This window comes from Streptomyces sp. NPDC111744 (assembly GCF_055634995.1).
Genome location: NZ_JBVKCG010000012.1, coordinates 1 through 56,791 on the forward strand (window position 1 = coordinate 1; position 56,791 = coordinate 56,791).

At 71.1% G+C, this 56,791-nt stretch carries 48 protein-coding genes, 1 tRNA gene, 1 rRNA gene and 2 pseudogenes (1 of these 52 cut by a window edge); 28 read left to right on the forward strand and 24 right to left on the reverse strand.

Annotated elements, in window-relative coordinates; translation table 11 throughout:
• From rrf to ACZ7OO_RS25235, 3 genes are all read left to right on the forward strand, one after another.
• Nucleotides 1–94: ribosomal RNA gene (rrf, locus tag ACZ7OO_RS25225) — 5S ribosomal RNA — on the forward strand; the annotation flags it as partial.
• A 113-nt stretch (nt 95–207) separates the two neighbouring features.
• Nucleotides 208–870 (forward strand): DegT/DnrJ/EryC1/StrS family aminotransferase, encoded by a 663-nt coding sequence (locus tag ACZ7OO_RS25230; RefSeq protein WP_471508268.1) that lies wholly within the window; start codon nt 208–210, stop codon nt 868–870.
• Nucleotides 871–946: 76 nt separating this feature from the next.
• Nucleotides 947–1,022, forward strand: a tRNA-Thr gene (locus tag ACZ7OO_RS25235).
• A 59-nt stretch (nt 1,023–1,081) separates the two neighbouring features.
• Here the strand turns inward: ACZ7OO_RS25235 and ACZ7OO_RS25240 are convergent.
• A complete protein-coding gene (locus tag ACZ7OO_RS25240; protein ID WP_471507886.1) occupies nt 1,082–3,838 on the reverse strand; it encodes a SpoIIE family protein phosphatase in 2,757 nt (918 codons plus the stop codon).
• Nucleotides 3,839–4,250: 412 nt separating this feature from the next.
• Between ACZ7OO_RS25240 and ACZ7OO_RS25245 the strand changes: the two genes are divergently transcribed.
• The 9 genes from ACZ7OO_RS25245 (at nt 4,251) to ACZ7OO_RS25285 (ending at nt 18,713) form a co-directional block, all read left to right on the forward strand.
• Nucleotides 4,251–9,710, forward strand: a complete 5,460-nt coding sequence (locus ACZ7OO_RS25245) for a HAMP domain-containing protein (RefSeq protein WP_471507888.1) — start codon at nt 4,251–4,253, stop codon at nt 9,708–9,710.
• 274 nt (nt 9,711–9,984) lie between these two features.
• Nucleotides 9,985–10,665, forward strand: a complete 681-nt coding sequence (locus ACZ7OO_RS25250; RefSeq protein WP_351728264.1) for a response regulator — start codon at nt 9,985–9,987, stop codon at nt 10,663–10,665.
• Nucleotides 10,666–10,753: 88 nt separating this feature from the next.
• On the forward strand, nt 10,754–13,534 hold the full coding sequence (locus tag ACZ7OO_RS25255; RefSeq protein ID WP_471507890.1) for a DNA translocase FtsK: 2,781 nt from the start codon (nt 10,754–10,756) through the stop codon (nt 13,532–13,534).
• Between the two features lie 285 nt (nt 13,535–13,819).
• Nucleotides 13,820–14,662, forward strand: coding sequence for a helix-turn-helix domain-containing protein (locus ACZ7OO_RS25260; protein ID WP_471507892.1), 843 nt, complete (start codon nt 13,820–13,822; stop codon nt 14,660–14,662).
• Between the two features lie 92 nt (nt 14,663–14,754).
• Nucleotides 14,755–16,227 (forward strand): 30S ribosomal protein S12 methylthiotransferase RimO, encoded by a 1,473-nt coding sequence (rimO, locus tag ACZ7OO_RS25265; RefSeq protein WP_471507894.1) that lies wholly within the window; start codon nt 14,755–14,757, stop codon nt 16,225–16,227.
• The gene (pgsA, locus tag ACZ7OO_RS25270) at nt 16,224–17,012 is read left to right on the forward strand and encodes a CDP-diacylglycerol--glycerol-3-phosphate 3-phosphatidyltransferase (protein ID WP_471507896.1); all 789 of its coding nucleotides are present in this window, start codon (nt 16,224–16,226) and stop codon (nt 17,010–17,012) included. Before rimO ends, pgsA begins: the two co-directional genes overlap by 4 nt.
• The gene (locus ACZ7OO_RS25275) at nt 17,009–17,554 is read left to right on the forward strand and encodes a CinA family protein (RefSeq protein WP_471507898.1); all 546 of its coding nucleotides are present in this window, start codon (nt 17,009–17,011) and stop codon (nt 17,552–17,554) included. The genes pgsA and ACZ7OO_RS25275 overlap by 4 nt, the downstream gene beginning before the upstream one ends.
• 109 nt (nt 17,555–17,663) lie before the next feature.
• On the forward strand, nt 17,664–18,038 hold the full coding sequence (locus ACZ7OO_RS25280; RefSeq protein WP_132894382.1) for a helix-turn-helix domain-containing protein: 375 nt from the start codon (nt 17,664–17,666) through the stop codon (nt 18,036–18,038).
• A gap of 204 nt (nt 18,039–18,242) precedes the next feature.
• The gene (locus ACZ7OO_RS25285; protein ID WP_471507900.1) at nt 18,243–18,713 is read left to right on the forward strand and encodes a Dps family protein; all 471 of its coding nucleotides are present in this window, start codon (nt 18,243–18,245) and stop codon (nt 18,711–18,713) included.
• Nucleotides 18,714–19,040: 327 nt separating this feature from the next.
• Here ACZ7OO_RS25285 and ACZ7OO_RS25290 read toward each other — a convergent pair whose 3' ends face one another.
• From ACZ7OO_RS25290 to ACZ7OO_RS25300, 3 genes are all read right to left on the reverse strand, one after another.
• Nucleotides 19,041–19,805 (reverse strand): SDR family NAD(P)-dependent oxidoreductase, encoded by a 765-nt coding sequence (locus tag ACZ7OO_RS25290; protein WP_471507902.1) that lies wholly within the window; start codon nt 19,803–19,805, stop codon nt 19,041–19,043.
• Between the two features lie 32 nt (nt 19,806–19,837).
• Complete coding sequence (locus ACZ7OO_RS25295) at nt 19,838–20,680, reverse strand: Fpg/Nei family DNA glycosylase (RefSeq protein WP_471507904.1); 843 nt, start codon at nt 20,678–20,680, stop codon at nt 19,838–19,840.
• A 125-nt stretch (nt 20,681–20,805) separates the two neighbouring features.
• Nucleotides 20,806–25,728 (reverse strand): ATP-dependent helicase, encoded by a 4,923-nt coding sequence (locus ACZ7OO_RS25300; RefSeq protein WP_471507906.1) that lies wholly within the window; start codon nt 25,726–25,728, stop codon nt 20,806–20,808.
• Nucleotides 25,729–25,889: 161 nt separating this feature from the next.
• Here ACZ7OO_RS25300 and ACZ7OO_RS25305 point away from each other — a divergent pair.
• The 3 genes and pseudogenes from ACZ7OO_RS25305 to ACZ7OO_RS25315 all read left to right on the forward strand — a co-directional run.
• A pseudogene (locus ACZ7OO_RS25305) lies at nt 25,890–26,750 on the forward strand (AraC family transcriptional regulator); the annotation flags it as partial.
• Between the two features lie 28 nt (nt 26,751–26,778).
• Nucleotides 26,779–27,525 carry an AzlC family ABC transporter permease gene (locus ACZ7OO_RS25310; RefSeq protein WP_471507908.1) on the forward strand — a complete coding sequence of 249 codons (747 nt, stop codon included), beginning with the start codon at nt 26,779–26,781 and terminating at the stop codon, nt 27,523–27,525.
• Complete coding sequence (locus tag ACZ7OO_RS25315) at nt 27,522–27,830, forward strand: AzlD domain-containing protein (RefSeq protein WP_471507910.1); 309 nt, start codon at nt 27,522–27,524, stop codon at nt 27,828–27,830. Before ACZ7OO_RS25310 ends, ACZ7OO_RS25315 begins: the two co-directional genes overlap by 4 nt.
• Nucleotides 27,831–27,868: 38 nt before the next feature.
• On the opposite strand, the gene ACZ7OO_RS25320 is transcribed toward ACZ7OO_RS25315, so the two are convergent.
• Nucleotides 27,869–28,813 (reverse strand): hypothetical protein, encoded by a 945-nt coding sequence (locus tag ACZ7OO_RS25320; protein WP_471507912.1) that lies wholly within the window; start codon nt 28,811–28,813, stop codon nt 27,869–27,871.
• A gap of 80 nt (nt 28,814–28,893) precedes the next feature.
• Here ACZ7OO_RS25320 and ACZ7OO_RS25325 point away from each other — a divergent pair, with 80 nt between their 5' ends.
• Together ACZ7OO_RS25325 and ACZ7OO_RS25330 are read left to right on the forward strand one after the other, a co-directional pair.
• The gene (locus ACZ7OO_RS25325) at nt 28,894–29,088 is read left to right on the forward strand and encodes a DUF3046 domain-containing protein (protein WP_471507914.1); all 195 of its coding nucleotides are present in this window, start codon (nt 28,894–28,896) and stop codon (nt 29,086–29,088) included.
• Between the two features lie 60 nt (nt 29,089–29,148).
• The gene (locus tag ACZ7OO_RS25330) at nt 29,149–30,396 is read left to right on the forward strand and encodes an AI-2E family transporter (RefSeq protein ID WP_471507915.1); all 1,248 of its coding nucleotides are present in this window, start codon (nt 29,149–29,151) and stop codon (nt 30,394–30,396) included.
• Between the two features lie 147 nt (nt 30,397–30,543).
• On the opposite strand, the gene ACZ7OO_RS25335 is transcribed toward ACZ7OO_RS25330, so the two are convergent.
• From ACZ7OO_RS25335 to ACZ7OO_RS25350, 4 genes are all read right to left on the reverse strand, one after another.
• Nucleotides 30,544–31,242 (reverse strand): hypothetical protein, encoded by a 699-nt coding sequence (locus tag ACZ7OO_RS25335; RefSeq protein WP_471508270.1) that lies wholly within the window; start codon nt 31,240–31,242, stop codon nt 30,544–30,546.
• Between the two features lie 193 nt (nt 31,243–31,435).
• The gene (locus tag ACZ7OO_RS25340) at nt 31,436–32,596 is read right to left on the reverse strand and encodes an oxygenase MpaB family protein (protein WP_471507917.1); all 1,161 of its coding nucleotides are present in this window, start codon (nt 32,594–32,596) and stop codon (nt 31,436–31,438) included.
• 61 nt (nt 32,597–32,657) lie between these two features.
• Complete coding sequence (locus tag ACZ7OO_RS25345) at nt 32,658–33,710, reverse strand: polyprenyl synthetase family protein (protein ID WP_471507919.1); 1,053 nt, start codon at nt 33,708–33,710, stop codon at nt 32,658–32,660.
• Entirely contained in the window at nt 33,703–33,978 is a 276-nt protein-coding gene (locus ACZ7OO_RS25350; RefSeq protein ID WP_471507921.1) for a polyprenyl synthetase, read from the reverse strand. The genes ACZ7OO_RS25345 and ACZ7OO_RS25350 overlap by 8 nt, the downstream gene beginning before the upstream one ends.
• 453 nt (nt 33,979–34,431) lie before the next feature.
• Between ACZ7OO_RS25350 and recA the strand changes: the two genes are divergently transcribed.
• Together recA and recX are read left to right on the forward strand one after the other, a co-directional pair.
• Complete coding sequence (gene recA / locus ACZ7OO_RS25355; protein ID WP_471507923.1) at nt 34,432–35,562, forward strand: recombinase RecA; 1,131 nt, start codon at nt 34,432–34,434, stop codon at nt 35,560–35,562.
• Between the two features lie 4 nt (nt 35,563–35,566).
• Nucleotides 35,567–36,496 (forward strand): recombination regulator RecX, encoded by a 930-nt coding sequence (gene recX / locus ACZ7OO_RS25360; protein WP_471507925.1) that lies wholly within the window; start codon nt 35,567–35,569, stop codon nt 36,494–36,496.
• 89 nt (nt 36,497–36,585) lie between these two features.
• On the opposite strand, the gene ACZ7OO_RS25365 is transcribed toward recX, so the two are convergent.
• The 8 genes from ACZ7OO_RS25365 to ACZ7OO_RS25400 form a co-directional block, all read right to left on the reverse strand.
• Nucleotides 36,586–36,987: a rhodanese-like domain-containing protein gene (locus tag ACZ7OO_RS25365; RefSeq protein WP_471507927.1), complete on the reverse strand. Its 402-nt coding sequence runs from the start codon at nt 36,985–36,987 to the stop codon at nt 36,586–36,588.
• The gene (locus ACZ7OO_RS25370) at nt 36,984–37,538 is read right to left on the reverse strand and encodes a cupin domain-containing protein (protein WP_471507929.1); all 555 of its coding nucleotides are present in this window, start codon (nt 37,536–37,538) and stop codon (nt 36,984–36,986) included. The genes ACZ7OO_RS25365 and ACZ7OO_RS25370 overlap by 4 nt, the downstream gene beginning before the upstream one ends.
• A gap of 73 nt (nt 37,539–37,611) precedes the next feature.
• Nucleotides 37,612–37,698: a putative leader peptide gene (locus ACZ7OO_RS25375; RefSeq protein WP_350779852.1), complete on the reverse strand. Its 87-nt coding sequence runs from the start codon at nt 37,696–37,698 to the stop codon at nt 37,612–37,614.
• A gap of 74 nt (nt 37,699–37,772) precedes the next feature.
• On the reverse strand, nt 37,773–39,389 hold the full coding sequence (locus ACZ7OO_RS25380) for an FAD-dependent monooxygenase (RefSeq protein WP_471507931.1): 1,617 nt from the start codon (nt 39,387–39,389) through the stop codon (nt 37,773–37,775).
• Nucleotides 39,390–39,624: 235 nt separating this feature from the next.
• Nucleotides 39,625–40,527, reverse strand: a complete 903-nt coding sequence (locus tag ACZ7OO_RS25385; protein WP_471507933.1) for an amino acid ABC transporter permease — start codon at nt 40,525–40,527, stop codon at nt 39,625–39,627.
• The gene (locus ACZ7OO_RS25390) at nt 40,524–41,189 is read right to left on the reverse strand and encodes an amino acid ABC transporter permease (RefSeq protein WP_352224502.1); all 666 of its coding nucleotides are present in this window, start codon (nt 41,187–41,189) and stop codon (nt 40,524–40,526) included. The genes ACZ7OO_RS25385 and ACZ7OO_RS25390 overlap by 4 nt, the downstream gene beginning before the upstream one ends.
• A 151-nt stretch (nt 41,190–41,340) precedes the next feature.
• Nucleotides 41,341–42,180, reverse strand: a complete 840-nt coding sequence (locus ACZ7OO_RS25395) for a glutamate ABC transporter substrate-binding protein (RefSeq protein WP_471507935.1) — start codon at nt 42,178–42,180, stop codon at nt 41,341–41,343.
• 60 nt (nt 42,181–42,240) lie between these two features.
• On the reverse strand, nt 42,241–43,017 hold the full coding sequence (locus ACZ7OO_RS25400) for an amino acid ABC transporter ATP-binding protein (protein WP_471507937.1): 777 nt from the start codon (nt 43,015–43,017) through the stop codon (nt 42,241–42,243).
• 317 nt (nt 43,018–43,334) lie between these two features.
• On the opposite strand from ACZ7OO_RS25400, the gene ACZ7OO_RS25405 reads away from it, so the two are divergent.
• Together ACZ7OO_RS25405 and ACZ7OO_RS25410 are read left to right on the forward strand one after the other, a co-directional pair.
• Entirely contained in the window at nt 43,335–44,021 is a 687-nt protein-coding gene (locus ACZ7OO_RS25405) for a response regulator transcription factor (protein WP_352224499.1), read from the forward strand.
• Between the two features lie 9 nt (nt 44,022–44,030).
• Nucleotides 44,031–45,428 (forward strand): sensor histidine kinase, encoded by a 1,398-nt coding sequence (locus ACZ7OO_RS25410; RefSeq protein WP_471507939.1) that lies wholly within the window; start codon nt 44,031–44,033, stop codon nt 45,426–45,428.
• Nucleotides 45,429–45,509: 81 nt separating this feature from the next.
• Here ACZ7OO_RS25410 and ACZ7OO_RS25415 read toward each other — a convergent pair whose 3' ends face one another.
• Nucleotides 45,510–46,508 (reverse strand): TAXI family TRAP transporter solute-binding subunit, encoded by a 999-nt coding sequence (locus ACZ7OO_RS25415; protein WP_471507941.1) that lies wholly within the window; start codon nt 46,506–46,508, stop codon nt 45,510–45,512.
• A 94-nt stretch (nt 46,509–46,602) separates the two neighbouring features.
• Here ACZ7OO_RS25415 and ACZ7OO_RS25420 point away from each other — a divergent pair, with 94 nt between their 5' ends.
• Entirely contained in the window at nt 46,603–47,013 is a 411-nt protein-coding gene (locus ACZ7OO_RS25420) for a pyrophosphohydrolase domain-containing protein (RefSeq protein WP_471507943.1), read from the forward strand.
• Nucleotides 47,014–47,020: 7 nt separating this feature from the next.
• Here ACZ7OO_RS25420 and ACZ7OO_RS25425 read toward each other — a convergent pair whose 3' ends face one another.
• From ACZ7OO_RS25425 to ACZ7OO_RS25440, 4 genes and pseudogenes are all read right to left on the reverse strand, one after another.
• Nucleotides 47,021–48,427 carry a hypothetical protein gene (locus ACZ7OO_RS25425; protein ID WP_471507945.1) on the reverse strand — a complete coding sequence of 469 codons (1,407 nt, stop codon included), beginning with the start codon at nt 48,425–48,427 and terminating at the stop codon, nt 47,021–47,023.
• Nucleotides 48,428–48,649: 222 nt separating this feature from the next.
• A complete protein-coding gene (locus ACZ7OO_RS25430) occupies nt 48,650–49,009 on the reverse strand; it encodes a DUF6204 family protein (protein ID WP_471508272.1) in 360 nt (119 codons plus the stop codon).
• Between the two features lie 129 nt (nt 49,010–49,138).
• Nucleotides 49,139–49,721 (reverse strand): annotated as a pseudogene (locus tag ACZ7OO_RS25435) (FAD-dependent oxidoreductase); the annotation flags it as partial.
• Between the two features lie 368 nt (nt 49,722–50,089).
• Complete coding sequence (locus ACZ7OO_RS25440; RefSeq protein WP_471507947.1) at nt 50,090–50,416, reverse strand: LysR family transcriptional regulator; 327 nt, start codon at nt 50,414–50,416, stop codon at nt 50,090–50,092.
• A 312-nt stretch (nt 50,417–50,728) separates the two neighbouring features.
• Between ACZ7OO_RS25440 and ACZ7OO_RS25445 the strand changes: the two genes are divergently transcribed.
• From ACZ7OO_RS25445 to ACZ7OO_RS25470, 6 genes are all read left to right on the forward strand, one after another.
• The gene (locus ACZ7OO_RS25445) at nt 50,729–51,493 is read left to right on the forward strand and encodes a VIT1/CCC1 transporter family protein (protein WP_471507949.1); all 765 of its coding nucleotides are present in this window, start codon (nt 50,729–50,731) and stop codon (nt 51,491–51,493) included.
• A gap of 137 nt (nt 51,494–51,630) precedes the next feature.
• Complete coding sequence (locus ACZ7OO_RS25450) at nt 51,631–52,542, forward strand: NAD(P)-dependent oxidoreductase (protein ID WP_471507951.1); 912 nt, start codon at nt 51,631–51,633, stop codon at nt 52,540–52,542.
• 238 nt (nt 52,543–52,780) lie between these two features.
• Nucleotides 52,781–53,317: an acyltransferase domain-containing protein gene (locus tag ACZ7OO_RS25455; protein ID WP_471507953.1), complete on the forward strand. Its 537-nt coding sequence runs from the start codon at nt 52,781–52,783 to the stop codon at nt 53,315–53,317.
• 203 nt (nt 53,318–53,520) lie between these two features.
• A complete protein-coding gene (miaB, locus tag ACZ7OO_RS25460; protein ID WP_471507955.1) occupies nt 53,521–55,050 on the forward strand; it encodes a tRNA (N6-isopentenyl adenosine(37)-C2)-methylthiotransferase MiaB in 1,530 nt (509 codons plus the stop codon).
• A 35-nt stretch (nt 55,051–55,085) separates the two neighbouring features.
• Nucleotides 55,086–55,355, forward strand: a complete 270-nt coding sequence (locus tag ACZ7OO_RS25465; protein WP_471507957.1) for a hypothetical protein — start codon at nt 55,086–55,088, stop codon at nt 55,353–55,355.
• Nucleotides 55,356–55,389: 34 nt separating this feature from the next.
• On the forward strand, nt 55,390–56,097 hold the full coding sequence (locus ACZ7OO_RS25470) for a class III extradiol dioxygenase subunit B-like domain-containing protein (RefSeq protein WP_471507959.1): 708 nt from the start codon (nt 55,390–55,392) through the stop codon (nt 56,095–56,097).
• A 76-nt stretch (nt 56,098–56,173) separates the two neighbouring features.
• Here the strand turns inward: ACZ7OO_RS25470 and ACZ7OO_RS25475 are convergent, their stop codons facing one another.
• Together ACZ7OO_RS25475 and ACZ7OO_RS25480 are read right to left on the reverse strand one after the other, a co-directional pair.
• Complete coding sequence (locus tag ACZ7OO_RS25475) at nt 56,174–56,461, reverse strand: antitoxin (RefSeq protein ID WP_471507961.1); 288 nt, start codon at nt 56,459–56,461, stop codon at nt 56,174–56,176.
• A gap of 33 nt (nt 56,462–56,494) precedes the next feature.
• Nucleotides 56,495–56,791, reverse strand: the 3' portion of a protein-coding gene (locus tag ACZ7OO_RS25480) for a hypothetical protein (protein WP_471507963.1). It continues 36 nt past the right edge of the window; 297 of the gene's 333 nt are visible here — the last part of the coding sequence; the start codon falls outside the window, past its right edge; the stop codon is at nt 56,495–56,497.

Below are 56,791 nucleotides of genomic sequence, written 5' to 3' on the forward strand. Positions count from 1 at the left end.
AACGCCCGGTTACATTCCGAACCCGGAAGCTAAGCCTTACAGCGCCGATGGTACTGCAGGGGGGACCCTGTGGGAGAGTAGGACACCGCCGAACAGACATTGAAAGGGTGGTACCCGGAACTTCCGTTCCGGGTACCACCCTTTTTTGGCTTGCGTAACGCAAAGTTCACGTTGCGCGCAGAGCATCCCAGCATGGGTACTGCTGCAATGCTCAGGGCCGCCGGCGTCGGAGTCGGTGCCGAGGTGATAGTGCCGGCCTTCGGGAACGTGGAAGTCGCCGAGGCCGTGACACTCGCCGGCGCGCTTCCGGTGTTCGCCGACATAGATCCGGTGACCTACTGCCTCGACGTCTCGGCGGTGGAAGCGGCGGTAACTGCCCGATCCGCGGCCGTGGTTGTCGTCCACCGCTTTGGACGGTGGGCCGACATCCGTCGGTTGCGTGAGCTGGGGCAGCGGCACGGGCTGCTGGTGCTGGAGCAGGGCGAGTCCGAGGCGCCGTACGACGAGATCGCGCAGCGGCGGCAGCGGGCCGCTTATCTCGATGCGAAGCTGCGCGGTGTGCGCACGCCGGACGGTGGTGACGGGCACACCTACCAGCAGTACGTCGTGCGGGTGCCGGGGAACGGCCGTCCCGACCGGGACGCCTTCGCACGGGCCCTGCGGGGCAAGGGAGTCGACTGCCGGGTGCCGGTGAAGACGCCTCTGCACCGGCTCCCGGAATTCCGGCGCTGTGTCTCGCTGCCGGAGACCGAGCGGGCCGCCGACGAGACGCTGGCGCTGCCGGTGGACGCCTCGTTGACGAAGCGGGAGATGCAGCGGATCGCCTCCGCCTGCAACGCCCTCGGCGGACTGCTGCAGCCCGCCTTCTGAACGAGTTTGGGAACTCGGGTCCGTTCAGGGTATGATCTATTCCGTTGCTGCGGGGGAAACCTCGAAAAGGCAACAGGCCCCTATAGCTCAGTCGGCAGAGCGTCTCCATGGTAAGGAGAAGGTCAACGGTTCGATTCCGTTTGGGGGCTCCAAGAAGAAAGTCCCGCCCTTTTCGGGCGGGACTTTTTCGTTTCCTCTTCCGTCCCCGCCCTCAGTCCGTCTGAAGGCCGGGGACCCGCATCGCCAGAATCGCCATGTCGTCCGACGGAGCGTCCGACGCGAAGCGTTCCACCGCGCGCATGATGCGTGCGGCGACCGCGCCGGCCGTCAGGCCCGTGCATGTCGTCAGGACGTCCGCGAGGCCGTCGTCGCCCAGCATGCGCGTGCCCTCCCGGCGTTCCGTCACACCGTCCGTGACGCACAGCAGGACGTCACCCGGGTCGAGGATGACCGTCTGCTCGTAAAGCTCCAGCTCCTCAATGACGCCGAGGAGCGGCTGGGGTTCGGCGGCGGCCTCCACCGTGCCGTCCTGGCGCAGGCGCAGTGGGAGCGGGTGGCCGGCGCACACCACCTTCATCTCCGCGCTGCCGTCCTCCTGCGGGCGCATCTCGCCGTACAGGAGGGTCAGGAAGCGACTGCGGGAACCCTCGTCCAGGATGGCCGAGTTGAGGCGCTCCAGGACCGCGGGGCCGCTCAGGCCCTCCCGTGCCAGGAGCCGGAGCGCGTGCCGCGCGAGGCCCGTCACGGCGGCCGCGTTGGGGCCCGTACCGCAGACGTCGCCGATGGCGAAGCCATAGGTGCCGTCGTCGATGGGGAAGACGTCGTAGAAGTCGCCGCCGACCTCGTTGCCCTCGCCGGCCGCGCGGTAGATGACCTCGACCTCGATGCCCTCGATGTGCGGGGTGCCCGGGGGTAGGAGGCTGCGCTGGAGGGCCTGGCTGATGGCCGTGCGCTCCGAGTAAAGGCGGGCGTTGTCCAGGGCCAGGGCGGCCCGGCGGGACAGGTCCTCGGCCAGTTCCAGGATCTCCTGGCGGAAGTGTTCGTCGGCGGGCTTGCCCAGGGTGAGCATGCCGATGACGCGGTTGCGGGCCACCAGGGGGAGCACCACGGTCTCGCCGGCCACGGCCGAGGCCGTGGCGAGCGTCGGGCCGATGGCGGAGGAGACCTGGCGGGCGGGGCCACCGGTCAGGCCGAGGCTGCGCATGGAGCTGCGCAGGGCGGCCTGGTGGGCGTGCTCACCGGGGGCCGTCCAGATGCGGGCGCCCGGGGTGGGTACCGGGTCCGGCGGGGGCACCTTGGAGAGCAACGACTTGATTCCGTCGATGAGTTCCTCGTCCTCGTGCAGGACGTACGACAGATACGGCTCGGAGGCCTGGTCGGCGATGGTGTAGACCGCGCACCAGGTGGCGAGGGTCGGGACCGTCATCTGTGCCATCAGGGCGAGGGTCTGGTCGCGGTCCAGGGTGCCGGCGAGCAGGTCGGAGGCCTCGACCAGGAAGCTGAGCGAGCCGCGGCGCAGCCGTTCCAGCTCGCCCAGGCGGGCGGACTCGACGGCCAGGGCGATGCGGTCGGCCGCGAACTGGAGGCGCAGCGCCTCCTCGTTGGAGTATCTGCCGGGCGCTTCGGCCGCGACGCCCAGGGAGCCCGTCAGACGGCCCTCGACCTTCAGCGGGACCGTGACCACTGAGCGCATGCCAGTGCCGCCCAGGAGGGGTACCGCGCCCGGAACGGCGGCCAGATCGTCGTGGACGGCCGGCATGCGGGCCGAGCCGTAGCGGCCGGGGCCGGCTTCGACGGGCACGCGCGCGAAGCGCTGACGGGCCGACGGCAGACCCGTGGATGCACGGACCTCCAGCTCGGTCTCGTCGTCGGTCGCGAGGAGCAGGAACGCGGAGTCGCCGTCGAGCATGTCGCGGGCGCGCTCGACCGTGCGCTGGAGGAGGCCGTCGAGGTCGTCCGGGGCCGGCGAGCCGATGAACACCTCGAAGGGGTCGGTGCTCTGGCCGTCGGAGACACCCCCGCCGTCGGAGGCGGGGAGGCGCAACGGGGTCTGGAGGACGGCGCGTTCGTGGTCGCGTACCAGCAGGCAGACGGTGGAGGGCTCGCCGCCCGTGTCGCGGACCCTCAGGTGCGAGGCGTAGACGGAAGTGACACGGCCGTCGGCGCCGCGGATGCCGTAGCTGCCCTCCCAGCGGGAGAGCTGGAGGGCCTCCGCGACGCCGGTGCCGGTGCCGGGGGTGTGCGGCCAGGCGGCGAGGTCGGTCAGCGGCCTGCCGGTGACCTCGGCGGCGGTGTGGCCGAAGAGTTCCTCGGCGTCCTCGTTCCAGGCGGTGACGGAACCCTTGCGGTCGATCTGGATGACCGCGACCCGGACCCGGCCGTCGGCGAGAGGCAGCAGCTCGGCGGGGAGGGACGGTCCGGCGGCGCGGGTGCCCACCGGGCGCTCGGGGAGATCGAGCTGGAACCAGACATTCTTGTGCGTGGGCGTGTACTCGACACCCCAGCGGGCGGCGAGGGCCGCGCAGAGCTGGAGGCCGCGGCCGCCCTCGCGGTCGGGGCTGCCCATGTTGACGGCGGAGCCCTGGATCGGGACCTCGCGTTCCGGGTAGCGGTCGGTGACCTCGATGCGCACCCCGTCGTCCGCGCGCAGGCACAGGACGTCGGCGTGGGTGCCCGCGTGCACGACCGCGTTGGTCACCAGTTCGCTGGTGAGGACCACGGCGTCGTCGACGATGTCCGCGTAGCCCCAGCCCTGGAGGGTGTCGCGGACGAAGGCCCGGGCGGTCGCGACCGATCGCCCGACGGGCTCGAAGCTGGCGGCCGCGCGCGCGGTGATCACAGAACTCCTCGACCGGTTCTCGACATACGGGCTTCCCAGGCCGGCCGGCTCATGCCGCTGCTGCGGCATCCGCTCGCCCGTGGGCCGTGGCTCAGGGGTGTGCCCCCCGGGGATCACTCCGGTGGTCATGGTCTGCGGCCGCCCCTCCGAATGCCCGCTCGTGCTCGTGCCACCGCCCAGGCCGGACGAACCGGTGTGGCTGGACAGCCGTATGCAAGGTTACTTACCTTCGCCGTCCGAGCGGATGCCGGTCGCCGGTGTTTACGCCCCCAGGGTGTGCGGACGATGTGCGAAGCTGCCGAACTGTTATGGCCTGGTTCGGCCAGGGTGAAACACTGGGCAGGCTTCTGATGAAGGTCCGGCCAGGCTGAGTGGGTCGTGTGTACGGCGGGCAGCAGCCCCTGGTGTGGCCGGATCCGGTCTGGCAGAAATACGCAGCAGTAACAGGTACGCCGAAGTAAGCGGTACGCCGAGTATGGCGGTAACCGAGCACAGTGGTACGAGCACAGTGGTAACGGTCGACCCCTGCGGGAGGGACACAGTGGAGTCTGGCGCAGCGGCGCGGGGCACTAAGGCGCGCGCGAAAGGCGGACCGTCCCTGAGCAGGCAGCGGGGCGGTGACGGGACCACGGAGGTGGACACGGCTGCCCTGAACAGGCTGCTGGTGGCTCTCGTGGCGATGCGCGACGGGAACTTCCGGAAGCGGCTCACGGTCTCCGGTGACGGCGTGATGTCGGAGATCGCGGCGGTCTTCAACGAGGTCGCCGACCGCAATCTTCACCTCACGGGTGAGCTGTCACGGGTACGGCGTGTGGTCGGACGTGAGGGAAAACTCACTGAGCGGCTGGAGACGGGGGCCTGCGAAGGCTCCTGGGCGACGGCCGTGGACAACTCCAACGCTCTCGTCGACGACCTCGTACGGCCGGTCTCCGAGGTGGGCAGGGTCCTGACGGCGGTGGCCGAGGGAGATCTGTCGCCGCGTATGGATCTGCGGTCGCCGTCGGTGGACGGGACGGGGCATCCGCTGCGCGGTGAGTTCCTGAAGGTCGGCAGGACCGTCAACAACCTGGTGGACCAGCTGTCGACGTTCACCGACGAGGTCACGCGCGTGGCCAGCGAGGTGGGTACCGAGGGCAAGCTGGGCGGGCAGGCCCGGGTGCGCGGTATGTCCGGTTCGTGGCGGGATCTCACGGACTCGGTCAACACGATGGCGTACCGGCTGACGGCCCAGGTGCGGGACATCGCGCTGGTGACGACAGCGGTCGCCAAGGGTGATCTGTCCCGGAAGGTCACGGTTCAGGTCGCCGGCGAGATGCTGGAGCTGAAGGAAACCGTCAACACGATGGTGGACCAGCTGTCCGCCTTCTCCTCCGAGGTGACCCGGGTCGCCCGTGAGGTGGGTACGGACGGCATCCTGGGCGGCCAGGCGCATGTGCCCGGGGTCGCCGGTACGTGGAAGGAGCTCACCGACTCCGTCAACATCATGGCCGGCAATCTGACGGCCCAGGTGCGCGGGATCTCCGAGGTGACCACCGCGGTCGCCAGCGGTGACCTGTCGCGCAAGGTGACCGTTCCGGCGCGCGGCGAGGTCGCGCAGCTCGCCGAGACGATCAACCAGATGACCGAGACGCTGCGGATCTTCGCGGACGAGGTCACGCGCGTGGCCAACGAGGTCGGTGCCGAGGGGCAGCTCGGCGGGCAGGCGAACGTGCCGGGCGCCGCGGGCACCTGGAAGGACCTGACGGACTCCGTCAACACGGTCTTCCGGAACCTGACCACCCAGGTGCGGGACATCGCCGCGGTGACGACGGCGGTGGCCAACGGTGACCTGTCGCAGAAGGTCACCGTGGACGTGGCCGGCGAGATGCTGGAGCTGAAGAACACCGTCAACGGCATGGTCGACCAGCTGTCGTCGTTCGGTGCCGAGGTCACCCGTGTGGCCCGGGAGATCGGGGTCGAGGGTGAACTGGGCGGCCAGGCGCAGGTGGCCGGGGCCGCCGGTACCTGGAAGGACCTGACCGACTCGGTCAACACCGCGTTCCGCAACCTCACCGGCCAGGTGCGCAACATCGCCCAGGTGACGACGGCGGTGGCCAACGGTGACCTCTCCCAGAAGGTCACGGTCGACGTCTCCGGCGAGATGCTCCAGCTGAAGAACACCGTGAACACGATGGTGGACCAGCTCTCCAGCTTCGCCGACCAGGTGACGCGGATGGCCAGGGACGTGGGCACGGAGGGCCGCCTGGGCGGTCAGGCCCGCGTGGACGGGGTCTCGGGCACCTGGAAGGAGCTCACGGACTCCGTCAACTTCATGGCGGGCAACCTCACCTCGCAGGTGCGGCAGATCGCCCAGGTGACGACGGCGGTGGCGCGGGGCGACCTGTCCCAGAAGATCGACGTCGACGCGCGCGGCGAGATCCTCGAGCTGAAGAACACCATCAACACGATGGTCGACCAGCTGTCCGCCTTCGCCGACCAGGTCACCAAGGTGGCCCGCGAGGTGGGTACGGAGGGCCGGCTCGGCGGTCAGGCGCAGGTGCCCGGTGTGGCCGGTGTGTGGCGGGACCTGACGGACTCGGTGAACGGCATGGCCGGCAACCTCACCGCCCAGGTGCGCAACATCGCCCAGGTGGCCACCGCGGTGGCCCGGGGTGACCTCTCCCAGAAGATCACCGTGGACGCCCGCGGTGAGATCCAGGAGCTGAAGAACACCCTGAACACGATGGTCGACCAGCTGTCGTCGTTCGCCCAGGAGGTCACGCGTGTCGCGCGCGAGGTGGGCACCGAGGGCATCCTCGGCGGCCAGGCCGAGGTGCAGGGGGTCGCGGGCACCTGGAAGGACCTCACGCAGTCCGTGAACTTCATGGCGAACAACCTGACCATCCAGGTCCGCAACATCGCCGAGGTCACGACGGCCGTCGCCAAGGGCGACCTGTCGAAGAAGATCACTGTTGACGCGAAGGGCGAGATCCTCGAACTCGTCACGACGGTCAACACCATGGTCGACCAGCTGTCCAGCTTCGCCGAGCAGGTGACCCGGGTGGCCCGTGAGGTGGGTACCGAGGGCATCCTGGGCGGCCAGGCGCACGTTCCGGGTGTCACGGGCATCTGGAAGGACCTCAGCAACAACGTGAACCTGATGGCCAACAACCTGACCATGCAGGTGCGGAACATCTCCCAGGTGTCGGCGGCGGTCGCCAACGGCGACCTGACCCGGCAGGTCACCATCGAGGCGCGCGGTGAGGTCGCCCAACTCGCCGACACCATCAACACGATGGTCAAGACGCTGAGTTCGTTCGCCGACCAGGTCACCAAGGTGGCCCGAGAGGTGGGTACGGACGGCATCCTGGGCGGCCAGGCGCACGTACCGGGTGTGGCGGGTACGTGGAAGGACCTGACCGAGTCGGTGAACGGCATGGCGTCCAACCTGACCGGCCAGGTGCGCAACATCGCGATGGTCACCACGGCCATCGCCAAGGGCGACCTGACCAAGAAGATCGACATTGACGCCCGCGGCGAGATCCTCGAGCTCAAGACGACGATCAACACGATGGTCGACCAGCTGTCCAGCTTCGCCGAGGAGGTCACCCGGGTGGCCCGTGAGGTGGGCACCGAGGGGCAGCTGGGCGGTCAGGCACGCGTGCGTGACGTCGACGGCACCTGGCGGGACCTCACCGAGTCCGTGAACGAGATGGCCGGGAACCTGACCCGGCAGGTGCGTGCCATCGCGCGCGTGGCGACCGCGGTGACCCGCGGTGACCTGAACCTGAAGATCGACGTGGACGCGTCCGGCGAGATCCAGGAACTGCAGGACTACATCAACAAGATGATCGCCAACCTGCGTGACACCACGGTCGCCAACCAGGAGCAGGACTGGCTGAAGAGCAACCTGGCGCGTATCTCCGCGCTGATGCAGGGCCGCCGCGACCTGGCGGACGTGGCCTCGCTGATCATGAGCGAGCTGACGCCGGTGGTCACCGCGCAGCACGGCGCGTTCTTCCTGTCGGTGCCCCTGGTCGACGGCAAGGACCTGGGCGCCGAGACCGAGGACGCCTACGAGCTGCGGATGCAGGGGTCGTACGGCTACTCGATGGGCTCCATGCCGACGTCGTTCCGGCCGGGTGAGGCGCTGATCGGCACGGCCGCCAAGGAGAAGCGCACTATCCTGGTGGAGAAGGCGCCCACGGGTTATCTGAAGATCTCCTCCGGGCTCGGCGAGGCCCCGCCGGCGCAGGTGATCGTGCTTCCGGTGCTGTTCGAGGGCAACGTCCTTGGTGTGATCGAGCTGGCGTCCTTCACGCCGTTCACGCAGATCCAGAAGGACTTCCTCAACCAGATCGCCGAGATGATCGCGACCAGCGTCAACACCATCTCGGTCAACACCAAGACCGAGGTGCTGCTGAAGCAGTCGCAGGAGCTGACCGAGCAACTGCGCGAGCGGTCGGCGGAGTTGGAGAACCGGCAGAAGGCGCTCCAGGCGTCCAACGCCGAACTGGAGGAGAAGGCCGAACTGCTGGCCCAGCAGAACCGCGACATCGAGGTGAAGAACACCGAGATCGAGGAGGCCAGGCAGGTCCTGGAGGAGCGTGCCGAGCAACTCGCCGTCTCCATGCGCTACAAGAGCGAGTTCCTCGCCAACATGTCGCACGAGCTGCGCACTCCGCTCAACTCGCTGCTCATCCTGGCCAAGCTGCTCGCCGACAACGCCGAGGGCAACCTGTCCCCGAAGCAGGTGGAGTTCGCCGAGACCATCCACGGCGCCGGCTCCGACCTGCTCCAGCTGATCAACGACATCCTCGACCTGTCAAAGGTCGAGGCGGGCAAGATGGACGTCTCCCCGACGCGTATCGCGCTGGTCCAGCTGGTGGACTACGTGGAGGCCACCTTCCGGCCGCTGACCGCGGAGAAGGGTCTCGACCTGTCGGTGCGGGTCTCCCCGGAGCTGCCCGCCACCCTGCACACGGACGAACAGCGGCTTCTGCAGGTGCTGCGCAACCTGCTGTCCAACGCGGTGAAGTTCACCGACTCCGGCTCGGTGGAGCTGGTGATCCGGCCGGCCAGTGGCGATGTGCCGCCGGGGATCAGGGAGCAGCTCCTGGAGGCCGGCTCGCTCAGCGATCCGGACGCACCGCTGATCGCGTTCTCCGTGACCGACACCGGTATCGGCATCGCGGCCAGCAAGATGCGGGTCATCTTCGAGGCGTTCAAGCAGGCCGACGGCACGACCAGCCGCAAGTACGGCGGTACGGGTCTCGGTCTGTCGATCTCGCGGGAGATCGCGCAGCTGCTCGGCGGTGAGATTTACGCGCAGAGCGAGCCGGGCCGGGGCTCGACGTTCACGCTGTATCTGCCGCTGCACCCCAGCGAACCGCCGCCGCAGGGCTACCAGCAGTCCGTGCCGGCCCTGGAGGCCGGGGACCTGGTCGCCTCGCGGAACCTCAGCTCGGAGCTGTCCGGCGTGGAGATCGAGACGCCGGCCGAGGTGAAGTCGTACCAGGAGACCCAGAACGGTGCCGCCGCGCTCTTCCGGCGCCGCCGCCGGGCCACGCCTCAGATGGACGAGTCGTGGCCGGTGCTGGCCGAGCAGGAGGGGACGGCACCGGCGCCGCGCCGGGGCGTGCGGTTCGGCGGGGAGAAGGTGCTGATCGTCGACGACGACATCCGCAACGTCTTCGCGCTCACCAGCGTCCTGGAGCAGCACGGTCTGTCGGTGCTGTACGCCGAGAACGGCCGTGAGGGCATCGAGGTCCTGGAGCAGCACGACGACGTGGCGGTCGTCCTGATGGACATCATGATGCCTGAGATGGACGGCTACGCGACGACCACGGCGATCCGTCGGATGCCGCAGTTCGCCGGGCTGCCGATCATCGCGCTGACCGCCAAGGCGATGAAGGGCGACCGGGAGAAGGCGCTCGAGTCCGGCGCCTCCGACTATGTCACCAAGCCGGTCGACCCCGATCACCTTCTGGCGGTGATGGAGAAGTGGATGCGTGCGGAGTGACCGCAACGACCGGGTGTGATGTGAACGTTGTGGGAACCTTCCGTGTGCACGGGGAGTTGCTGACTCAGGGTGGCCGAACCCGTGTAGAAGTGCGGGATTGGGGGAACCTTCTGGTCCCCGGCTGCGTTTCTGCTACGTGCACAGTGACATCGCGGTGACAGGGTGTGGCGACAGGCGGGGTGCGGCTACCATGACCGGCACAAGGACGGGCGGCGAAAGGGAGTCGTCCCCTGGGGCGGCGCCCGGTGCACATCCGGGGCGAGGAGGGCGGGCCATGGTGCAGAAGGCCAAGATCCTCCTGGTCGATGACCGGCCGGAGAATCTGCTGGCGCTGGAGGCCATCCTCTCTGCGCTCGATCAGACACTGGTACGGGCATCGTCCGGGGAGGAAGCGCTCAAGGCACTGCTCACGGACGACTTCGCGGTCATTCTGCTGGACGTCCAGATGCCGGGCATGGACGGTTTCGAAACCGCGGCGCACATCAAGCGACGGGAGCGGACCCGGGACATCCCGATCATCTTCCTCACCGCGATCAACCACGGCCCGCACCACACCTTCCGGGGCTACGCGGCCGGCGCGGTGGACTACATCTCCAAGCCCTTCGACCCGTGGGTGCTGCGCGCCAAGGTCTCGGTGTTCGTGGAGCTGTACATGAAGAACTGCCAGCTCCGTGAGCAGGCGGCGCTGCTTCGGCTCCAGTTGGAGGGCGGCGGCAAGGGCGCGGTCGCCGGCAAGGAGTCCGCGGGGCTGCTCGCCGAGCTGTCGGCGCGGCTCGCGGCCGTCGAGGAGCAGGCCGAGGCGCTGTCCAAGCAGCTGGACGACGAGTCCGCGGACGCGGCGGCGGTGGCCACGGCGGCCCATCTGGAGCGCAAACTCACCGGCCTGCGCCGGGCGCTGGACGCCCTCGAACCGGGCACCGGCGGCGGCGCTCCACCGCTTCCCTCGCAGAACTGACCACGACAGCGGCCGCTGTTGCCCATGAGTACGCGTCAGTTCCGCGCCCCGGCAAGGGCGACACGAACGGGTGAAGCGGTGGGCACACGTGTCCCCTGTCGCATCCCCCGGTAACCTCACACCCATGGCCTCACGTCCCTCGGCAGCCAAGAAGCAGCCCCCGAAGAAGGCCGCTCCCTCGAAGGCTCCGGCGAAAAAGGCCGTCGCCAAGAAAGCCCCGGCCAAGAAGGCGCCCGCCAAGAGGGCCGCGGCCAAGAAGTCCGCGCCGGCGCCCAGGCCGGCGCCCAGCCCCACCGGGGGCCTCTACCGCCTGGTGCGCGCCCTCTGGCTCGGCCTCGCGCACGCCGTCGGCGCCGTCTTCCGCGGCATAGGACAGGGAGCCAGGAACCTGGACCCGGCCCACCGCAAGGACGGCATCGCGCTGCTCCTGCTCGGCCTGGCCCTGATCGTCGCCGCCGGCACCTGGGCCGACCTGCGCGGCCCGGTCGGCGACCTGGTGGAGATCCTCGTCACCGGTGCCTTCGGCCGCCTCGACCTGCTGGTGCCGATCCTGCTCGCGATGATCGCCGTACGGTTCATGCGCCACCCCGAGCAGCCGGAGGCCAACGGCCGGATCGTGATCGGCCTGTCCGCGCTCGTCATCGGCGTGCTCGGCCAGGTCCACATCGCCTGCGGCTCGCCCGCCCGCACCGATGGTATGCAGGGCATAAGGGACGCCGGCGGCCTCATCGGCTGGGCGGCGGCCACCCCGCTGACATACACCATGACCGAGGTCCTCGCCGTACCGCTGCTGGCGCTGCTCACGATCTTCGGGCTGCTCGTCGTCACCGCGACCCCGGTGAACGCGATCCCGCAGCGGCTGCGCGCGCTCGGCATCAGCCTCGGGCTGCTGCACGACCCCGAACCCGACGAGTACGGCGAGCACACCGACGACGAGCGCTACGACGACCAGTGGCGTGAGGCGCTGCCCGGGCGCTCCCGCAGGCGCTCCAGCGCCCCCCAGGACTACGACCCGGACGTTGCCGAGCAGGAGGCCCTCGCCAAGCGCCGGGGCCGCCCGCGGCGCTCCGCCGTGCCGCAGCCCGAGGTGGGCCGTCAGATGGACGCCGTGGACGTCGCCGCGGCCGCCGCGGCCGCCCTCGACGGCGCGGTCATGCACGGCATGCCGCCCTCGCCGCTCGTCGCCGACCTCACCCAGGGCGTCAGCGTCGGCGATCGCGAGGACACCACGCCCACCCCCGTGCCGGCCCCGAGTACGGCCCCGAACCCGACTCCGGTCCCGGCCGCGCGGCCCAAGCAGGAGAAGCTCAAGGCCGAACCGGTCGTCGCCGACCTGACCAAGCCGGCCCCCGAGGAGCCCCGCGACCTGCCCCCGCGCGCCGAGCAGCTCCAGCTCTCCGGCGACATCACCTACTCGCTGCCCTCCCTGGACCTGCTCACCCGGGGCGGGCCGGGCAAGGCGCGCAGCGAGGCCAACGACAAGGTCGTCGCCTCGCTCACCACCGTGTTCTCCGAGTTCAAGGTCGACGCGCGGGTCACCGGCTTCACCCGCGGTCCCACGGTCACCCGGTACGAGGTCGAGCTCGGGCCCGCCGTGAAGGTCGAGCGGATCACCGCCCTCACCAAGAACATCGCGTACGCCGTGGCCAGCCCGGACGTGCGGATCATCAGCCCGATCCCCGGCAAGTCGGCCGTCGGCATCGAGATCCCCAACACCGACCGGGAAATGGTCAACCTCGGTGACGTGCTGCGGCTCGCCGAGTCCGCCGAGGACGACGACCCCATGCTGGTCGCCTTCGGCAAGGACGTCGAGGGCGGCTACGTCATGCACTCGCTGGCGAAGATGCCGCACATGCTCGTCGCAGGCGCCACCGGCTCCGGCAAGTCGTCCTGCATCAACTGTCTGATCACCTCGGTCATGATGCGGGCGACCCCGGAGGACGTACGGATGGTCCTGGTCGACCCCAAGCGGGTCGAGCTGACCGCCTACGAGGGCATCCCGCACCTGATCACCCCGATCATCACCAACCCGAAGCGGGCCGCCGAGGCGCTGCAGTGGGTCGTACGCGAGATGGACCTGCGCTACGACGACCTGGCCGCGTTCGGGTTCCGGCACATCGACGACTTCAACCAGGCGATCCGTGACGGCAAGGTGAAGCTGCCCGAGGGCAGTGAGCGGGAGCTGCAGCCGTACCCCTACCTGCTGGTGATCGTCGACGAGCTCGCCGACCTCATGATGGTCGCCCCGCGCGACGTCGAGGACGCGATCGTCCGTATCACGCAGCTCGCGCGTGCGGCCGGAATCCACCTGGTACTCGCCACCCAGCGGCCGTCGGTCGACGTCGTCACCGGTCTGATCAAGGCGAACGTGCCCTCCCGGCTCGCCTTCGCCACGTCCTCGCTCGCCGACAGCCGCGTCATCCTCGACCAGCCGGGCGCCGAGAAGCTCATCGGCAAGGGCGACGGCCTCTTCCTTCCGATGGGGGCCAACAAGCCGACCCGTATGCAGGGCGCGTTCGTGACCGAGGCCGAGGTCGCGGCCGTCGTCCAGCACTGCAAGGACCAGATGGCGCCGGTCTTCCGGGACGACGTCACCGTGGGCTCCAAGCAGAAGAAGGAGATCGACGAGGACATCGGCGACGACCTCGACCTGCTGTGCCAGGCGGCCGAACTGGTCGTCTCCACGCAGTTCGGTTCCACCTCCATGCTCCAGCGCAAGCTGCGCGTGGGCTTCGCCAAGGCCGGCCGGCTCATGGACCTCATGGAGTCGCGCGGCATCGTCGGGCCGAGCGAGGGGTCCAAGGCACGCGACGTTCTGGTGAAACCCGATGAGCTGGACGGAGTGCTCGCTGTGATCCGTGGCGGCTGAAGGGGTAGGTCTCTCCCAGGGCTTCGGGCGCCTGTAGACCGGGAGGAGTCGCTGTCGTGATCTACCCGTTAGAGACCGTCGGGCAACCGTTTCCCTTTGACGTACGTCAAGTTGAGCGAGAGGAAAGGCGGGTACCCCACCCTGGGGCGCACGCCCGACCCGTCATCGGGATGCCCGGCCATACCGATGGCGTACACAGTCCCATCGCCCGGTTGCCCCACCCTTTCGTACCCCCCCTAGACTGAACTTCCAGCACAGGTGGCTACACGCTCGAAAGGCGCCCCCGTGTCCATCGGCAGCAACTCCCCTGAAGACGAGCGTCCGTTCCCAGACGAGTCCGAGGAAAACCGCCCCTCCGTAGGCCGAGCCCTCAAGCAGGCCCGCATCGCCGCCGGGCTGACCGTCGACGACATCAGCGGGAGCACCCGGGTCCGCATCGCCATCGTGCACGCCATCGAAGCCGACGACTTCGCCCCCTGCGGCGGCGATGTCTACGCCCGCGGGCACATCAGGACCCTCGCCAAGGCCGTAGGCCTCGACCCCGAGCCGCTGCTGGCGCAGTTCGCGGCCGAGCATGGTGGTGGGCGGCCCGCGCCGACGCCCGCCGCTCCGCTGTTCGAGGCGGAACGTATCCGCCCCGAGCGCCGAGGACCCAACTGGACGGCGGCCATGGTCGCCGCGATCGTCGTCGTGATCGGTTTCGTCGGCTTCACCGCCTTCAAGGGCGGCGGCGGAGACGACGCCAAGCAGTCGGTCGCCGGGGGAGCCACCCCGACGACCAAGAAGCCGGCCTCGCCGACCCCGAAGGAAAGCAAGCCCGGCAAGACCCCCGAGCCCTCCGACAGCGCGATCGCCGCCGCACCCCAGGACAAGGTCACCGTCCAGGTCAGCGCGATGGACGGACGCAGCTGGATCTCGGCCAAGGACCACAACGGCCGGATGCTGTTCGACGGGCTGCTGAAGAAGGGCGAGTCCAAGACCTTCCAGGACAGCTCCAAGATCAACCTGATCCTCGGTGACGCCGGAGCCATCCAGCTCTACGTCAACGGCAAGAAGATCGAGGACCAGTTCCGGCCCGGAGCCGTGGAGCGCCTGACGTACACCAAGGGCGACCCGGCAGTCGGATAACCGTTCGGATCAAGCACGGACGCAGGGGGTTGGCCATGATCGGCCAGCCCCTTCGACATGGGCTGTCGGTGAGACGAAGTAGTCTTGAGCCCATGCCTGAACGCCGTACCGTCGCACTAGTCACTCTCGGCTGCGCCCGTAACGAGGTGGACTCGGAGGAGCTCGCAGGCCGTTTGGAGGCGGACGGCTGGCAGCTCGTCGAGGACGCCGAGGACGCGGATGTCGCCGTGGTCAACACCTGTGGTTTCGTCGAGGCCGCCAAGAAGGACTCCGTCGACGCCCTCCTTGAGGCCAACGACCTCAAGGGCCACGGCAGAACCCAGGCCGTCGTGGCGGTGGGCTGCATGGCCGAGCGGTACGGCAAGGAACTCGCCGAGGCGCTGCCCGAGGCGGACGGCGTGCTCGGCTTCGACGACTACGCCGACATCTCCGACCGGCTGCAGACCATCCTCAACGGCGGCATCCACGCCTCGCACACCCCGCGCGACCGGCGCAAGCTGCTGCCCATCAGCCCGGCCGAGCGACAGGAATCGGCCGCGTCGGTGGCGCTGCCCGGGCACGGCCCGTCCGACCTCCCGGAGGGCCTGGCGCCCGCTTCCGGCCCGCGTGCGCCCCTGCGCCGCCGGCTGGACGGCTCCCCGGTCGCCTCGGTCAAGCTCGCCTCCGGCTGCGACCGGCGCTGCTCCTTCTGCGCCATTCCCTCCTTCCGCGGCTCCTTCATCTCACGCCGCCCGAGCGATGTGCTGAACGAGACCCGGTGGCTGGCCGAACAGGGTGTGAAGGAGATCATGCTGGTCTCCGAGAACAACACCTCCTACGGCAAGGATCTGGGCGACATCCGCCTCCTGGAGTCCCTGCTGCCCGAGCTGGCCGAGGTCGACGGCATCGAGCGGGTGCGCGTCAGCTACCTCCAGCCGGCCGAGATGCGCCCCGGCCTGATCGACGTACTGACCTCCACGCCGAACGTCGTCCCGTACTTCGACCTGTCCTTCCAGCACTCCGCCCCGGGCGTACTGCGGGCCATGCGCCGCTTCGGCGACACCGACCGCTTCCTGGAGCTGCTCGACACCATCCGGGCCAAGGCGCCGCAGGCCGGTGTCCGCTCCAACTTCATCGTCGGCTTCCCCGGCGAGTCCGAGTCCGACGTGGCCGAGCTGGAGCGCTTCCTGAACGGCGCGCGGCTCGACGCGATCGGCGTCTTCGGGTACTCCGACGAGGAGGGCACCGAGGCGGCGACCTACGAGAACAAGCTGGACGAGGACGTCGTCGCCGAGCGGCTCGCGCGGGTCTCCCGGCTCGCCGAGGAACTTGTCTCGCAGCGGGCCGAGGAGCGCGTCGGCGAGACCGTGCACGTCCTCGTGGAGTCCGTGGACGACGAGGACGGCGTCTACGGCCGTGCGGCCCACCAGGCGCCGGAGACGGACGGGCAGGTGCTGCTCACGAGCGGCGAAGGGCTGCGCGCCGGCCGTATCGTCGAGGCGAAGGTGGTCGGTACGGAGGGTGTCGACCTGGTGGCCGAGCCGCTGCAGGGCGCGCCCGCGTGGAGTGAGGAGGCCGGCAGATGACCGGAGTCCCGGCGTCCGCCGCAGGCGGTTCCTCCGGCGCACAGGGCGCCCCGGGCTCCGCCGCCGCCCCCGGTGCCACTCCGGACGTCTCCGGTCCGCAGACCGCCGGTGCCGCGGGTTCCGATGCCGGAAGTTCCGGTTCGCGTGACGGCGAGAGGCCGGTGCGGGGACGGAAGATCGCCGCGGCCGCCGTCAACCAGGCCAGCGTGTGGAACGTCGCCAACCTGCTGACCATGCTCCGGCTTGTCCTGGTCCCCGGCTTCGTCGCCCTGATGCTGGCCGGCGGCGGATACGACCCGGCCTGGCGCTCGCTCGCCTGGGCCGCCTTCGCCATCGCCATGATCACCGACCTCTTCGACGGCCATCTGGCGCGCACCTACGACCTGGTCACCGACTTCGGGAAGATCGCCGACCCCATCGCCGACAAGACGATCATGGGGGCGGCACTGATCTGTCTGTCCTCGCTCGGCGATCTGCCCTGGTGGGTGACGATCGTGATCCTCGGTCGGGAACTCGGGATCACCCTGCTGCGTTTCCTGGTCATCCGTTACGGCGTGATCCCGGCCAGCCGCGGCGGCAAGCTCAAGACCCTCACCCAGGGCGTCGCCGTGGGGATGTATGTGCTGGCACTGACGGGGTGGCTGGCGACTCTGAGGTTCTGGGTGATGGCCGCGGCCGTCGTGCTGACGGTCGTGACGGGCCTTGACTATGTGAGACAGGCCATTGTGCTGCGGCGGCAGGGAATCGCCGAGCGCGCAGCAGCGTTGGAGGAGCCGGAAGCGTGAATTCCACGTCCGCCGAAGTGGTGCGACTACTGACGGTGCGGGGGCAGACCCTCGCTGTCGCCGAGTCGCTGACCGGTGGCCTCGTGGCGGCGGAGATCACAGCGGTCGCGGGCGCCTCCAACGCCTTCCGGGGCTCGGTCACCGCCTACGCGACCGAGCTGAAGCACGAGCTGCTGGGCGTCGACGCCACCCTGCTGGCCCAGCGCGGCGCGGTGGACCCGCAGGTCGCGGCCCAGATGGCGGCCGGGGTGCGGAAGGCGCTGGGCGCCGACTGGGGCATCGCGACCACCGGAGTGGCCGGCCCGGAACCCCAGGACGGCCGCCCGGTCGGCACGGTTTTCGTGGCCGTCGACGGACCCTTCGGTGCCGGATCCGGTTCTGCCGCTGGCGGAAAAGTAGAGGCCCTGCGGTTGAACGGCGACCGTGCGGAAATTCGTAGAGAGAGTGTACGGAGCGTACTCGTGCTGCTCCTGAGGGAGCTTGCGAGCGAACAGACCGGGAATGAGCGGACACAGGATACGGAACAGAACGGGGGGTTTTGATGTTTGCAGCCCTGAGTGAACACGACATCGCTCCCCGCACGGCCGCGGCGCAAGGCGGTACGGTGGGGCGTGAAGGATGCGGCTACGCGGTCCGAGGAGGGAGCCACCGATGATTCTGCTCCGTCGCCTGCTGGGTGACGTGCTGCGTCGGCAGCGCCAGCGCCAGGGCCGTACTCTGCGCGAAGTCTCCTCGTCCGCCCGAGTCTCACTCGGCTATCTCTCCGAGGTGGAGCGGGGGCAGAAGGAGGCTTCCTCCGAGCTGCTCTCCGCCATCTGCGACGCGCTGGACGTACGGATGTCCGAACTCATGCGAGAAGTGAGCGACGAACTCGCCCTCGCCGAGCTGGCCCAGTCCGCTCAGGCCACCGAGTCCGTGCCCACGCCGGTTCGCCCGATGCTGGGAACCGTCTCGGTGACCGGTGTGCCACCGGAACGGGTGACCATCAAGGCGCCGGCCGAGGCAGTGGACGTGGTCGCCGCGTGACGCCTGTGCGGGCGTAGACCGACGTGGCGCCGACCCGGCGTCGAAAGAAGTGTGCGAGGCCCCGACGGGCCTCTCCAGGCAGACCTGGGGAGGCACGGCCGGGGCCTTCGTATGCCCGTCGGCGGTGTGCGTCCATTTGCCGGTGCCCGGTGGTGCGGTCATGGTGGAGGGACCGACAGGGGGCGAAACGACCGGAGAGACACCATGTACGTCGTGAAGAGCCCGCTGTCCGACGCGGACCTGAAGACCGTGGCCGAGGCGCTGCAGGGCGCTCTCGTCGATCTGGTGGACCTGGCGCTGGTCGCCAAGCAGATCCACTGGAACGTGGTCGGCCCTCGCTTCCGGACCGTCCATCTCCAGCTCGACGAGGTCGTCGCCACGGCCCGGACGCACTCCGACACGGTCGCCGAGCGGGCCTCGGCGCTGGGTGTCTCACCGGACGGACGCGCGACCACGGTGGCCGCCGGCAGCGGCATCGCCACCGCACCCGGGGGTTGGGTCAAGGACTCGGACGCGGTGGGCGCCCTGGTGGACGCGCTGGGCGCGGTGATCACCCGGATGCGGGAGCGGGTCATGGCCACCGCGGAGCCGGATCCCGTCTCCCAGGACATCTTCATCGGGATCACAGCGGATCTGGAGAAGCATCACTGGATGTTCCAGGCGGAGAACGCGTAGCAGTGGCCGACGCCGGCCGACGGCCGTTGCATCGGTGAGCCCTCGGTGCGCCTCCCCGCTGGACCGGGCGGCGTTCTAGCGTCCGGCTGGAGGTGGCGGCCATGGTGGGGCGGATACTGCGCTGGGGGGTTGCCCTGGGGTTCGCGGCGGTGTGGTGGTGGGCCGTGCTGCGGATCACCTTCGCCGGCGGCGCCGGGGCACTGGAAGGAACTGTGGCCGCCGGAGGATGGGGACTGAGCCTGCTGCCGGTGAACTGCGTACCGAGAGCCCGGGCGGCGGGGGCCCTGGGCCCCGGGCGGTGGCGAGCCGCCTGGCGGGCGCAGGGCGCTACCAGGGCATCGCCACCCCTCCGTTCGGGCGCAGGATCTGGCCCGTCGTGAACGAGGAGGCGTCGGACGCCAGATACAGCACGGCGTGCGCGACATCCGACGCCTCACCGACCCGGCCCAGGGGCGACATCCGGGCCATCCACGCCTCCGTCTGGCGTTGTTCCTCCCCGTCGTCGCGGTCGGTCATGGGGGTGCGGGTCCAGCCCGGGGCGACCGCGTTGACGCGGATGCCCTGCCGGCCGACCTCACCCGCGAGCGTCTTGGTCAGCTGGACCACGGCTGCCTTGGCAGCGCCGTAGCAGAGCAGGCCGGGGCCGCCGGTGTCGATCGCGCCGGACGCCATGGTGATGATGCTGCCCCCGGCCTGGCGGGCGATCATCAGCCGCGCCGCCTCCTGGCAGGCGCGCAGGACGCCCTTGAAGTTGACGTCCAGTACCCGGTCGAGGTCCTCGTCCCGGGTCTCCAGCACCGTGCTGCGGTGCATGATCCCGGCGATCGCCGCCATGACGTCCAGCCGTTCGCAGGACCGGACGGCCTGCCCGAGTTGTGCCCGGTCGGTGACGTCAAGGGTGTGGGTGTGGGCGGCGCCGCCACTGTCCTTGATCAGCGTGGCCGTCTCGTGCAGGCCTTCCGCGTTCCGGTCGGCACAGTGCACCGTCGCACCCGCCTCGGCGAGCAGCACGGCGGAGGCCCGGCCGATACCGCTGGCGGCCCCGGTGACGAATGCGGTGCGTCCGGTGAGGTCGTACGCCTTGAGGGACATGAGGGGACGGTACGAGCACTTCTGACGGGTCGTCAATTAGTCGTACGGGGGCGGGTTCCAGGGGTGTGGTGGGAGCCCGGGGTGGGGGCGGGGCCGGCCTGGCAGGCGGGGCACCAGTAGGTGGGGCGCTCGCGGGAGCCGTCCCCCTGATCGGCCACGCGAACCGAGGTGTGGCAGCGCAGACAGGGGCGGGGTGCGCGGCCGTAGACGAACAGGTCCTGGTTGCGCAGGCCCGTCGTCTGGCGGACCAGCCGGTCGCGGTTGGCCTCCAGGAGCCGCTTGGCGAGTTCGGGGAGCTTGGCGGCACGGTCGGCGGGGAGCGCGCCGACCGGGAGCCAGGGGGTCGCGCCGAGCAGGAAGCAGAGCTCGCTCTTGTAGATGTTGCCGATGCCGGCGAGGTTGCGCTGGTCGAGCAGGGCCTCGCCGAGTGGGCGGGCGGGGTCGGCGAGGAGGTTGGCGAGGGCGCGGTCGGGGTTCCAGTCGGGGCCCAGCAGGTCGGGACCGAGGTGGCCCACGGCGCGTTCCTCCTCGCTGGTGCGCAGAAACTCCAGGACCTGGAGGCGGTAGCCGACGGCCGTGCGGTCGGCGGCGCCGAGAATGACCCTGATCTGGTGGGCGGGACCGCCCTTCCACCGTTCGCCACTGCCGTAGACCTTCCAGGCGCCCTCCATCCGCAGATGCGTGTGCAGGGTCAGGCCGCCCTCGAAACGGGTGAGCAGATGCTTGCCGCGCGGGGCGGTGCCGAGGACGGTACGGCCGGCGAGATCGACGGTGGCGTACTTGGGCACCCGGAAGTCGCTGCGGGTCAGCACCTTGCCCGCGAGCGCGTCGTGCAGCCGCCTCGCGGCCTGCCAGACCGTGTCACCTTCGGGCATGGGTCAAGGGTGACACGGGGGTGTGGGGCGCGGCCGCGGGGCGGGGTGGCGAGGGCACACACGGCGCGCTGGGGGCGCGGTGATCATGGGTGGTGGTCATGGTGGTCATGGTGGTCATTGAGGGTTCACGCCCGCAGGCGCAGGCCGCGCGGGGTCGCGATGAAGCCCGCTGCTTCCAGAAGGGTGCCCAGGGGCGAGGTCAGGGCCGCGGCGCCGTTGACGCGCTCCACCGTCACCGTGCCGAGGGTGCCGGCGCGGGCGGCGGCCGCGAGCGCTTCGGCGGCCGTACGGAGGCGGGGGTCGTCGCCGGCGTCCGTGTCCGGGGCGGAGGGCCAGGCCAGCAGGGTCTTGCCGCCGCGCTCCATGTAGAGGGTCAGCTCGCCGTCCACCAGAACGACCAGCGAGCCCGCCTTGCGGCCCGGCTTGTGCCCGGCATCGGTCGGGGGCTCGGGCCAGGCGAGGGCGGCGCCGTAGGCGTTGGCGGGGTCGGCGGCGGCCAGGACCACGGCTCTGGGGTCGGGGGCGGCGGGGGTGCGGGTGTGGTGGTTGCCGTAGGTGTAGGGGTTCGCGGCGCTGCCGCCTCGGGGGCCGCCGTAGCCGGGGGCGGCGAAGGGGTCGGCGGGGGCGAGGTCCTTGGGGGAGACGTAGTCGCCGGGGGCGGTGGGGGGCTCGGGGGGCCAGCCGAAGTCGCTGTCCAGGACCGGGAAGTCGGCTTCGTCGATGGGGCCTAGGGGAGTCCCGGTGTCGAAGGCGGCGAGGGTGGGAGGGCCGCCGTTTACGAAGGCGGTGCCCGGTACTGCCTCGCCGCGCTCGCGGGCGTTGGACACCGCGCGCAGCCGGTCGACCGCGCCGTCCATCGCGAACTGGGCCGCGCCGAGGCCCTCGACGACGTAACCCCGGCGGGCCTGGCCGCTCTCCTCGAACGCCGCCAGGATGCGGTACACCGCTGAGAAGCCGCCCTCGACGCCCTCCGCCGCGACCGCTCCCCGGGTGACCACACCGTGCCGGTCGAGCAGGGTGCGGGCCAGAGCATGGGCGCGCACGGTGGTGTCCGGCTCGCGCTGCGGGAGCAGGGACCAGCGGCCGGCGACAGTCGGCGGGCCGGTGCGGGAAGCGGTGCGGGCGGCGGCCGTCAGGGAGCCGTAGCGGCCGCGTGGGACGGTGCGCTTGGCGCGGTGGGCCGTGGCACCAGCCGTACGACCCGAGCCCAGCAAGGAGCGCATCGGCGCCAGCGTGTCGTTGGTGAGCCGGCCGGACCAGGCCAGGTCCCAGATGGCGTCGGCCAGTTGGGGGTCGGTGGTGTCGGGGTGGGTGGTGGCGCGGACCTGGTCGGCGATCTGACGGAAGAACAGGCCGTAGCCGCCGGAGAGGGTGTCCAGGACGGACTGGTGGAGGGCCGTCAGTTCCAGAGGGTGCGGCGGTGGCAGGAGCAGGGGGGCCGCGTCCGCCAGATACAGGGAGACCCAGCCGTCCTTGCCCGGCAGGGCGCCCGCGCCGGCCCACACGATCTCTCCGGCGGCGGTGAGCTCGTCAAGCATCGAGGGCGTGTAGCCGGCCACCCTGGACGGCAGGACCAGCTTCTCCAGGGCCGACGCCGGTACCGACGCGCCCTGCAACTGCTCGACGGCGCGCACCAGTCCGTCGACGCCGCGCAGCCCGTGCCCCTTGCCGATGTGCTGCCACTGCGGCAGGAACTGTGCGAGCGCGGCCGGTGCCACCGGCTCCAGCTCGTGCCGGAGCGCGGCCAGGGAACGGCGGCGCAGCCTGCGCAGCACGGCCGCGTCGCACCACTCCTGACCGATGCCCGCCGGGTGGAACTCGCCCTGCACCACCCGGCCGCTCGCGGCGAGCCGCTGCAACGCGCCCTCCGTGACCGCCACCCCGAGCCCGAAGCGGGCCGCCGCCATGGTCGACGTGAACGGGCCGTGCGTGCGGGCGTACCGGGCGAGGAGGTCGCCGAGCGGGTCCTTCACCGGCTCGGTGAAGGCCTCGGGGACACCGACCGGCAGAGCGGTTCCCAGGGCGTCGCGCAGTCGGCCCGCGTCCTCGATCGCCGCCCAGTGGTCGGTACCGGCGATCCGGACCTTGATCGCCCGGCGGGCACCGGCCAGCTCCTTGGCCCACTGCGGCTCGGCGCCCCGCTCGGTCAACTCGGCGTCCGTGAGCGGCCCGAGCAGCCGCAGTACGTCGGCGACGCCTTCGGGGTCCTTGATCCGACGGTCCTCGGTGAGCCACTGGAGCTCACGCTCCAGCTCGGTCAGCACGTCCGCGTCGAGCAGCTCGCGCAGCTCCGCCTGGCCCAGCAGCTCGGCCAACAGCCGGGAGTCCAGGGAGAGTGCGGCCGCCCGGCGCTCGGCGAGCGGGGAGTCGCCCTCGTACAGGAACTGGGCGACATAGCCGAACAGGAGGGACCGGGCGAAGGGGGACGGCTCCGGGGTGGTGACCTCGACCAGCCGGACCTTCCGAGACTCCAGGTCACCCATCAGCTCGACCAGGCCCGGCACGTCGAAAACGTCCTGGAGGCACTCGCGGACGGCCTCCAGGACGATCGGGAAGGAGCCGAACTCGCTCGCCACCTGGAGCAGTTGGGCGGCGCGCTGACGCTGCTGCCACAGCGGGGTGCGCTTGCCGGGGTTGCGGCGGGGCAGCAGCAGCGCGCGGGCCGCGCACTCGCGGAAGCGGGCGGCGAACAGGGCCGAGCCGCCCACCTGGTCGGTGACGATCTGGTCGACCTCGCCCTTGTCGAAGGCGACGTCCGCCGCCCCGACGGGCGCCTGGTCGGCGTCGTACTCCGTACCGGCCGTCGTGGGGGCCTGGTCCAGGAGGTCGAGGCCCATCAGATCGGCGTCGGGCAGCCGCAGCACGATGCCGTCGTCGGCGTGCATGACCTGGGCGTCCATGCCGTACCGCTCGGACAGGCGGGCGCCGAGGGCGAGCGCCCAGGGGGCGTGGACCTGGGCGCCGAACGGGGAGTGGACGACGACGCGCCAGTCGCCCAGTTCGTCGCGGAAGCGCTCCACGACGATCGTCCGGTCGTCGGGGACATGGCCGCAGGCCTCGCGCTGTTCGTCGAGGTACGACAGCACGTTGTCCGCCGCCCACGCGTCCAGGCCCGCTGCGAGCAGGCGCAGCCGGGCGTCGTCCTTGGCGAGCGAGCCGACCTCGCGCAGGAACGCGCCCACCGCGCGGCCCAGTTCGAGCGGGCGGCCCAGCTGGTCGCCCTTCCAGAAGGGCAGGCGGCCCGGCACCCCGGGGGCGGGGGAGACCAGGACACGGTCGCGGGTGATGTCCTCGATGCGCCAGGAGCTGGTGCCCAGAGTGAAGACATCGCCCACCCGGGACTCGTACACCATCTCCTCGTCCAGCTCGCCGACCCGGCCGCCGCCCTTCTTGGGGTCGGCGCCGGCGAGGAAGACCCCGAAGAGGCCGCGGTCGGGGATCGTGCCGCCTGAGGTGACGGCGAGGCGCTGGGCGCCAGGGCGGCCGGTGATCGTCCCCGCGACCCGATCCCAGACCACGCGCGGGCGCAGCTCCGCGAAGGCGTCGGACGGATAGCGGCCCGCGAGCATGTCGAGGACCGCGGTGAACGCCGACTCCGGGAGCGAGGCGAAAGGAGCCGCGCGGCGGACCATGGCGAGCAGGTCGTCGAATTGCCAGGTGTCCAGCGCGGTCATCGCGACCAGCTGCTGCGCCAGCACGTCGAGGGGGTTGGCCGGCACCCTCAGGGACTCGATGGAGCCGGTGCGCATCCGCTCGGTGACCACGGCCGCCTGCACCAGGTCGCCCCGGTACTTCGGGAAGACCACGCCGGTGGAGACCGCGCCGACCTGGTGTCCCGCGCGGCCGACGCGCTGCAGGCCGGAGGCCACCGAGGGCGGGGACTCGACCTGGACGACCAGATCCACCGCGCCCATGTCGATGCCCAGTTCGAGGCTGGAGGTGGCCACCACGGCGGGCAGCCGGCCGGCCTTCAGGTCCTCCTCGACCAGGGCGCGCTGCTCCTTGGAGACCGAGCCGTGGTGCGCGCGGGCGATGACCGGCGGGGCGCCCTGGGCCGCGCCCGAGCCGCCCATCAGCTCGGCGGGGGAGTGGTGCTCGTCGAGCGGCTCGCCGGTCACACGCTCGTAGGCGATCTCGTTGAGCCGGTTGCACAGCCGCTCCGCCAGTCGGCGCGAGTTGGCGAAAACGATCGTCGAGCGGTGGGCCTGGACCAGGTCGGCGATCCGCTCCTCCACATGCGGCCAGATCGACGGCCGCTCCCCGCCCTCCTTGGCGTCGGTGGCCGGGGAGCCGCCCAGCTCGCCCATGTCCTCCACGGGTACGACGACGGAGAGGTCGAACTCCTTGCCGGAGCTGGGCTGAACGATCTCCACCTTGCGGCGCGGCGAGAGGTAACGGGCCACCTCGTCGACCGGGCGGACGGTCGCCGACAGGCCGATGCGGCGAGCCGGCCTCGGCAGCAGTTCGTCCAGCCGCTCCAGGGAGAGCGCGAGATGCGCGCCGCGCTTGGTGCCGGCGACCGCGTGCACCTCGTCCAGGATCACCGTCTCGATGCCCGTCAGCGCGTCGCGCGTGGCCGACGTCAGCATCAGGAACAGGGACTCCGGCGTGGTGATCAGGATGTCCGGGGGGCGGGTGGACAGGGCGCGGCGCTCGGCGGCCGGGGTGTCGCCCGAGCGGATGCCGACCCTGACCTCCGGCTCGGGCAGGCCGAGGCGGACGGACTCCTGGCGGATACCGGTCAGCGGACTGCGCAGATTCCGCTCGACGTCGACCGCGAGGGCCTTGAGCGGAGACACGTACAGCACCCGGCAGCGCTTCCTCGGGTCGGCCGGGGACGGGGCCGAGGCCAGCTGGTCCAGGGCGGCGAGGAAGGCGGCCAGCGTCTTGCCGGAACCGGTCGGGGCGACCACCAGCACGTCCGAGCCCTGCCCGATGGCCTGCCACGCGCCCGCCTGGGCCGCGGTGGGCGCGGAAAACGCCCCCGTGAACCAGCCGCGGGTCGCGGGGGAGAAGCCGTCGAGGGCTCGATGCGCGGATTTCGCCATGGGTCAATCCTGCACCCGGCCACTGACAATCGGTCTGACCTGCGGAAATGCGATTGGCCGGGTGCGGCTCGCCGACCGGGCCGATTATGTGCGGGGCCGGCCGGCAGCCGAGGGCGGGTGCGGGTGGTTGGGCGTGGTCGGGACTGGCCGACAATGGCGGTATGGCGGGATCGGTCGAGCGGGCACGGCACTGGCGGTACGAGGCGCTGCCCGATGTCGATCTGCTGCGTGCCCGGTATGTCCGGAAGACGTTTGTCCGGCACACCCACGAGCACTTCGTGATCGCCGGAATCGCGGACGGGGTCGAGGTCTTCCGGCACCGGGGCTCGGACGTGACCGTCGGCGCCGGCGCGCTCGCGCTCGTCAACCCCGAAACCGCACACACCGGCCGGGCCGGAGTCCCCGAGGGCTGGTGGTACGGGGCCGTTTACCCGTCCCCCGAACTGGTGGCGGCGATCGCCGCGGAGACCACCGCGATCCGGGGGACCCCCGGCTTCGTCAGCCCGATGCTCGACGATCCGTACTCCGTCGCCCTGGTGCACCGGGTGCTGCGCGCCGCCGACGAGGGCAACGCGCTCGCCGCCGACACCCTGCTGCGGGTGGCGGTGACCCGGCTGCTCCGGTTGAACGGCGGCCCGCTGCCACAGCGGCAGGTCCGCACCGCCGGCGCCCGGCTCGCCGTACGCGCGCGTGCCGTGCTGGAGGAGCGGATGGCCGAGCCACCGACCCTGGAGCGGCTCGCCACCGACCTCGGGACCAGCCCCTTCGCGCTGTTGCGGGCCTTCCGCGACGCCTACGGCATGCCCCCGCACACATGGCTGACCGACGCCCGGGTGCGCCGCGCCCGGCTGCTGCTGGACGCGGGCACGGCACCCGCCGAGGCGGCCGTCGCCGTCGGTTTCACCGACCAGCCGCACCTCAACCGGCACTTCGCCCGGAACGTCGGCGTCCCACCCGGCGCCTACCAGCGCGAGCGCCGTCCCGGAGCGCGCCCGAGCGGGCGCAAGAACGTACAAGACGCGCGGGACGGCCGCACGTAGCGTCCTGGGCGTGGCACAGCAGACAGCACTCGCAGACATACGCGGCGAAGGCGAGCCGAAACCTGACTCCGCCGTCGTCCGCGACGCCCTCGGGGTCGGCGTCGCCGTGGGACTCTCCGGGTTCGCCTTCGGGGTGACCTCGGCCGGCAGCGGGCTCGGCCTGCTCCAGACCTGCGCACTCAGCCTCCTGGTGTTCACCGGCGCCTCCCAGTTCGCCCTGGTCGGGGCGCTCGCGGCCGGCGGCAACCCGCTCACCGCGGCCGCCGGCGCCTTCTTCCTGGGGGTGCGCAACGCGTTCTACGGGCTGCGTATGTCGCAGGTGCTGGCCCTCCCGCGCGCGGTGCGGCCGCTGGCCGCCCAGTGGGTGATCGACGAGACCACCGCCGTGACCCTCGCCCAGCCGACGCGGCGCGCCGCGCGGATCGGCTTCACCGTCACCGGGCTCAGCCTGTACGTGCTGTGGAACCTCACCACCCTGCTCGGCGCGCTCGGCGCCAAGGCCGTCGGCGACACCGACGCGTGGGGCCTGGACGCGGCCGGGCCCGCCGTCTTCCTGGCGCTGCTCGCCCCCATGCTGAAGACCACGACCGACCGCGCGGTCGCCGCTCTCGCGGTGCTGCTGGGGCTCGGCCTGCTGCCCGTGCTGCCCGCCGGGGTGCCGGTCCTGGCAGCCGCGCTGGCGGCGCCGGCTGCCCTGTACGTCTCCGGCCGCCGGTCCGGCCGTACCCGCGACGACGCCCCCGAGGAGACCCGTTGAACGCCTGGATCGCGATCGCCGCGACCGTCCTCGGCTGCTACGCCGTCAAGCTCGCCGGACTGCTCGTGCCCGCGGGCGTCCTGGAGCGGCCGGTGGTGCGGCGGCTGGCCGCCCTGCTGCCGGTCGCGCTTCTCGCCGCCCTCACGGCCCAGCAGACGTTCGCCGACGGGCACACGCTGGTGCTGGACGCCCGCGCCGCGGGGCTCGGGGCGGCCGCCGTGGCACTGGTGCTGCGCGCGCCCTTCCTTGTCGTCGTCGGCGCGGCCGTGCTGGTGACGGCGGGGGTACGGGCCATGGGCGGCTGAGCGGGGCTCGGAGCGGCTGAGCGCGGCTGACAGATGCGTCACCCCACGAAGTGGCCGTACGCCTTGAGCGTGCGCAGGGCCTCGATCGTCACCATCGGGCGGCCCTCCAGGGCGGTGGTCGGCGCCCACTGGAGCCACCGGATCGGCCAGCCGCCGTCCTCCTGCTGCTCGGCGGCGAGGTGGTCCAGCGAGCGGGCCATCTCCTCGTCGGTGAACCACGCGCGCGCGAGCGAGTGCGGGGACTTCGCGAAGTCGTGCGGGAAGTGGCGCTCGCCCGGGGCGTACCCGGGCGCCACCGGGTACGCGTCCAGGTGTTCCGGGTCCAGCGCGGCCAGCCGGTGCTCGCGCACCAGTCTGCCCAGCCGGTCGGCGGCCGCCTCCGCGCGGGCGCGGTCGGGTGCCGCGTCCAGGAAGGCGACGGCGGCCTCGATCTCGTAGGGGTGCGACTTCTCCAGGGACGCCACGGCCTCCCAGCAGAAGTCGGTGGCCCGGAACAGCCAGGCGTGCCACACCTCGTTGCGGTGCAGCAGACCCACCACAGGACCGGTGGCGAGCAGCTCACTGGGCGGGTCATCGGTGATCGGGATGAACGGGGCGGCCGGATAGCCGCGCTGGCTCGGATGGATCGCCGGCAGGGCCCCGTCCGCCGTGGAGACGGACGTCAGGTAGCGACACACGCGCTCCACCCGCTGCCCGCCGCAGCGCCCGATGGCGTCCAGGACACGCAGCGCGTGCCCGGTGTGCAGCGGCTGGCTCACCGGCCCGCGCAGATCGGGCTCGAGAGCGTGGCCGTACCCGCCGTCCTCGTTGCGGTAGGCGTTCAGCGCCGTCTCCACCGGATCGGGACTGCCGCTCAGGAAGTGGTAGGCGAAGAGGCGCTGCTCCAGCACGCGCGCGGTGAGCCACATGAACTGTTCGGCGCGGAAGAGCGGGGAGTGCGCCGGGGGCGTAGGGGGGAGTGGGGAAGCTCCGGTTTCGGCCATGCGTCAGACCGTAGGACGGAAAGCGGTCTCCGCAAGCGGTCCCGGGCAGGGCCCACTCTCAGGGGCGGGATACTGGTGTCATGCGGTTGACGGTCTTCTGGCAGCGGATGACGGAGCACTTCGGTTCCGGGTACGCCGACACCTTCGCACGCGATCATGTGATGACGGAGCTCGGCGGACGCACGGTGCACCAGGCGCTGGACGCCGGCTGGGAGGCCAAGGAAGTGTGGCGCGTGGTCTGCAGGGTCATGAACGTTCCCGGGGAGAAGCGCTGAGCGTGCACAGAGATCGGACACGGGCCACGCGTTGTCAGTGCCGTCGGCGAGACTTGCACCGTGGCACTCACTGACGACGACGGGCGGACCGCCCAGGACGTATCCCCGGTCGACACGCCCGCCGGACCCCCGGCCGCCGGCGCCGCGCCGGCGGGCGCCCGCATGCCGCGCTGGCTGCCGCGCGCCATGGTGCTGGCGCTCGCCCTCGTCGCCGCCTTCCAGCTGGGCAGCTGGGCCTTCCACCAGCTCACCGGCCTGCTGATCAACATCCTCATCGCGTTCTTCCTGGCGCTCGCCATCGAGCCGGCGGTGAGCTGGATGGCCTCGCGCGGGATGCGCCGGGGGTTCGCGACCTTCCTGGTCTTCCTCGGCCTGGCCGTCGCCGCCGCGGGATTCGTCGCACTGCTCGGCTCGATGCTGGCCGGCCAGATCATCAAGATCGTCGAAGACTTCCCGAACTACCTGGATTCGGTCATCAACTGGGTCAACCACACCTTCCACACCGACGTGAAGCGGGTCGACGTCCAGGAGGGCCTGCTGCACTCCGACTGGCTGCGCAAGTACGCGCAGAACAGCGCGGCCGGTGTGCTCGATGTCTCCGGGCAGGTGCTCGGCGGCCTCTTCCAACTGCTGACGATCACGCTGTTCGCCTTCTACTTCGCCGCCGACGGCCCCCGGCTGCGCCGCACTCTGTGCTCCGTCCTGCCGCCCGCCCGTCAGGCCGAGGTGCTGCGTGCCTGGGAGATCGCGGTGGACAAGACCGGCGGCTATCTGTACTCGCGCGGTGTGATGGCGCTGATCTCCGGCATCGCCCACTACATCCTGCTGGAGGCCCTGGGCGTGCCGTACGCGCCTGTGCTCGGTGTCTGGGTGGGCCTGGTCTCGCAGTTCATCCCCACCATCGGCACCTATCTCGCGGGCGCGCTGCCGATGCTGCTCGCGTTCACCGTCAACCCCCTGTACGCGGTGTGGGTGCTGGTGTTCGTGGTGATCTACCAGCAGTTCGAGAACTACATGCTCCAGCCCAAGCTGACCTCCAAGTCCGTCGACATCCACCCGGCGGTCGCCTTCGGCTCGGTCATCGCGGGCACCGCGCTCCTCGGCGCCGTCGGCGCGCTGATCGCGATCCCGGCGGTCGCCACGCTCCAGGCGTTCCTGGGCGCCTATGTGAAGCGGTACGACGTCACGGACGACCCCCGGGTGCACGGGCACCGCAGACGCGGCGCGAGCGGCCCGGGGCTGCTCGCGCGCGCACGGCGGACGATATGGCAGCGGCCGGCCGAGGACTCACAAGAGGGCTCGGCCTGACGGCCGCCGCGGTCAGCGATGGCCGACCGTGATCAGCGACGGCCGACCGGGATCAGTGACGGCCGCAGCGGTCAGCGCTGGCCGCCGCGGTCAGCGACGGCCGCGGGGATCAGTCACCTTCACCTCGACCAGTGGCGTCCACCGCGATCAGTAGGTGAGCACCGCCCACACCCCGGCGACGGCCACGGCGGCCGCGTAGCAGCCCGCGGCCGTGGCCACGACTCGCCACCGGACCCGTTCGCTCCAGGAGGTGCGGGACAGCAGCCAGGCCAGCGCGGGCAGGACCAGCACCGCGTGCAGACTGACCCCGTGCAGCGGCTTCAGCGGGGCCGTCGAGTCGTACGCCGCCTCCTGGTGCCCGGTGCGGACGAGTACCACCCCGCGAGCGATCATCGCGGCCCCCGAGGCCAGCGCCACGAGCAGGACCGCGAACCCGGAGCGCACGGCGAGCGCCATGCCCACGGGACCGGCCGGCCGCCGCCGGAACGACACCACGGCGAAGACGGTGAGCAGCACCACCAGGACCCCGCCGCCCACCGCGAGCATCATCGACACCGCCGTGTCGAACGGCGTCTCCATGTCGAGGTGCGAGGGCACCCTGCGCCACGCCTGCAGGGTGATCCCGCCGACCTCCACCACACAGTCGGCGGCGAACACCAGGAGCAGTACGGTCCGCAGCCGCTCCCCGATCCTCAGATACGAGGTGACCCAGGTGACCGCGATCAGCGTCAGCCCGAAGGAGAGCCCGAACGTGACCGGCTTGCGCCAGGAGACCGGGCCGTACCAGGGGCCGCCGTCCACCGCGAACACCACCAGATGCACCAGGCCGGAGAGGACGAGGAGCATCCCCGTCACATGACAGAGACGCTCGGCGGGGCGGATCCCGCGCAGGGGGCTCGCCGGTGGATTCGGATGCGGACTTTCCAGGGAGGGCGCACTTTCCAGGGGGGAGGGCATGGGACCACCCTTCCGGGGGCCGTCCGCGTGGTCGTCGTCCGGCCGAAGACACCCGCCGTACGCCGTTGGGAGTAGGCGGGCGTCAGGAGACCGTGGCGGCCGGCGGGGTCCACCGCCGGGTGCGGGGCACAGTGCCCGAGAGGCCGTAGTCCTTCCTGAGGTGTTCGGGGATGGCGTAGTGCATGACGCGGCCACGGGTGAGGGAGGACAATTCGAAGACGGTGGTGAGATGGCCGAGGCGGCCCAGGGCCCAGGCGCCCAGCGGGGAGCGGTCCTCGATGGTCTCCAGGACGCCGAGGAGGTGCGGTACGGCCTTGACGGCGGTGTCCCAGGGGGTGCGCGGCACGTCCAGCCAGTCCGCGCAGGTGTCACCGACGAGGTGGCGGACGAGGGCCGGGACGATCGGGTCGAAGAAGGTGCCGGGGACGACCTCCTCGTAGAGCTCGATGAGCTGCCGGGTCAGCCGGCTGCCCTCCTCGGAGGGGCCCATGTACCGGATCATGTACAGGTCGAGGAAGCGGCGTGCCTCGTCGAGGGTCCTGGGGACGGCCTCCTGGTCGACGCCGAGCATGGCGCCGACCACCCGCCACGCGTAGTAGTAGGCCTCCGCGCCATCGGGGGACAGATGGATGCCCAGCCGGTGCAGGCTGTCGAGGACCAGCAGTGAGAAGAACATCTGCCCTCCGATCATGTCCTCCTGGCAGATCGGCGTGCCCAGCGCCTCGGTGTCCCAGCGGTTCTCGCGCTTGAGGTGATGCCGGATCGAGGCGTGCAGCAGGCGCACCTTCTGGGCGGCGGGAATGAAGCGGCCGCCGGCCTCGAAGGCGTCGGGCTGCATGAGATAGACGGTGAACTGGCCGGTCTCCGCCATGCGCTTCGAGGGATAGCTGAGCCCGTGCGTGGCCGACAGCAGCTTCGCCACGCGCGGGACGACATAACAGGCGGGCATGGAGGCGAAGGAGAGCGCGGTCGCGATGTGCACGTTGTTGTCGATGAAGAACAACCGTGCTTTCTCCATCTCGCCCCAGTCCACCCAGGACGGCGGGACCCGGGTGGCCTCCAGATACTCCCGCGCGACGTCGGGCAGCCTGTCCGGCAGGGGAGCGCCTGCGGTGGAGACATAGCGCATCAGGGTGTTGAACGTGCCCACCTCCCCGCGCTCGAAGAGTGCGGCGACCGTGGCGTCGGCGAGTTCGTCACCGGCGTGCCGCAGGGCGTCCATCGATGCCTCGGTGTGGGTCACGGCAGGGCTCCTAGTCTTGGCGGGTGTCTTCGCGGGTGTCGTCCGTGCCACCGGATGGGCGTCAGGACAGGCGGACCGCCGCCGAGTGGGCCAGCGCGGTCAGGGCGCCGGCGGCCGGGGCCGGCATGTGCAGTCCATGGAGGGCGTCGAGCGCTTCTGCGACCCGCGCGCCGATCATGTCCTCGATCCGGTCCGGCGCCCCGAGCCGGCGCATCACCTCGCGGACCGCGTCCAGACCCTCCGCGCCCAGGTCGCGCCTGCCGAGCAAGGTGCCGAGCCGCTCCCGGTCGTCGTGACGGGCGAGCCGCCAGGTCTCGGCGAGCAGCGCGGTGGGCCGGTGGCCGCGCACGTCGTCGGCGTTGGCCTTGCCGGTGCGCTCCGGCTCCCCGAACATGCCGAGCAGGTCGTCGCGCAGCTGGAACGCCTCGCCCAGCGGCAGCCCGTACGCGGAGTACCCCTCCCGCAGTCGCTCGCCGGCCCCCGCAAGGGCGCCGCCGATCAACAGGGGCTGCTCGACGGTGTACTTGGCAGTCTTGTAGCGGATCACCTTCAGCGAGGCCGTGGTGTCCGGACCGGTCCCGGTACGCAGGATCTCCAGGCACTCGCCCGCGATCAGCTCCCGGGCCAGCAGCGACCACAGGGGGCGGGCCCGGGCGAGATAGGCGGCGGGCAGACCGCAGGTCGCGAACAGCTGCCCGGCCAGCGACATCAGCAGATCGCCCACCAGCATCGCCAGCGACCGCGCGGTGCCGTCGGCGCCCGGGTGAGCCGGTACGGCGGTACGCAGGGCGATGTGTGCCGTGGGACGCCCGTGCCGCAGCGGGCTGTCGTCGATGAGGTCGTCGTGTACGACGGCGGCGGCGTGTACCAGCTCCATGGAGGCCGCCGCCCGCACCAGCGCGTCGCTGTCCGGCTGCCCCACCGCACGCCAGCCCCAGTAGCAGAACGCCGCCCGCAGCCGTTTGCCGTCCGCGACCGCCGCCTCCAGCTGCTCGGCCACCGGGCCCAGAAGCGGATCGATCGCCGCGAACAGGTCGGCCTCCTGGGCGACGAACCGGCGCAGCACCTCGTCGACGCGGATCTTGAAGGCGGCCGGATCCCACCGGTCAGTCATCGTCGGCGGTCCGCCTGGCGAGGGCGTGCCGGGCGAGGATCTCCAGATGGGCCGGGGGGACGGTCGCGTACCGGTCCAGGACCAGGCGTCCCCGTGCGGTGAGGTCCTGCTCGGCCTCCGCCGCCAGCGCGCCGGCGTCCGAGCGGCGCAGCAGCCCCCGTACCGTGCCGACGGCGGTGCCGAGTGTGCTCACGGCCAGATCGGCCAGGCCCGCCGCCAGCAGCACGGCCTGCTCGTCCAGGCCGCGTCGTCCCGTCTCATGTGTCATGCGCTCTCCCACCCACGGCACCCAGGGGCGCCGCTCACCGGCCGCCTCCTCGAGCATCGCGGCACGAGGGGAGCGGACATGCGGGAAACTCGCGATCGGATGAAGCCTCGCCCGACAGTGCGGATCGCCGCGGCGGGGTGCTCGGCCACCGCCTGGACAGCGCCCGGATACCGGCCGGAAGCCGCTCGGAGGTGGTCGGTGTGCGGTGGGTGAGTGCCGTGCGGGGAAGTACGGGAGTACCGAGTGGTGCGCTTGACACAAAAATCGAACATCCATTCTTATGGGGGCTTCGGCGAGGTTCTCGACGGGGACTCCAGTGGCAGTTCGACATGGTTTCGGCGGAGAAGTCCCCGAGTTGTCCACAGGCCGGACCGGCGTCGGGGCGCATTGTCAGTGGCAGGCGTTAGCGTCTTTGGCGTGAAGCGATCGACTCAAGCAAACCGGGTGGAACCCATGGCAGGTACCGACCGCGAGAAGGCTCTCGAAGCCGCCCTCGCACAGATTGAACGGCAGTTCGGCAAGGGCGCGGTCATGCGCATGGGTGACCGGACGAAGGAGCCCATCGAGGTCATCTCGACCGGGTCGACCGCGCTCGACGTGGCCCTCGGCGTCGGCGGCCTCCCGCGCGGCCGCGTCGTGGAGATCTACGGACCGGAGTCCTCCGGTAAGACGACCCTGACCCTGCACGCGGTGGCGAACGCGCAGAAGGCCGGCGGTCAGGTCGCGTTCGTGGACGCGGAGCACGCCCTCGACCCCGATTACGCGCAGAAGCTCGGCGTCGACATCGACAACCTGATCCTGTCCCAGCCGGACAACGGCGAGCAGGCCCTGGAGATCGTCGACATGCTGGTCCGCTCCGGCGCGCTCGACCTCATCGTCATCGACTCCGTCGCCGCGCTCGTCCCGCGCGCGGAGATCGAGGGCGAGATGGGCGACAGCCACGTCGGTCTGCAGGCCCGACTGATGAGCCAGGCGCTGCGGAAGATCACCAGCGCGCTCAACCAGTCCAAGACCACCGCGATCTTCATCAACCAGCTCCGCGAGAAGATCGGCGTGATGTTCGGCTCCCCGGAGACCACGACCGGTGGCCGGGCGCTGAAGTTCTACGCCTCGGTGCGGCTCGACATCCGCCGCATCGAGACGCTGAAGGACGGCACCGACGCGGTTGGCAACCGCACCCGCGTCAAGGTCGTCAAGAACAAGGTCGCGCCCCCCTTCAAGCAGGCCGAGTTCGACATCCTCTACGGCCAGGGCATCAGCCGTGAGGGCGGACTGATCGACATGGGCGTGGAGAACGGCTTCGTCCGCAAGGCCGGTGCCTGGTACACGTACGAGGGCGACCAGCTCGGCCAGGGCAAGGAGAACGCGCGCAACTTCCTCAAGGACAACCCCGACCTGGCCGACGAGATCGAGAAGAAGATCAAGGAGAAGCTGGGTGTCGGTGTCCGCCCGGAGGAGCCCGCCGCCGAGCCGGGCGCGGACGCGGCGGTCACCACCGCGGCCACGGACGACTCGGCGAAGACGGTACCCGCCCCGGCCGCCGCCAAGGTCACCAAGCCCAAGGCCGCCGCCGCCAAGAGCTGACACCGTGACACGACGAACCGACTGGGCCGACTACGAGTACACGTCCCCCGGTGCCCCACGGGGGAGGGGCACCGGGGACGACTCGGGCTCCACCGGGGACGGTGCCGGGGCCCGCGGCACCGGCGGCGACAGGTACGGAGGCGACGGCGAGGGACACCCGGCGGCACGCCGGCGCCGTCGGCAGGGGGGAGCGGCACGGGGGAGCGAGGGCTCATACGGGCGTGACGGCTCGTACGAGGACGACGGCCCGCCCGACTCGTACAGCACGTACGAGAACGGCACGCACGACGGCCCGGACGGGCCCCGCGGGCACGGATCACCCGGCCGTGGCTCGCGGAGGCCCGGGACGCGCCGTCGGCGTAGCTCCGGGGAGCCGTCAGGTGAGGACGGGGGTTCCTCCTCCTTGTCGAGGGCCGAGCAGGGGGAGCCTCCGGCGGACCCGGCCGAGCGGGCGCGGGCGATCTGTCTGCGCCTGCTCACCGGGAACCCGCGCACCCGGAAACAGCTCGCGGACGCCCTGCGCAAGCGGGAGATCCCGGACGACGTCGCCGAGGAGGTGCTGTCGCGGTTCGAGGAGGTCGGGCTGATCAACGACAGCGCGTTCGCGGACGCATGGGTGGAGTCCCGGCACCACGGCCGGGGGCTGGCCCGGCGCGCGCTCGCCCAGGAACTGCGGACCAAGGGAGTCGACTCGGCGCTCATCGACGAGGCCGTCGCCCAACTCGACTCCGAACAGGAGGAGGAGACGGCCCGCGAACTCGTCGCCCGAAAACTCCGCTCCACCCGGGGCCTCGACCGCGACAAACGCCTCCGCCGCCTCGCCGGCATGCTCGCCCGCAAGGGATACCCCGAGGGCATGGCCCTCAGGGTCGTCCGGCGAGCACTGGAGGAGGAGGGCGAGGACACGGAGTTCCTCGAGGGCGGGGACTTCTGACGGACGGGCAGATCTGACGGGGCAGATCTGACAGGCGGGCAGTCTGACGGGCGACTGTGGCGACGGCGCAGGACCAGGGACCGGTGTCGTCAGGGCGTGACCGGTAGACCCGCTGCCTTCCAGGCCTGGAAGCCGCCGATCAGGTCTGTCGCGCGGTGCAGGCCCAGCTGGTGGAGGGAGGCGGCGGCCAGGCTGGAGGCGTAGCCCTCGTTGCAGATCACGACGACCTGGAGGTCGTGGCCGGTGGCCTCGGGGGTCTTGTGGCTGCCCTGGGGGTCCAGGCGCCACTCCAGCTCGTTGCGCTCTATGACCAGGGCGCCCGGGATCACTCCGTCCCGATCGCGCAGCGCCGCGTACCGGATGTCCACCAGCAGGGCGTCTCCGGCCTGCGCCGCCTCGTACGCCTCGTGTGCCGCCACGCGCCGGTAGCCGGCCCGCACCCGGTCCAGCAACTCGTCGATGCCGACGGGGGGTTGTCCGGAGCCGCTCACTGCCAGTCCTCCGGGCGCTCGACCTGCTCCAGGCGCAGTACCGGTCCGCTGCGGCTGTAGCGGCGGATCCGCGGCAGCGGCGGGTAGTAGGCGTGGACGGAGATCGCGTGGTGCCCGGTGGAGTCGTTGAGCACCTCGTGGACATGGTCGCGACCGAAGGAGCGGCCCTTTCCGGCGGGCAGCCGACGCTCGCGGTCGACGTCCTCGGAGAGCTCCAGGGTCTTCCAGCCGTCGGTGGGCAGCCGGGTGGCGAGAGAGTTCTCCCGCAGCTCACCGGCGGCGGTGAGGAAGGCGCCGACCGACTCGGCGTGGTCGTGCCAGCCGGTGCCACTGCCGGGCGGCCAGCCGATCAGCCAGGCCTCGCTGCCGCCGGGGCCCTCAAGCCGTACCCAGGTGCGGCCCTCGGGGTCGAGCGGGAGCGAGGAGATCAGCTCGGTGTCGGCGGCCGTACGCCGGACGAAGTCGAGGAGGTCCGCCTGGGTGGGCGCGGCGCCGGGCGCGGAGGCGGACGGAGAGACGGGCGAGGACGGGGTGGAGAGAGAGGCAGACACGTGCACCGTTCCTGATGAAGGTTCGCCGAAGGGGGCGCAGACTGCGCCCGGAGAAGAAAGGAGAAAAGCGAAATCAGCAGGACGGAAGACACACGCAGCCCGCATAGCGGACCAGGTCGACATGGACCTTCCGCCACAGGCGCACAGTGGTGTCGTTCACGTTGCGGAGTACACCATGCCGGTGCAGACCGGTCAACTCACTGTCAGCATGTGGACTGCGCCGTCACCGTGCGTTCACCGCGCGCCGGAACCGGCCTGTGCCTCCGCCTCCGTCCGCTCCGTGTCCTTGCCGCCCAGCGTCGCCTCGGCGGCCGCGTACAGATCGGCCGGGCGGACCCCGTTGAGGGCGGTGACCAGATGGCCGTCGGGGCGCACGAGCAGCACGGAGTGCGCCGGTGCGCCCGGGTAGGCCTCGGCGACCAGCAGCTCGGCGGGGTGCGGCAGCGCGGTCACGGCCGCGGTGAGTCGGGGCATGATCCCGGCGGAGACCCAGTGCTTGCGGTCCCATACGCCCGTACCGGGTGCGATGAGTACGACGAGCAGCGCGCCGCGGCCGAGCCGTGAGCGCAGCTGTACGAAGGTGCCGTCCTCCGCGGTGACCCGGACGTCGGTGACCGGAGCCCCCGGCGGGGTGTCGACCGGGACCTCGTGCTCCAGGTGCCGGGGTGCGAGCGGGGAATCGGCGTAGGCCCCCGGCGCACCGAGCGGGCCGTGCCCCAGGTGACCTTCGGAGAGGAGCGCGTCATGTCCCCGGGCGGCGCCGGGCACGATCCCGCGCAGCCCGCCACCGCCGCGCAGCACCGGCAGCACCTGGTCGGCGGTGCGCAGCCGGGCGGCGACCACCGCCCGCCGCTCCGTCTGGTAGCTGTCCAGCAGAGCCTCGTGCGGACCGTGGTGCCAGGCCGGGGCCAGCTTCCAGGCGAGGTTGTCCACGTCCCGCAGGCCCTCCTCCAGGCCGTGCGTGCCGAACGCGCCGAGGAGATGCGCCGCGTCCCCGGCGACGAACACCCGGCCCACCCGCCACCGGCGGGCGAGACGGTGGTGGACCGTGTGCACCCCGGTGTCGAGCAGGTCGTACGGCGGTGTGGTGCCGCCCGTCCAGCCCGCGAGGGTCTCGCGGATCCGGTTCACCAGGAGCTCGGGCGTGACCAGGTCCTTGCCGGGCGGCAGCAGCCAGTCCAGGCGCCACACGCCGTCCGGGAGGGGGCGGGCGGTCACCTCCCCGGCCGAGGGCCCGGACGTCCGCCACGGCGGTGTCCGATGGAGCAACGCCTGACCGGGCCACGGAAGTTCCGCGCGCAGCGCGGCGACCGCGTGCCGCTCCACCGCCGTACGGCCGGGGAAGCGGATGTCCAGGAGCTTGCGCACGGTCGAGCGGGGGCCGTCGCAGCCCACCAGGTAACTGCCGCGCCACCAGGTGGCCTTGGGGCCGCGGGTGTGCGCGGTGACGCCGGAGCGTTCCTGCTCGACGGTGTCCAGACGGCTGTCCGTGGCGACCCTGATCAGCGGCTGGTCGACGATCGCGGCGCGCAGGGCGTTGGTGAGCGTGTGCTGGGCGATGTGCAGCGGGGACGGTTCGCCGGCGTCGTCGAAGACGACCTCGCGCATCACCTGCTTGCGACGCATCGAGCGCCAGCCGGTCCAGCGGGTGCCCAGCTCGTCCAGCGGCGCGCCGGACAGCCGTGCCAGCAGCGCGGCGGTGTCCTCGCGCAGCAGCACCGTGCGCGCCGGGCGCGGCTCGTCCTTGCCCGGGCCCTCGTCCAGGACGACGGACGGCACCTCCTGACGCGCCAGCGCCAGGGCGAGCGTGAGCCCGACGGGCCCCGCTCCGACGATGATCACCGGGTCCACGGCGCGGCGCCCCCTGCCCGTACGCAAGTCCCGACGGACACGGATGAACAGGTTGGTGGAGCAGGGTGCACGATCACAGAACGTATGCAACAGACTGGGCGCCACCCGGTCAAGCGGCGCACCCGGGGACACGTCAGCATGGCGGGCGCGCGGGCCCGGCACCGGCCCGGAAAACGGCGGAGGCAGCGGTCGTACGGCCGCTGCCTCCTTGGGTGTCGTCCGGGTTGACTCCGTGTCAGGCGGACGCTCCGGTGGCGAAGCCGCCGCCGACCTCGGCCGCGTTCAGATCGTCGACATCGTCGGCGCCCAGGACCGCGCCCGTGCCGCGCTTGCTGCGCCGCAGCCGGCGCTCCAGCCAGGACGCGAACGTGGTGAGGACCAGGTTCAGCAGGATGAAGATGATCGCCACGACGATGAAGCTGGGGATGACGTTGGCGTAGTTGGCGGCCAGCGTGCCACGGGCGTTGAGCAGATCGGTGAACTGCAGCATCACACCGCCCAGCGCTGTGTCCTTCACGATCACCACGAGCTGGCTGACGATGGCCGGCAGCATCACGGTGACCGCCTGCGGCAGCAGGATGCTCGTCATGGTCTGCCCCTTGCGCAGACCGATCGCGTACGCCGCCTCCGTCTGCCCCTTCGGCAGGGCCAGGACACCGGCGCGTACGACCTCGGCGAGCACCGAGGCGTTGTAGAGCACCAGGCCGGTGACGACCGCGTACAGGGGTCGTTCGTCGCTGCCTATGTTGGTGGAGCGGACGTAGAACTCCTGGGCGAACAGCATCAGCAGCAGGACCGGGATCGCGCGGAAGAACTCCACGACGGCGCCGGCCGGGATGCGTATCCACGTGTGGTCGGACATCCGGGCGATACCGAAGACCGCGCCCAGCGGAAGGGCGATGACCATGGAGAGGGCCGCGGCCTTGAGGGTGTTGCCGAGGCCCGGCAGCAGATACGTGGTCCACGCGTCGGAGGTGGTGAACGGCTGCCACAGGGACCACTTCAGCTGGCCCTTGTCGTCCATCTTCTGCCAGACCCACCAGAGCAGGAGGGCGAGGAGCAGGACGAAGACGACGGACAGGAGTACGTTGCGCCGCTTGGCGCGGGGCCCCGGGGTGTCGTACAGAACCGAGCTCATCGCTTCACCGCCAGGCGCTTGGCGAGCCAGCCGAGCAACAGGCCGGTCGGGAGGGTCAGGACCACGAAGCCGAAGGCGAAGACCGCGCCGATGGCGAGTGTCTGGGCCTCGTTCTCGATCATCGTCTTCATCAGGGTCGCGGCCTCGGCCACGCCGATCGCGGCCGCCACGGTGGTGTTCTTGGTCAGGGCGATCAGGACGTTGGCCAGCGGGCCGATCACCGCGCGGAAGGCCTGCGGCAGCACGATCAGCCGCAGGGTCTGCGAGAAGTTCAGCCCGATCGCGCGGGCCGCCTCGGCCTGTCCGACGGGCACGGTGTTGATGCCGGAACGGATGGCCTCGCAGACGAAGGCCGCGGTGTAGGCGATGAGACCGAGCACGGCCAGCCGGAAGCCCTGGATCTTGAAGTCGTGGGCGCCGAGGGTGACGCCGAAGATGTCGGCGAGGCCGAGTGAGGTGAAGATGACGATGACCGTCAGGGGGATGTTCCGGACGATGTTGACGTAGGCCGTGCCGAACCCGCGCATCAGCGGGACCGGGCTGACCCGCATCGCGGCCAGCAGGGTGCCCCAGACCAGGGAGCCCACGGCGGAGAAGACGGTCAGTTGCACCGTCGTCCAGAACGCCCCTAGGACGTCGTAGCCTTGAAGAAAGTCGAACACGATCTCCCGCGCTTCCGGGTGTGTGTGGCGTACGTGAAGGGCGTGGCGCGCCGCCGCCAGGGGAAGCGGTGGCGGCGGCGCGCCCGAGGAACCGTGCGACCTGCCGGGTCCCTGCGTCGGCGGAGTTCCGCGGGGCGCGCGGAACGGCGCCTTACTTGACGATCACGCCGATCTTCGGGGCGGGCTCGTTCTTGTAGTTCGCCGGGCCGAAGTTGGCGTCGACCGCCTTCTTCCAGGAGCCGTCGCTGACCATCTTCTCCAGCGCCGTGTTGATCTTGCCGAGGGTTGCGGAGTCGCCCTTCTTGACGCCGATGCCGTAGTTCTCGTTGCTCAGCTTCAGACCGGCGAGCTTGAACTGGCCCTTGTACTTGTCCTGCGCGGCGAAGCCCGCCAGGATCGAGTCGTCCGTGGTCACGGCGTCGACGGCACCGCTCTGCAGGCCGGCGATGCACTCCGAGTAGGTGCCGACCTCCTTGAGGTTGGCCTTCGGGGCGATCGTCTTCTGGACGTTCTGCGCCGAGGTCGAACCCGTCACGGAACACAGGTTCCTGCCGTTGAGGTCCGTGCCCTTGGCGATGTCCGAGTTGTTCTTGACCAGCAGGTCCTGGTGGGCCAGCAGGTAGGGGCCGGCGAAGTCCACCTTCTGCTTGCGCTCGTCGGTGATCGAGTAGGTGGCCGCGATGAACTTCACGTCACCGCGTGCGAGGGCGTTCTCGCGGTCGGCGCTCTTGGTCTGCACGAACTCGATCTGGTTCGGCTTGTAACCGAGCTGTCCGGCGACATACGTGGCCACGTCCACGTCGAAGCCCGAGAAGGAGCCGTCGGGCTTCTGGAGGCCGAGACCGGGCTGGTCGTACTTGATGCCGATCTTGATCTTGCCGCCGCCCGACGAACCGCTGCCGTCGTTCTTGCCGCTGCCGCCGCACGCCGTGGCGGACAGGGCGAGCGCGAGCACGGCGGCCGAGGCGGCGGTGACCTTGCGGAGCTGCATGATGAACATCCCTCGTTTTGGTGACGACGTCTGTGAAAAGGAAGCGGGTCCTGCCGCGTCTCAGTGGTGCAGGATCTTCGACAGGAAGTCCTTGGCCCGGTCGCTGCGCGGGTTGCTGAAGAACTGGTCGGGCGTGGCCTGTTCGACGATCCGGCCGTCGGCCATGAAGACCACCCGGTTCGCGGCCGACCGGGCGAACCCCATCTCGTGGGTGACGACGATCATCGTCATGCCGTCCCTGGCCAGCTGCTGCATGACCTCCAGGACCTCGTTGATCATCTCGGGGTCGAGGGCCGAGGTCGGCTCGTCGAAGAGCATGACCTTCGGGTCCATCGCCAGCGCCCGCGCGATCGCGACGCGCTGCTGCTGGCCACCGGAGAGCTGTGCGGGGTACTTGTCGGCCTGGGAGCCCACACCGACCCGGTCGAGCAGGGCGCGGGCCTTCTCCTCGGCCTGCTTCTTGTCCGCCCTGCGGACCTTCACCTGACCGAGCATCACGTTCTCGAGCACCGTCTTGTGCGCGAAGAGGTTGAAGGACTGGAAGACCATGCCGACGTCGGCGCGCAGCCGGGCCAGCTCCTTGCCCTCCTGGGGCAGCGGCTTGCCGTCGATCGTGATCGTTCCGGAGTCGATGGTCTCCAGGCGGTTGATGGTGCGGCACAGAGTCGACTTACCGGACCCGGAGGGCCCGATCACCACGACGACCTCGCCGCGGGCGATCGTCAGGTCGATGTCCTGGAGCACGTGCAACGCGCCGAAGTGCTTGTTGACGCTCTTCAAGACGACCAGTTCGTCGGTCGCGGCCGCATCTTCCTTGGCCAACGATACTTCGGTCATCGCTATCGGGCTCCGTCCTCCTCGGTTTCGGAGGAATGTAGTTACCGCGCATGACCAGCGTCATTACATCTGAGGGAGATCTGAGCATCACGATCCGATAGCATTCGGGCACATGTCGTAGCAGCGGCAACCTGCTCGCGTATCGGCCGGGTAACGGAACCGGCCCGCCGCCCGAACCCCCTTGACGCCATCGTCGTCCATCAGCGTGACTGCCATCGTGCACGCGCGTGCGCGCGCCTTCTACAAGGCGCAGGTTTTCCGCAGGCAAGTCGAGAACGAACCAGGACGAAACGACCGTTGAACCGGAGGGGGCCGGGATGAGACTGCTGCTCGTCGAGGACGACAACCATGTCGCCGCCGCACTCTCCGCGGTCCTGGCCCGGCACGGGTTCTCCGTCACCCACGCCCGCAGCGGCGAGGAGGCCCTCCAGGCGCTCGTCCCCGAGGGCGACGGCTACGACGTCATCCTGCTCGACCTCGGCCTGCCGGACCAGGACGGCTACGAGGTCTGCGGCAAGATCCGCAAGCGCACCAGCACTCCGGTCATCATGGTCACCGCCCGCGCCGACGTCCGCTCCCGCATCCACGGCCTCAACCTGGGTGCGGACGACTACGTGGTGAAGCCGTACGACACCGGGGAACTGCTCGCCCGGATCCACGCCGTCAGCCGGCGCACCCACCACGAGGACGGCCCGGCCGGCGGCGACAACGCGCTCCGGCTCGGCCCGGTCCGCATCGAACTGCCCACCCGCCAGGTCAGCGTGGGCGGCACGGTCGTCCAGCTCACTCGCAAGGAGTTCGACCTGCTGGCCCTGCTCGCCCAGCGGCCCGGTGTGGTCTTCCGCCGGGAACAGATCATCAGCGAGGTCTGGCGCACCAGTTGGGAGGGCACCGGCCGCACCCTGGAGGTGCATGTCGCCTCCCTGCGCGCGAAGCTGCGCATGCCCGCGCTCATCGAGACCGTACGCGGCGTGGGTTACCGGCTCGTCGCCCCGGCCGCGTAGCGGGGACGGGTGCGCACACGTCTCCTCCCGCTGCTCATCGTCCTGCTGGCGGCGGTCCTGCTCGCGCTCGGCGTCCCCCTCGCCGGCAGCGTGGCCGCCGCCCAGCAGCAGAAGGTCGTCGTGGACCGGATCGACGACACTGCGCGGTTCGCGGCCCTCGCCCAGTTCGTCACCGACGCACCCACCACCGCGCGCCCCATGCGCACGGACGACCGGCAGGAGACCCTGCGCCGCGAACTGATCAGCTACTACGAGGTCTACGGCATCCGCGCGGGCGTCTTCTACCGCAACGCGTCCTCCATGGCCAACGCGCCGGACGACTGGGTCCTGCCGAAGACGGGCGAGGTACGCGACGCCTACGAGGAGGCGCTGCTCAGCCGGCGCAGCCACGACCCGCAGCAGGTGTGGCCCTGGCAGCGCACCCGGCTCGTCGTGGCCTCGCCGGTGATCCGTGACGGAGACGTCGTCGCCGTGGTGGTCACCGACTCGCCCACCGGGCCGATGCGTTCACGAACCCTGCGCGGCTGGCTGTTCATCGGCGCCGGCGAGATCGCCGCGATGCTGTTCGCCGTCGGCGCGGCCCTACGGCTGACCGGGTGGGTGCTGCGGCCCGTGCGGGTGCTCGACGCCACCACCCACGAGATCGCCAGCGGTCGGCTCAAGTCCCGGGTCGCGGCGGCCGGCGGTCCGCCGGAACTCAGACGGCTGGCCCGGGCGTTCAACGAGATGGCGGACAATGTCGAGGACGTGCTGGAGCAGCAGCGCGCGTTCGTCGCCGACGCCTCCCACCAACTGCGCAACCCGCTGGCCGCGCTGCTGCTGCGCATCGAGCTGCTCGCCCTCGAACTCCCCGCGGACAACGAGGAGATCGCCTCGGTCCGCACCGAGGGCAAGCGGCTCGCCCAGGTCCTGGACGACCTGCTCGACCTCGCGCTGGCCGAGCACGCCGAGGCGGACCTGATGCTGACCGACGTCGGGCGGCTGGCGGCGGAACGGGTCGCGGCGTGGGCGCCGGCGGCGGCGGCGAAGGGGGTCCGGCTGAGCGGGGAGTGCCCGGCGACCACCGGGTGGGCCGACCCGATCACGCTGTCCAGCGCACTGGACGCGGTGATCGACAACGCGGTGAAGTTCACGCCGGAGGGGGGTTCGGTGGAGGTGGGAGTGGCGGCCGACGGTGATGTGTCGAAGGTCGTGGTGACCGACACGGGGCCGGGGCTGACCGCTGAGGAACTCGCGCGCGTGGGGGACCGGTTCTGGCGGAGCGGGCGGCATCAGAACGTGAAGGGGTCGGGGTTGGGGTTGTCGATCACACGGGCGTTGCTGGCGGCGGGTGGGGGCTCGTTGTCGTGCGAGCACCATGAACCGCGGGGGTTGCGGGTGACGGTGGCGGTACCGAGGAGCCGGTGAGAGAGGGGTGGGTGCGGATGCGGTCGGGTGCGGGCCGGTGGGGCTGGTCCCGCTGCTGACGGGCGTTTCCCTGGGGGTGCTTCACGGCTTCACCGAGCGGTAGTACCGTCGTGCGCCCTCCTGCAAGGGCAGCGGGTCCGTGTAGATCGCCGTGCGGAGGTCCACCAGTTGGGCCGAGTGGACATGGGCGCCGATGTCGTCACGGCTCTTGATGACCGTGCGGGTCACCCACTCGGTGAGGCGCGGGTCCATGTCCTTGCGGGTCATGAGGAGGTTGGAGACCGCGATCGTCGCCACCGTGGTGCCCTGCTGTACGGACGGATACGCCGACTCGGGCATGTTGGTCGCCCGGTAGTAGAGCGCTGCCTCGCTCTCGGAGTGCAGCTTGGTGACGAGACTGCCGTCTATCGGCACGAACGTGAAGCTGAACTTCTTCGCGAGGTCCAGCAGCCCCTTGGTGGGCAGTCCGCCCGACCAGAAGAACGCGTCGATCTTGCCCCGCCGCAGCTGGTCCGGCCCGGTGTCGATGCCGTCGGACACCGGGGTGACGTCCTTCGCGGGGTCGATCTTGGCGGCCCTGAGCACCCGGTCGGCGATCAGCCGGACACCCGAGTTGGGCAGTCCTATCGCCACCCGCTTGTGCCGTAGTTGCGCGACGCTGGTGATGCCCGAGTCGCGCCCCACGACGAGCTGGACGTAGTCGTCGTAGAGCCGCGCCACCCCGCGCATCCGGTCGGCGCCCCGGCCGTCGTTCAGTTCGTACGTCTCCACCGCGTCGGCCGCCGCGATGGTGAAGTCGGCCTGACCGGTCGCCACCCGCCGCACGTTCTCGTACGACCCCGCGCTCTGGACCAGCTTCACCTTCAGCCCCGGCATGTCCCGGCCCAGCTCGGTGCGCAGCCGCTCGCCGTACTCCTGGTAGACCCCGCGCAGCGTCCCCGTGCTGAAGGTGATCGTCCCGGTCGGCGGCTTCTCGCCCAGCGGCAGCAGCCACCACAGCAGCAGGCCGAACGCGACGAAGCCTGCGGCCGAGCCCTGGAGCGCGCGGCGCCTGCCGATGCGGGGGAAGACCTTGGACATGCGCGCGATCCTGCCAGCCGGTCACGTTCCTGACCAGGGCCGGGGGCAGGGCACCGGGCCGGGAGTGTCAGTGGTGGCAGCTAGAGTCGTTCGCATGACCAGCTCCTCACCCGCCCGCCTCGTCCGCGAGTTCCACCACGCCTTCGGCCTGGACGCCCGCACCACGCCGACCGAGGTGTCCGCCGAGCTGGCCGCGCACCGGGGGGAGTTGCTCGCCGAGGAGGCCGCGGAGGTCGCCGAGGTGTCAGTCGCCGGGCCCCTCGACCGGCTCGCGCACGAACTGGCTGACGTGGTCTACGTGGCGTACGGCACCGCGCTGGTGCACGGGATCGACCTCGACGCGGTGATCGCCGAGATCCACCGGTCCAACATGAGCAAGCTGGGGCCCGACGGGGAGGTCGCCCGCCGGGCCGACGGAAAGGTACTGAAGGGCGAGCACTACCGGGCGCCGGACATCTCGGCCGAGCTGCGCCGCCAGGGCTGGATACCCGGCGGCGCGGCCTGACCCGGGCTCAGAGCGTGCCGCCCGCCAGCTTCCACTCGCGGTGCAGGGCGCCCAGCGGGATGCTTCGCTGCACCGCCGGCGTACCGAAGATCGACAGCTGGAGGCGCAGGGTGCCGGAGAGGTCGACACCGCCGTACAGGTTCCAGGCGCCCTGGGCGTCCGCGCCCGGGGTCGCGGAGGTGGCGGTGACCGTGTCGATGGCCTCGCCCCGCAGATAGGGGGCCAGGTCGGCGGTGACGCCCACGGTGCCGTAGAGGCCCACCGAGGCCTCGGCGCCGAGCGCGGTCTTGATGATGCCGGCGGTGGTCAACGAGGTGCGCACCGGTGTGCTCGTCATGTCGGAGCTGCTCACCGGCGTCCAGCCCTGGGCCATGCCGAAGGTGCCGCCCGCCTTGAAATCGCCCTTGAGGCTCTGCGCCACGTCGACGGTGATCTTGCCGTCGCCGCTGATCTGGAGATAACAGGTCAGGTCGAGGTTGACCACGACGGGGACCGGCCCGACCTGGAGGACGGGGTCGGCGTGCAGTTCGGCGAAGGGGATGCGCAGCGGGGTGGCCGTGGCCGCCGCGGCCCGGCCCTTGACCGCCCAGCCCGAGTCCCAGTCGCCGGAGACGCCGAGGTAGGCGGCGCCGGGCGCGGCGCCGGTGCCCGCGCCGCCGTAGGCGAAGTCGACCTGCGGGGCGACCTGGACGAAGCCGGACACCGAGGCCGAGTCGGACGCCGGAGCGCCCGTGGCGGTCGGGATCTCGGCGCTGACGTCCAGCCGGAGACTGCCGAGCGGCACGGTGGCGCCCTCCGGGCCGACGTGCACATCACCCGACTCGGCCCAGGACACCTTGACGCCGGGCAGCAGCTTGTCCACGTCGAAGGTGTCGGGGGCGACCGGCACGGTGCCCTTCGCGGTGTCGTCGCCGAGCAGGGCGTCGAGCGTGGCGGGCTGGGTCTGCACCTCGGTGCCCTCGTCGGTCTCGCCGATCACCTTGGTGACCTTGGCGAGCAGTCCGTCCGGGGCGCCGGGCGCGGGGGCGCTGGCGATCACGTCACCGACGGCGGCCTGCCCGGGTGCTGCCGGGGGCGCTGCCGACGCCGAGGGGCTGGGGGAGACGGTCGGGGACGCCGAACTTCCCTTGGCCGTCTTGGATATGACGGCACGCCGGGTCCTGCTGTCGTACGAGGCGATGGTGAGCTTGGTGCGGTGCGCCGGGCGGCCCGAACCCGCCGGACCGGCGGTCGCGGTCGCGGTGGCGGTGGGCGCGGCGGCGACGGCGAGCGACTGGCCGTCCGTGCGGGCGGTGGCGGTGGTGTCGTCGGAGACCCGGCCGTTCTCCTGGGCGCGGTCCCCGGCGGAACTCTGGTGCGGGGGTGCGGAGCAGCCCACGGCGAGAAGGAGGGCGGTCACGGCGAAGGCGGGCATGAGGGCATGCCCGGGCCTCGTGCGTCTGCGCAAGGTCAGTCCTGAGGGTGGGGGGTGACGAAGAGACACCGACGATGGCTACCGACGGGTAGAACCGGCCGGTAACTCGGTGCGGCCCCGAGCATGCCACGCCCGCGGACACCTGGCCTCTGCAATCCGGCCACAGCCCAACGTGACCTGAACCACGGCGACTTCAGGCCGCCGTGGCCGTTTCCGGGAAGCTCAGCCCTGCTGCTGGGCGGCAGCCCGGCGCTGCCGTTTGCTCAGGGGTGCCTGCGAGAGATCCTCCGCGCGGGACCGGAGGTTCTTGTGGCCGTACCCGCGCTCGGCGAGCCACTCCCTGGCCGCCTCCTCGGCGCGTTCGGTCGCCTCCAGGATGTCCTCCTCTTCCTCCCCGGTGTCCAGGAAGCGGAAGGTGAAGGCGCCCCTCGCGGCGATGTCGTAGCTGAGATGGCCCTCGGGCGTGAAGGCCGCGCGCAGCACGTCGTGGTCGGCGGCCCTGGACAGCAGTTCGGCGCGCTGCTCGGTGCTGAGGCCGTCGAACACGCCGCGGACGGTGACGCGGAAGGTGCGGGTGGTCATGCCGGGACCCTGGGCAGGGCGGGGTGCGCTGCTCCACCGGATTTCCGGCGCCCGTCGGACGCTCCCCAGCCGCCGACCGGCCGACCCGGAAGTTCCAGCGGCGTGTCCGTCTTCCTGGAGGTGGAGGGCGGCCATCTCCACGCGCTCCCCGCCGCCGACCACGAGCAGCCGGGTGGGGACGGTGCTGGAGTCGGTGCCGTGCCGGTTCGTCCAGGGCTGGGCCTCCTCGACGCCCGGGATGTCGGGCGGCACCGGCCGGCTGCGGTGGCGACGGCCACCGCGTGCCGGGCGACGAGGGTCTGCCGGGCGCTGTCGTCCCGGGTGACGGTGACCCGGCGCGGCCCGTCGAGCCGGCCGTGTCCGCGGAAGAGGTCGGCGCCGACGGACTTCACCCACAGCGCCTGCCCGCTGTCGTCCCAGTCGGTGACGTAACGGTTGCGCCGGGCGAAGGCGGCGTCGTTGTCGAGCCGCCCGGTGACGGCATGCCGGGCGCCGTCCACGCGGCGGGCGTCGGCGACCGCGATGACCGGCCGCAGCAGCGCCTTGCTGGGGACGCAGGCCCGGTAGGAGCACTCGCCGCCGACCAGCTCCCGCTCCACGACGGCGACGGAGAGGCCGGCGGCCGGGCCCGGTCGGCGACGTTCTGCCCGACCGGCCCGGCGCCCAGGACGATAAGGTCGTAAGTGCCGTTTGTGTAGGTTTGGTGCGGCATGCTCATTACTGCCACACATGACGGTCGGTGCCGATCCGGGCTGTTGGTCACCACCTCGGAGGCGGTGACTCCCCGTGCCGTACGGGGCAGCCGCTGGACGCGCGGAGTTGATCGCCCTACGGCCATACGCCTCGCAAAGACCCGTCATAAGCGCTGCCTCTGGCCGCCCGGCTCCCCCGACCGGCCCAAACACGGCGGGGGCGGGGCGGCCCGGGCGGGGACGCCGCCACGGTCCGCGCCCTTATGGGGGCCATCGGATCCGCCGATGGCCGGACCGGAATCGGTGGCGGGTCCCGGCGCTTGTGGACTCCCGTCACCTCATGCACGAGGCGACCGGTTCGCCCCTTATCTTCCACACCGAGGACATCTCATGGGATCTGTTGATCTGACCGGACGCGTGGCTCTGCTGACCGGCGCGACGGATACGCCTCGGCCAGTTCGGCGAGCGCCGGGTCGAGCAGCCCGGACGGCAGCTCCAGAGGGATCCCGATGCGCAGCGCCCCGCTGCCCGGCCCGGCGTACCCGGCCATCACTCGTAGCGCCTGATCGTGCCGGGCGAGCACCGCCCGCGCCTCGCCGACCAGCGCGGTCCCCGCCTCGGTGGCCCGCACCCCGTTACGCCCGCGCACCAGCAGCCGCACGCCCAGCTGCCGCTCCAGCCCGCTGATCGTCTGCGACAGGGCGGGCTGACTCACATGCAGCCGCCGCGCGGCAGCGGACAGCCCGCCGCCGCGCGGCAGCGGACAGCCCGCCCTCCTCCACCACCGCCACGAACGCCCTCAGCTCCCGCAACTCCATGCCACCCATGCCATCACGCCCGCCGACGGGAGTCACACTTATACAATTCTCACGTTGCCTATCCTTTCCGGCGATAACACTTATCTTGCGATATCTATCGCAATGGGGAAACAGTGCGGCTTTCCGTACGTTGATGTGTATGGCGGTGAATATCCGGCAGGCCGGGATTCGTCGCCGATGGAACCACCATCGAAGATCGGAGTGCTGCGATGTCGCTGACGTCATCCGAACGGCCGTACGTCGCTCGCGCGGACACGGTGAACGCCGAGACCAGGGACCCCGCCGGGCGATCGCGGCGCGGTGACCGCTCGGGCGCCCTGCGCGCCGCGGTGTTCGGCGTCAACGACGGCCTGGTCTCCAACACGGCCCTGGTGATGGGCTTCGCCGGATCCGGCGTCCCGGGTACGGCGGTCCTGTTCGCCGGAGTCGCGGGACTGCTGGCCGGAGCGTTCTCCATGGCCGCCGGCGAGTACATCTCCATGCGCAGCCAACGCGAGGCCTACGAACGCGAGATAGCGGTCGCCGCCGACCGGCTGCGCGCCGACCCGGACGCGCGGCAGGCGGAACTCGCCCAGGTCTACCGGGACAAGGGACTGGACTCGGACGACGCCCGGCATGTCGCGACGACCATCATGCGGGACCACGACACCGCCCTGAACACCATGGTCCGCGAGGAACTCGGGCTGGACCCCGACGAGTTGGGTTCACCGTGGTCGGCGGCGTTCTCCAGCCTCGCCTCGTTCGCCATCGGCGCGCTGACCGCCGTACTGCCCTTCCTCTTCCTCTCGGGGACGACCGCACTGCTCCTCGCCGTCGCCCTGGCGGGCAGCGCCCTGTTCGCCGTCGGCGGTGCGATCGGCCTGCTCAACGGCCGGGCCCCGCTGCGCTCCGGAGCCCGTCAGCTCTTCGTGGGCGCCCTCGCCGCCGCGGCCGTATTCGGGATCGGGCATGTGGTCGGCGCCAGAGTGGGCTGACCTCGACCTCCGCGGTCACTTCGACACGGTTCGTCACCCATAAGGGCAGCCTGCGCAGCACCGGCGGACCTCAAGTTGAGCGACTCGATCATGGCGGCGGCCGCCCCGGTCGCCGGACCTTCCCCGGAGAGCGTGTGATGACAAAGCGAACTGAACAGACCGAACGAACAAGCACAGCAAGGACCCGGGTCGCCGTCCTCGGCGCCGGTGTCATGGGCGCCCCCATCGCGCGCAGTCTGCTGCGCGCCGGGTTCGACGTGACGGTGTGGAACCGGACCCGGCAGAAGGCGGAGGCGCTCGCCATCCAAGGCGCGCGGGTGGCCGGGACCCCGGCCGGGGCGGCCGCGGAGGCCGAGTTCCTGATCACCATGCTCACCGACGGTGCCGCCGTGGAGAGCGCGATGACCGGCGCCGAGGGTGCCCTGACCACACTCAAGCCGGGCGCGGTCTGGATCCAGATGAGCACGGTCGGCGTCCACGCCACCCGGCACCTGGCGGAACTCGCCGAGGGGACCGCCGCGTTCGTCGACGCCCCCGTCTCCGGGAGTTCCGAGCCCGCGGAACGGGGCGAACTGCTCGTCCTCGCCTCCGGGGATCCGGCACTGCGCCCCCGCGTACAGCCACTGCTCGACGCGCTGGGTCACCGGACGCTGTGGCTGGCCCACCTCGGCGACGGCACCCGCTTCAAGCTCGTCCTGAACAACTGGCTGGCGGTCCTGGTCGAAGGCATGGCCGAGACCGTCAGCCTGGCCGGCGCGCTCGGGCTGGATCCGCGTCTGGTGCTCGGCACCCTCACGGAGAGTCCGCTGGGATCCCCCTATGCGACGGCCAAGGGGCGTGCCATGGTCGAGCACGACTTCACCCCGGGTTTCCCGCTGCACCACGCGGGCAAGGACGCGGCCCTCGCCCTGGCGGCCGCCGACCACCGGGGGCTCGAACTGCCGCTCACCGAAGCACTGCTGAAGCGCTGGGACGAGGCGATCACGTCCGGCCACGCCACGGACGACGTGGCCTCGGCCATCACCGCGGCCGAACCGGCACGGGCCTGAGCCCGACGGGGGCGGGTGGGCCGCGGTGTCCGCGGTTCTCGGCGCGACGGTTCGCCCCTCGGGCCACGGCAGGAACTCGGTGCGGGCACACGGCCACCGTCACGCGCCCTCCGTCCACGCACGCCCTCCGCAGGCGTCGCCCGCCCCAATAGCGCCGCTTGTTTCCTGATCGGCCGCGCGCCTTAGCCTTCCCGGGCCCCCGGCCGGCATCGCGAAGCCGCGCCCGGCCGAGCTGCTGGTGCTGTCCACCAAGTCCCCCCAAAGCCTGGACGCACTGGCCGAACGCTGGGCGGAGCACCTGTCCCGGACCGACCGGGAGACCCTGCCGACGGCCGTCTTCACCGCCGCCGCCGGACGCGCCGCACACCGCCACCGCCTCGCGGTGACCGGGCGGGGCGGTATCGAGATCGCCAACGACCTGCGGCTGTGGCGGACCCGCCGGACCTCGCCGTCGGTCACCGGCGGGCACCCCGCGAAGCCCGCCAGAACCGCCTTCGTCTTCACCGGCCAGGGCACCCAGTACCCGGGCATGGCCCGCGAACTGTACGAAGCCGAACCGGCCTTCGCCGCCGCCCTCGACCGGTGCGCCGAGCTGCTCGACCCCGAACTGCCTGTACCACTGCTGCAGTTGCTCTCCGGGGAGCGGGCCCCGGGAGCCCTCGACGACACCCTCCCTGGGTACGGCCCTCACCCGGCGCGCGGCGCGGATCCGGGGCGTGCGGGAGGCCACCTCGTACTGGACGGCGGGACGCGCGCCCGCGCTGCGTTCCCGTGACGGTTCCATCAGGCCCATCACGCTCTCCTTGATCGGGGACGAGGACGATCGCGCCAACCGGTGGGCCCCGGCCCCACTGCGCCGCCTCCACGATCGCGTCGGACTGCGCGAGGACACCGGGGCGCAGCCCTAGCGGCGTGCTGATCCGGCTGCCGCCACAGGCGTGGGGACAGGGCACCGAGGACAACGCCTACCCTTGAACCATGACCAGAAGCAGCGACCGGAGCCCCGCAGTGGACGTTCAAGGATCCAAGAGTTACGAAATCCGCACCTACGGGTGCCAGATGAACGTCCACGACTCCGAGCGATTGTCCGGGCTGCTGGAGGAGGCGGGATACGTACGCGCGCCCGAGGGCTCCGACGGCGACGCCGATGTCGTCGTCTTCAACACCTGCGCCGTCCGGGAGAACGCCGACAACCGCCTCTACGGCAACCTCGGCCGCCTCGCCCCGATGAAGACGAAGCGCCCCGGTATGCAGATCGCGGTCGGCGGCTGCCTCGCGCAGAAGGACCGCGACACCATCGTGAAGAAGGCCCCCTGGGTCGACGTCGTCTTCGGCACGCACAACATCGGCAAGCTGCCGGTCCTGCTGGAGCGCGCCCGGGTCCAGGAGGAGGCGCAGGTCGAGATCGCCGAGTCGCTGGAGGCGTTCCCCTCCACGCTGCCGACCCGGCGCGAGAGCGCGTACGCGGCCTGGGTGTCGGTCTCCGTCGGCTGCAACAACACCTGCACCTTCTGCATCGTCCCGGCCCTGCGCGGCAAGGAGAAGGACCGCCGCACCGGCGACATCCTCGCCGAGATCGAGGCCCTGGTCGGTGAGGGCGTCAGCGAGATCACGCTGCTCGGGCAGAACGTCAACGCGTACGGCTCCGACATCGGCGACCGGGAGGCCTTCAGCAAGCTGCTGCGGGCCTGCGGGAACATCGAGGGTCTGGAACGGGTCCGCTTCACCTCCCCCCACCCCCGCGACTTCACGGACGACGTGATCGCGGCCATGGCGGAGACCCCGAACGTCATGCCCCAGCTCCACATGCCGCTCCAGTCCGGCTCGGACACGGTTCTGAAGGCGATGCGCCGCTCGTACCGGCAGGACCGCTACCTCGGGATCATCGAGAAGGTCCGGGCCGCCATCCCGCACGCTGCGATCACGACGGACATCATCGTGGGCTTCCCTGGCGAGACGGAGGAGGACTTCGAGCAGACCATGCACGTGGTCCGTGAGGCCCGCTTCACCCAGGCCTTCACCTTCCAGTACTCCAAGCGGCCCGGCACCCCGGCGGCCACCATGGAGAACCAGATCCCCAAGGAGGTCGTCCAGGCGCGCTACGAGCGTCTCGTCGCCCTCCAGGAGGAGATCTCCTGGGACGAGAACAAGAAGCAGGTCGGCCGCACCCTGGAGCTGATGGTCGCCGAGGGCGAGGGCCGCAAGGACGGCGCCACCCACCGCCTCTCCGGCCGCGCCCCCGACAACCGCCTGGTCCACTTCACCAAGCCCGACCAGGAGGTCCGCCCCGGCGACGTCGTCACCGTCGAGATCACGTACGCCGCCCCGCACCACCTCCTCGCCGAGGGCGCCGTACTGGACGTGCGCCGGACCAGCGCGGGCGACGCCTGGGAGAAGCGCAATGCCGCCGAGGCGGCCAAGCCGGCGGGCGTACTGCTCGGACTGCCGAAGATCGGCGTACCGGAGCCACTGCCTGTGGCCTCGGGGAGCGGCTGCGGCTGCGACTGACGGCCTGCCACAGTACGGGCGGAAAGGAGCATCACATGTTGCCGCACCGAGTTGCGTTCACCGAAGAGGCCGCCCAAGTGCGCGACAGCCTGTCTGCCGACAGGCGTGATGTGCTGGAGCGCGGCCTGGCCATACTGGTGACCGAACCGCGGCACAAGCTCTCCCATCCCGTCCGCGGCGACGAGTCGACGCGGGAGATCGCCCTCTCCCGCAACCTCTTCGTCGAGTACGTCATCAGCGATGGCAAGCTCGTGGTGCTCGTCCTCACATTGATCGACCTGACTGACGTCCTGATCGAGGACTGACTCCTGGGCGGCCGTCGCCGCTAACCTGCCGATCATGCTTGTCGCAGCAGCAGTCTGCCCCTGCCCGCCGCTTCTCGTCCCCGAGGTCGCCGCGGGCGCCGCCCCCGAACTGGACGCCGCCCGTGCCGCCTGCGCCGACGCGCTGGGCGTGCTCGCCGCCGCGCGGCCCGACCTGCTGGTGGTGGTCGGGCCCGCCGAGAAGCCCGGGCGGGGCGTGTTCCCGCAGGGCAGCCGGGGCTCCTTCCGGGGCTTCGGCGTCGACGCCGACGTACGGCTGGGCAGCGGCGAGGCCGGTGAGCGGGAGCTGCCGGCCTCGCTCGCCGTCGGCGCCTGGCTGCTGGAGCGCACCGGCTGGGCCGACGCACCGATCGAGGGGCTCGGCGTGGGCGAGCCTCTGGAGGCTGAGCGGTGCGTACGCACCGGCCGGGAGATCGCCGGCCGGGCCGCGCGAGTGGCGATGCTGGTCATGGGCGACGCCAGCGCCTGCCGCACCCTCAAGGCGCCGGGCTACCTCGACGAGCGGGCCGCCCCCTTCGACGCCGAGGCCGCCCGCGCGCTCGGCACGGCCGACATCGCGGCGATCAAGGCCCTCGACACCGAGCTGGCGTACCAGCTCAAGGCCTCGGGCCGGGCCCCCTGGCAGGTCCTGGCCGGCGCTGCCGAGGACGCGGGCCTTGCCGGGGCGCTGCTCTACGACGACGCGCCGTACGGCGTCGGCTACCTCGTGGTGACCTGGTCCTGACCGCTTCGGGAAAACGGCGGACGGCCGGGAGTCGAGTGACTCTCGGCCGTCCGCCGATCTTCGTGGTCCGCCTGGTTCAGGGTGCCGGCGGCGGTCCCTCCGGCCGGGTCGGGGTGATCGGGCCGGTCTCGGTACCGCCCGTCGCGTCCGGGTGCACAAACCGGTCCATGGCGTCCTTCGCCTTGCCCGTACCCGTCTGGATCTTGTCGCTGTACTTGCCCTTGGTTTTCTCGTCGACGACCCGCGCGGCCTTGTCCATGCCGTGCTGGAGCTTGTCGATCTTGTCCTCGTGCTGCTGCGCGAGGTGAGAGGCCCTGTCCTTGGCCGGGGCGAGCTTGGCCTTCAAATTGTCCAAAAGACCCATGGTTACCTTCCCTATGGCTTCCCTCGCGGGCCGCTATGTGCGGGCGCCCTCGCCGGCCTCGTTGTCAGCGGCTTCCTTGGCGGACTGCTGCTGGGGGATCTCAGTGCTGTCGGCGCCGGTGACCCCGACGGGATCCGGTTCCGTGCGCGCCTCCGCGCTCCCGCCGTCGTCCTCGCCGGGCCCCTTCGCCGCCGTCGCCCCGGCCGCCTCCTTCACCGCGTTCTCCGCCGCGTTCTCCGCCTCGGACCCGTTCACTTCGGGCCCGTTCGCTTCGGCCCCGTCCGGCTCGGTACCGGCCGGCGTCTCGGCGCCCGGCTCCTCCGTCGCCTT

Coding starts and splice junctions, on each gene's coding strand:
- ACZ7OO_RS25230 (WP_471508268.1), top strand. CDS start 208: ATGCTCAGGGCCGCCGGCGTCGGAGTCGGTGCCGAGGTGATAGTGCCG.
- ACZ7OO_RS25240 (WP_471507886.1), bottom strand. CDS start 3,838: ATGACCACCGGAGTGATCCCCGGGGGGCACACCCCTGAGCCACGGCCC.
- ACZ7OO_RS25250 (WP_351728264.1), top strand. CDS start 9,985: ATGGTGCAGAAGGCCAAGATCCTCCTGGTCGATGACCGGCCGGAGAAT.
- rimO (WP_471507894.1), top strand. CDS start 14,755: ATGCCTGAACGCCGTACCGTCGCACTAGTCACTCTCGGCTGCGCCCGT.
- pgsA (WP_471507896.1), top strand. CDS start 16,224: ATGACCGGAGTCCCGGCGTCCGCCGCAGGCGGTTCCTCCGGCGCACAG.
- ACZ7OO_RS25280 (WP_132894382.1), top strand. CDS start 17,664: ATGATTCTGCTCCGTCGCCTGCTGGGTGACGTGCTGCGTCGGCAGCGC.
- ACZ7OO_RS25285 (WP_471507900.1), top strand. CDS start 18,243: ATGTACGTCGTGAAGAGCCCGCTGTCCGACGCGGACCTGAAGACCGTG.
- ACZ7OO_RS25290 (WP_471507902.1), bottom strand. CDS start 19,805: ATGTCCCTCAAGGCGTACGACCTCACCGGACGCACCGCATTCGTCACC.
- ACZ7OO_RS25295 (WP_471507904.1), bottom strand. CDS start 20,680: ATGCCCGAAGGTGACACGGTCTGGCAGGCCGCGAGGCGGCTGCACGAC.
- ACZ7OO_RS25300 (WP_471507906.1), bottom strand. CDS start 25,728: ATGGCGAAATCCGCGCATCGAGCCCTCGACGGCTTCTCCCCCGCGACC.
- ACZ7OO_RS25320 (WP_471507912.1), bottom strand. CDS start 28,813: ATGGCCGAAACCGGAGCTTCCCCACTCCCCCCTACGCCCCCGGCGCAC.
- ACZ7OO_RS25325 (WP_471507914.1), top strand. CDS start 28,894: ATGCGGTTGACGGTCTTCTGGCAGCGGATGACGGAGCACTTCGGTTCC.
- ACZ7OO_RS25335 (WP_471508270.1), bottom strand. CDS start 31,242: ATGCTCCTCGTCCTCTCCGGCCTGGTGCATCTGGTGGTGTTCGCGGTG.
- ACZ7OO_RS25345 (WP_471507919.1), bottom strand. CDS start 33,710: ATGACTGACCGGTGGGATCCGGCCGCCTTCAAGATCCGCGTCGACGAG.
- ACZ7OO_RS25350 (WP_471507921.1), bottom strand. CDS start 33,978: ATGACACATGAGACGGGACGACGCGGCCTGGACGAGCAGGCCGTGCTG.
- recA (WP_471507923.1), top strand. CDS start 34,432: ATGGCAGGTACCGACCGCGAGAAGGCTCTCGAAGCCGCCCTCGCACAG.
- ACZ7OO_RS25385 (WP_471507933.1), bottom strand. CDS start 40,527: ATGAGCTCGGTTCTGTACGACACCCCGGGGCCCCGCGCCAAGCGGCGC.
- ACZ7OO_RS25395 (WP_471507935.1), bottom strand. CDS start 42,180: ATGCAGCTCCGCAAGGTCACCGCCGCCTCGGCCGCCGTGCTCGCGCTC.
- ACZ7OO_RS25400 (WP_471507937.1), bottom strand. CDS start 43,017: ATGACCGAAGTATCGTTGGCCAAGGAAGATGCGGCCGCGACCGACGAA.
- ACZ7OO_RS25405 (WP_352224499.1), top strand. CDS start 43,335: ATGAGACTGCTGCTCGTCGAGGACGACAACCATGTCGCCGCCGCACTC.
- ACZ7OO_RS25415 (WP_471507941.1), bottom strand. CDS start 46,508: ATGTCCAAGGTCTTCCCCCGCATCGGCAGGCGCCGCGCGCTCCAGGGC.
- ACZ7OO_RS25420 (WP_471507943.1), top strand. CDS start 46,603: ATGACCAGCTCCTCACCCGCCCGCCTCGTCCGCGAGTTCCACCACGCC.
- ACZ7OO_RS25425 (WP_471507945.1), bottom strand. CDS start 48,427: ATGCCCGCCTTCGCCGTGACCGCCCTCCTTCTCGCCGTGGGCTGCTCC.
- ACZ7OO_RS25430 (WP_471508272.1), bottom strand. CDS start 49,009: ATGACCACCCGCACCTTCCGCGTCACCGTCCGCGGCGTGTTCGACGGC.
- ACZ7OO_RS25445 (WP_471507949.1), top strand. CDS start 50,729: ATGTCGCTGACGTCATCCGAACGGCCGTACGTCGCTCGCGCGGACACG.
- ACZ7OO_RS25450 (WP_471507951.1), top strand. CDS start 51,631: ATGACAAAGCGAACTGAACAGACCGAACGAACAAGCACAGCAAGGACC.
- miaB (WP_471507955.1), top strand. CDS start 53,521: ATGACCAGAAGCAGCGACCGGAGCCCCGCAGTGGACGTTCAAGGATCC.
- ACZ7OO_RS25465 (WP_471507957.1), top strand. CDS start 55,086: ATGTTGCCGCACCGAGTTGCGTTCACCGAAGAGGCCGCCCAAGTGCGC.
- ACZ7OO_RS25470 (WP_471507959.1), top strand. CDS start 55,390: ATGCTTGTCGCAGCAGCAGTCTGCCCCTGCCCGCCGCTTCTCGTCCCC.
- ACZ7OO_RS25475 (WP_471507961.1), bottom strand. CDS start 56,461: ATGGGTCTTTTGGACAATTTGAAGGCCAAGCTCGCCCCGGCCAAGGAC.